Annotated in this window: 46 protein-coding genes (1 of these 46 running past the window's edge); 16 read left to right on the forward strand and 30 right to left on the reverse strand. The window is 63.0% G+C overall.

Annotation, left to right across the window (positions count from 1 at the left end):
- The 6 genes from VGD10_RS03715 to VGD10_RS03740 form a co-directional block, all read right to left on the reverse strand.
- Window positions 1–936: AMP-binding protein (locus VGD10_RS03715; protein WP_331039451.1), on the reverse strand; the 936-nt coding region annotated here is incomplete at its 3' end.
- Window positions 933–1,325, reverse strand: coding sequence for a RidA family protein (locus VGD10_RS03720; protein ID WP_331039452.1), 393 nt, complete (start codon window positions 1,323–1,325; stop codon window positions 933–935). The genes VGD10_RS03715 and VGD10_RS03720, both read right to left, overlap by 4 nt.
- Window positions 1,322–2,488 carry an acyl-CoA dehydrogenase family protein gene (locus VGD10_RS03725; RefSeq protein WP_331039453.1) on the reverse strand — a complete coding sequence of 389 codons (1,167 nt, stop codon included), beginning with the start codon at window positions 2,486–2,488 and terminating at the stop codon, window positions 1,322–1,324. The genes VGD10_RS03720 and VGD10_RS03725 overlap by 4 nt, the downstream gene beginning before the upstream one ends.
- The gene (locus VGD10_RS03730; protein WP_331039454.1) at window positions 2,488–3,297 is read right to left on the reverse strand and encodes an enoyl-CoA hydratase family protein; all 810 of its coding nucleotides are present in this window, start codon (window positions 3,295–3,297) and stop codon (window positions 2,488–2,490) included. The genes VGD10_RS03725 and VGD10_RS03730 overlap by 1 nt, the downstream gene beginning before the upstream one ends.
- Entirely contained in the window at window positions 3,294–4,055 is a 762-nt protein-coding gene (locus tag VGD10_RS03735; RefSeq protein WP_331039455.1) for an SDR family oxidoreductase, read from the reverse strand. The genes VGD10_RS03730 and VGD10_RS03735 overlap by 4 nt, the downstream gene beginning before the upstream one ends.
- Window positions 4,052–6,343, reverse strand: a complete 2,292-nt coding sequence (locus VGD10_RS03740; RefSeq protein ID WP_331039456.1) for a bifunctional salicylyl-CoA 5-hydroxylase/oxidoreductase — start codon at window positions 6,341–6,343, stop codon at window positions 4,052–4,054. Before VGD10_RS03740 ends, VGD10_RS03735 begins: the two co-directional genes overlap by 4 nt.
- A gap of 117 nt (window positions 6,344–6,460) precedes the next feature.
- On the opposite strand from VGD10_RS03740, the gene VGD10_RS03745 reads away from it, so the two are divergent.
- Window positions 6,461–7,045, forward strand: a complete 585-nt coding sequence (locus VGD10_RS03745) for a urate hydroxylase PuuD (protein WP_331039457.1) — start codon at window positions 6,461–6,463, stop codon at window positions 7,043–7,045.
- Between the two features lie 59 nt (window positions 7,046–7,104).
- On the opposite strand, the gene VGD10_RS03750 is transcribed toward VGD10_RS03745, so the two are convergent.
- From VGD10_RS03750 to VGD10_RS03770, 5 genes are all read right to left on the reverse strand, one after another.
- Window positions 7,105–8,562 (reverse strand): sensor histidine kinase, encoded by a 1,458-nt coding sequence (locus tag VGD10_RS03750; RefSeq protein ID WP_331039458.1) that lies wholly within the window; start codon window positions 8,560–8,562, stop codon window positions 7,105–7,107.
- Between the two features lie 89 nt (window positions 8,563–8,651).
- Entirely contained in the window at window positions 8,652–10,229 is a 1,578-nt protein-coding gene (locus tag VGD10_RS03755; RefSeq protein WP_331039459.1) for a putative bifunctional diguanylate cyclase/phosphodiesterase, read from the reverse strand.
- Between the two features lie 20 nt (window positions 10,230–10,249).
- Window positions 10,250–10,894, reverse strand: coding sequence for a response regulator (locus tag VGD10_RS03760; RefSeq protein WP_331039460.1), 645 nt, complete (start codon window positions 10,892–10,894; stop codon window positions 10,250–10,252).
- Window positions 10,891–12,753, reverse strand: a complete 1,863-nt coding sequence (locus VGD10_RS03765; RefSeq protein WP_331039461.1) for a hybrid sensor histidine kinase/response regulator — start codon at window positions 12,751–12,753, stop codon at window positions 10,891–10,893. The genes VGD10_RS03760 and VGD10_RS03765 overlap by 4 nt, the downstream gene beginning before the upstream one ends.
- 32 nt (window positions 12,754–12,785) lie before the next feature.
- Window positions 12,786–14,192 (reverse strand): sensor histidine kinase, encoded by a 1,407-nt coding sequence (locus VGD10_RS03770; protein ID WP_331039462.1) that lies wholly within the window; start codon window positions 14,190–14,192, stop codon window positions 12,786–12,788.
- A 165-nt stretch (window positions 14,193–14,357) separates the two neighbouring features.
- On the opposite strand from VGD10_RS03770, the gene VGD10_RS03775 reads away from it, so the two are divergent.
- The 5 genes from VGD10_RS03775 to VGD10_RS03795 all read left to right on the forward strand — a co-directional run bounded on the left by VGD10_RS03775 (window position 14,358) and on the right by VGD10_RS03795 (window position 19,124).
- A complete protein-coding gene (locus tag VGD10_RS03775) occupies window positions 14,358–15,785 on the forward strand; it encodes a HAMP domain-containing sensor histidine kinase (protein WP_331039463.1) in 1,428 nt (475 codons plus the stop codon).
- 12 nt (window positions 15,786–15,797) lie between these two features.
- On the forward strand, window positions 15,798–16,184 hold the full coding sequence (locus VGD10_RS03780) for a response regulator (protein WP_331039464.1): 387 nt from the start codon (window positions 15,798–15,800) through the stop codon (window positions 16,182–16,184).
- Between the two features lie 69 nt (window positions 16,185–16,253).
- Complete coding sequence (locus VGD10_RS03785; RefSeq protein WP_331039465.1) at window positions 16,254–17,690, forward strand: aminotransferase class I/II-fold pyridoxal phosphate-dependent enzyme; 1,437 nt, start codon at window positions 16,254–16,256, stop codon at window positions 17,688–17,690.
- Window positions 17,691–17,780: 90 nt separating this feature from the next.
- Window positions 17,781–18,431: an OmpW/AlkL family protein gene (locus VGD10_RS03790; RefSeq protein WP_331039466.1), complete on the forward strand. Its 651-nt coding sequence runs from the start codon at window positions 17,781–17,783 to the stop codon at window positions 18,429–18,431.
- A gap of 39 nt (window positions 18,432–18,470) precedes the next feature.
- Complete coding sequence (locus tag VGD10_RS03795; protein WP_331039467.1) at window positions 18,471–19,124, forward strand: OmpW/AlkL family protein; 654 nt, start codon at window positions 18,471–18,473, stop codon at window positions 19,122–19,124.
- A 208-nt stretch (window positions 19,125–19,332) separates the two neighbouring features.
- Here the strand turns inward: VGD10_RS03795 and VGD10_RS03800 are convergent, their stop codons facing one another.
- The 7 genes from VGD10_RS03800 to VGD10_RS03830 form a co-directional block, all read right to left on the reverse strand.
- Complete coding sequence (locus VGD10_RS03800; protein ID WP_331039468.1) at window positions 19,333–19,515, reverse strand: hypothetical protein; 183 nt, start codon at window positions 19,513–19,515, stop codon at window positions 19,333–19,335.
- Between the two features lie 7 nt (window positions 19,516–19,522).
- Window positions 19,523–21,250 (reverse strand): hypothetical protein, encoded by a 1,728-nt coding sequence (locus VGD10_RS03805; RefSeq protein WP_331039469.1) that lies wholly within the window; start codon window positions 21,248–21,250, stop codon window positions 19,523–19,525.
- On the reverse strand, window positions 21,247–26,379 hold the full coding sequence (locus VGD10_RS03810) for a hypothetical protein (RefSeq protein ID WP_331039470.1): 5,133 nt from the start codon (window positions 26,377–26,379) through the stop codon (window positions 21,247–21,249). The genes VGD10_RS03805 and VGD10_RS03810 overlap by 4 nt, the downstream gene beginning before the upstream one ends.
- Window positions 26,380–26,404: 25 nt before the next feature.
- On the reverse strand, window positions 26,405–27,469 hold the full coding sequence (locus VGD10_RS03815; protein WP_331039471.1) for a hypothetical protein: 1,065 nt from the start codon (window positions 27,467–27,469) through the stop codon (window positions 26,405–26,407).
- 74 nt (window positions 27,470–27,543) lie between these two features.
- The gene (locus tag VGD10_RS03820; protein WP_331039472.1) at window positions 27,544–27,999 is read right to left on the reverse strand and encodes a hypothetical protein; all 456 of its coding nucleotides are present in this window, start codon (window positions 27,997–27,999) and stop codon (window positions 27,544–27,546) included.
- 14 nt (window positions 28,000–28,013) lie between these two features.
- Window positions 28,014–29,033: a hypothetical protein gene (locus VGD10_RS03825; protein WP_331039473.1), complete on the reverse strand. Its 1,020-nt coding sequence runs from the start codon at window positions 29,031–29,033 to the stop codon at window positions 28,014–28,016.
- Window positions 29,034–29,178: 145 nt separating this feature from the next.
- Complete coding sequence (locus VGD10_RS03830) at window positions 29,179–29,811, reverse strand: response regulator transcription factor (protein WP_331039474.1); 633 nt, start codon at window positions 29,809–29,811, stop codon at window positions 29,179–29,181.
- A 205-nt stretch (window positions 29,812–30,016) separates the two neighbouring features.
- Between VGD10_RS03830 and VGD10_RS03835 the strand changes: the two genes are divergently transcribed.
- Window positions 30,017–31,150, forward strand: a complete 1,134-nt coding sequence (locus VGD10_RS03835; protein ID WP_331039475.1) for a serine hydrolase — start codon at window positions 30,017–30,019, stop codon at window positions 31,148–31,150.
- Between the two features lie 54 nt (window positions 31,151–31,204).
- Here the strand turns inward: VGD10_RS03835 and VGD10_RS03840 are convergent, their stop codons facing one another.
- Entirely contained in the window at window positions 31,205–34,153 is a 2,949-nt protein-coding gene (locus tag VGD10_RS03840; protein WP_331039476.1) for a TonB-dependent receptor domain-containing protein, read from the reverse strand.
- Between the two features lie 321 nt (window positions 34,154–34,474).
- On the opposite strand from VGD10_RS03840, the gene VGD10_RS03845 reads away from it, so the two are divergent.
- A complete protein-coding gene (locus VGD10_RS03845; protein ID WP_331039477.1) occupies window positions 34,475–35,968 on the forward strand; it encodes an MFS transporter in 1,494 nt (497 codons plus the stop codon).
- Window positions 35,968–36,978 carry a serine hydrolase gene (locus tag VGD10_RS03850; RefSeq protein WP_331039478.1) on the forward strand — a complete coding sequence of 337 codons (1,011 nt, stop codon included), beginning with the start codon at window positions 35,968–35,970 and terminating at the stop codon, window positions 36,976–36,978. The genes VGD10_RS03845 and VGD10_RS03850 overlap by 1 nt, the downstream gene beginning before the upstream one ends.
- On the opposite strand, the gene dacB is transcribed toward VGD10_RS03850, so the two are convergent.
- A complete protein-coding gene (gene dacB, locus VGD10_RS03855) occupies window positions 36,959–38,425 on the reverse strand; it encodes a D-alanyl-D-alanine carboxypeptidase/D-alanyl-D-alanine endopeptidase (protein WP_331039479.1) in 1,467 nt (488 codons plus the stop codon). The genes VGD10_RS03850 and dacB overlap by 20 nt on opposite strands.
- Window positions 38,426–38,672: 247 nt before the next feature.
- On the opposite strand from dacB, the gene VGD10_RS03860 reads away from it, so the two are divergent.
- Window positions 38,673–40,601: a S9 family peptidase gene (locus VGD10_RS03860; RefSeq protein WP_331039480.1), complete on the forward strand. Its 1,929-nt coding sequence runs from the start codon at window positions 38,673–38,675 to the stop codon at window positions 40,599–40,601.
- Window positions 40,602–40,604: 3 nt separating this feature from the next.
- Here VGD10_RS03860 and VGD10_RS03865 read toward each other — a convergent pair whose 3' ends face one another.
- The 9 genes from VGD10_RS03865 to VGD10_RS03905 all read right to left on the reverse strand — a co-directional run bounded on the left by VGD10_RS03865 (window position 40,605) and on the right by VGD10_RS03905 (window position 53,032).
- Window positions 40,605–42,149, reverse strand: a complete 1,545-nt coding sequence (locus VGD10_RS03865; protein WP_331039481.1) for an N-acyl-D-amino-acid deacylase family protein — start codon at window positions 42,147–42,149, stop codon at window positions 40,605–40,607.
- Window positions 42,149–43,135, reverse strand: coding sequence for an N-acetyl-D-Glu racemase DgcA (gene dgcA, locus VGD10_RS03870; protein ID WP_331039482.1), 987 nt, complete (start codon window positions 43,133–43,135; stop codon window positions 42,149–42,151). Before dgcA ends, VGD10_RS03865 begins: the two co-directional genes overlap by 1 nt.
- Complete coding sequence (gene dgcN, locus VGD10_RS03875) at window positions 43,093–44,127, reverse strand: N-acetyltransferase DgcN (RefSeq protein WP_331039483.1); 1,035 nt, start codon at window positions 44,125–44,127, stop codon at window positions 43,093–43,095. The genes dgcA and dgcN overlap by 43 nt, the downstream gene beginning before the upstream one ends.
- 69 nt (window positions 44,128–44,196) lie before the next feature.
- Window positions 44,197–45,081: a LysR family transcriptional regulator gene (locus tag VGD10_RS03880; RefSeq protein WP_331039484.1), complete on the reverse strand. Its 885-nt coding sequence runs from the start codon at window positions 45,079–45,081 to the stop codon at window positions 44,197–44,199.
- A gap of 7 nt (window positions 45,082–45,088) precedes the next feature.
- Complete coding sequence (locus VGD10_RS03885) at window positions 45,089–46,441, reverse strand: M20/M25/M40 family metallo-hydrolase (protein WP_331039485.1); 1,353 nt, start codon at window positions 46,439–46,441, stop codon at window positions 45,089–45,091.
- 223 nt (window positions 46,442–46,664) lie between these two features.
- Entirely contained in the window at window positions 46,665–49,130 is a 2,466-nt protein-coding gene (locus VGD10_RS03890) for a P-loop NTPase fold protein (protein ID WP_331039486.1), read from the reverse strand.
- A gap of 12 nt (window positions 49,131–49,142) precedes the next feature.
- A complete protein-coding gene (locus VGD10_RS03895) occupies window positions 49,143–49,817 on the reverse strand; it encodes a peptidoglycan recognition protein family protein (RefSeq protein WP_331039487.1) in 675 nt (224 codons plus the stop codon).
- Between the two features lies 1 nt (window position 49,818).
- Window positions 49,819–51,057 carry a cytochrome P450 gene (locus VGD10_RS03900; protein WP_331039488.1) on the reverse strand — a complete coding sequence of 413 codons (1,239 nt, stop codon included), beginning with the start codon at window positions 51,055–51,057 and terminating at the stop codon, window positions 49,819–49,821.
- A gap of 4 nt (window positions 51,058–51,061) precedes the next feature.
- The gene (locus tag VGD10_RS03905) at window positions 51,062–53,032 is read right to left on the reverse strand and encodes a di-heme-cytochrome C peroxidase (protein ID WP_331039489.1); all 1,971 of its coding nucleotides are present in this window, start codon (window positions 53,030–53,032) and stop codon (window positions 51,062–51,064) included.
- 163 nt (window positions 53,033–53,195) lie between these two features.
- On the opposite strand from VGD10_RS03905, the gene VGD10_RS03910 reads away from it, so the two are divergent.
- From VGD10_RS03910 to VGD10_RS03935, 6 genes are read left to right on the forward strand one after another with little or no spacing between them, the layout of a single operon-like run.
- Window positions 53,196–53,345, forward strand: coding sequence for a hypothetical protein (locus VGD10_RS03910; RefSeq protein ID WP_331039490.1), 150 nt, complete (start codon window positions 53,196–53,198; stop codon window positions 53,343–53,345).
- Complete coding sequence (locus VGD10_RS03915) at window positions 53,342–53,722, forward strand: hypothetical protein (RefSeq protein WP_331039491.1); 381 nt, start codon at window positions 53,342–53,344, stop codon at window positions 53,720–53,722. Before VGD10_RS03910 ends, VGD10_RS03915 begins: the two co-directional genes overlap by 4 nt.
- Window positions 53,722–54,060 carry a hypothetical protein gene (locus tag VGD10_RS03920; protein WP_331039492.1) on the forward strand — a complete coding sequence of 113 codons (339 nt, stop codon included), beginning with the start codon at window positions 53,722–53,724 and terminating at the stop codon, window positions 54,058–54,060. Before VGD10_RS03915 ends, VGD10_RS03920 begins: the two co-directional genes overlap by 1 nt.
- Window positions 54,061–54,120: 60 nt before the next feature.
- Entirely contained in the window at window positions 54,121–54,897 is a 777-nt protein-coding gene (locus tag VGD10_RS03925) for a M12 family metallopeptidase (protein ID WP_331039493.1), read from the forward strand.
- Window positions 54,869–56,092 (forward strand): caspase family protein, encoded by a 1,224-nt coding sequence (locus tag VGD10_RS03930; protein WP_331039494.1) that lies wholly within the window; start codon window positions 54,869–54,871, stop codon window positions 56,090–56,092. The genes VGD10_RS03925 and VGD10_RS03930 overlap by 29 nt, the downstream gene beginning before the upstream one ends.
- A 1-nt stretch (window position 56,093) precedes the next feature.
- Window positions 56,094–57,197 (forward strand): hypothetical protein, encoded by a 1,104-nt coding sequence (locus tag VGD10_RS03935; protein WP_331039495.1) that lies wholly within the window; start codon window positions 56,094–56,096, stop codon window positions 57,195–57,197.
- 201 nt (window positions 57,198–57,398) lie between these two features.
- Here the strand turns inward: VGD10_RS03935 and VGD10_RS03940 are convergent, their stop codons facing one another.
- Window positions 57,399–57,671, reverse strand: the end of a protein-coding gene (locus tag VGD10_RS03940) for a YDG domain-containing protein (RefSeq protein WP_331039496.1). The gene runs 7,353 nt beyond the window's last position; the window shows 273 of its 7,626 coding nt (coding positions 7,354–7,626); its start codon lies beyond the right edge, outside the window; its stop codon occupies window positions 57,399–57,401.

Here is a 57,671-nt window from a genome sequence, read left to right on the forward strand (position 1 = left end):
ATGCTCGCCGGCGGAGACGCAGGTGTGCAGCGTCGAGATGTCGTAGTCAGCCATCATGCCGAGCATCGCCTTGTAGGCGGTCGGCGCCGTGGCAAGCGTGGTGACGTCGTGGCGCTGGACGGCGTCGAGCAGCGGCTTGGGGCCCGGAGTCTCGATCGTCACCGCGGCGCCGCCGAAGCGCCAGGGGAAGGTCAGCAGCATGCCGAGGCCGAAGGTGAAGGCGATCGGCGCCGAGCAGGCCCAGCGGCTCCCCGCCTCAGGCTTCAGCACATGGCGGGCGAAGCTGTCGGCGCTCGCGAGAATGTCGCGGTGATAATGGACGCAGCCTTTGGGCTTGCCGGTGGTGCCGGAGGTGAAGGCGATGAGCGCGACATCGTCGCGGTGCGTGGCGACAGGCGTGAAGCCGGGCGCGATACCTTTGAGCCGCGTCTCCAGCTCGCCCTTGCCGAAATCGCCGTCGTAGCGGAGCAGCGACCGCACCGTTCCGGCCTGCTCCGCGCCTTGTCGGTAGTCGCCGATGAAGCGGCTGTCGACGATGGCGTGGCTCACCTGCGCCCGCTCTAGGATGGTCGCGATCTCCCCCGGGCGCAGGATCGGCATGGTGGCGACGACGACGCCGCCCGCTTTCAGCACGCCCAGCCAACAGGCGAACAGCATCGCATTGTTCGGCCCGCGGAGCAGCACGCGGTTGCCGGGCACCAGCCCCTCCTCCTCGACCAGCAGGCGGGCGATGCGGTCGGAGAGATCCCGCATCTCGCCATAGGTCCAGCGGCCATTGTCGTTGACGATGGCCAGCGCATCCGGATCGCCTTTCTCGACCAGCTCGACGGCGGCGTTCAGCTGCTCCGGATATTGAAGCTCCGGCAGGTCGAACAGGAATTCGGGCTGCGCCTCCGGCGGGGGCAATCTGTCGCGCACGAAGCTGTCGTAGGTCATTCCGGCACCACGGCTGTCGTCTCGATTTCAATAAGCGCGCTCGGCTCCACCAGCGCGGAGACTTCCACCACCGCCATTGCGGGGAAATGCCTGCCGATGATCTCGCGATAGACCGCACCGATCTCGCCGATCCGGCTGACATATTCGTCTCGGCGGGTCACATACCAGGTCATGCGGACGATATGCTCGGGTCCGGCGCCGTCCTCGGCAAGGATGGCCAGCGTGTTGCGCAACACCTGCGCCAGCTGGCCCGGCAGGTCCTCGGAGACGAACTGCTCGCGCTCGTCCCAGCCTACCACGCCGGCGGTAAATATCATGCGTCCGCGCGCCGAGATGCCGTTGGAATAACCTCTCGGCCGCGGCCAGCCAGGCGGGAGCAGCGCCTTCATGCCGAATAGCTCGCGAGATGATGGCGCGCGATAATCACCTTCTGCACCTCCGAGGCCCCCTCGTAGATGCGGAGCGCGCGGATTTCGCGGTAGAGGCTTTCGACCGGAACCCCGCGCGTAACGCCGAGCCCGCCGAACATCTGCACCGCCTTGTCGATCACGCTCTGCGCGCTGTCGGTGGCGTGGAGCTTGGCGAGCGCCGCCTCGCGGCTATTGCGCTGCCCCTTCACGTCGCGCAGCCACGCCGCGCGATAGATGAGGAGCGCTGAGGTTTCGGCGTCCAGCACCATCTCAGCGAGCTTCGACTGCGTGATCGGATTGTCGGCGAGCATGCCGTTCCCAAGCTTCCGTGTCAGCGCCCGCTTCGTCGCCTCGTCCAGCGCGCGCTTGGCGAAGCCGAGGGCGGCGGCGCCGACCGTCGTGCGGAAAACGTCGAGCGTGGCCATCGCCTGGGCGAAACCGCTGCCCTGTTCGCCTAGCAAAGCGGATGCAGGAAGCTGCATGTTCGAGAAGCGCAAGGTGGCGAGTGGGTGCGGCGCGAGGACATCTATGCGTTCGCTATCGTCCAGCCCCTCCGTCTCGCGATCCAGGATGAAGGCAGAGATGCCCTTCGACCCCGGCGCCTCACCGGTGCGGGCGAACAGGATGTAATAATCGGCGATGCCGCCGTTCGAGATATAGGTCTTGGCACCATTGACGGTGTAGCCGTCCGCACTCTCGTCTGCCGTGGTTTCGAGGGAGGCTACGTCCGATCCGGAACCCGGTTCGGTCAGTGCGAAGGCGGCGATTTTCTCGCCGCGCGCGACGGCGGGCAAATATCCATGCTTCTGCTCTTCGGAGCCGAACAAGGTGATGGTGCCGGAGCCGAGTCCCTGCATAGCGAAGGCGAAATCGGCGAGGCCGCTATGCCGCGCCAGCGTTTCGCGGATCAGCGCCAGCGACCGGACATCGAGCCTTTCGTGGACGCCGCCATAGGCTTCCGGAACGCAGTAGCGAAGCCAGCCGCCCTCCCCTAGCTTCCGCACCAGCGTGCGGCATTCCGCATCGACGTCCTCGCCGTGACTCTCAGGCAACTCCGACCCGCACCATTCCTCAAGCGCTTCAACGAGCCTCCGATGGCTGTCGCCGAAGAAGGGCCAGTCGAGGAAGGAGCGATCCGCCATTAGTCGCCTTTGAACTCCGGCGCCCGCTTCGCAGCGAAGGCTTCGAAGGCGCGGCGGAAGTCGTTCGTCGCCATGCAGATCGCCTGCGCCTGCGCTTCCATTTCGATGGCGGTTTCGAGGCTCACCGCCCATTCGTTGTTGAGCTGCGTCTTTGTGATTCCGTGTGCAAACGTGGGGCCGCCTGCAAGGCTGCGCGCCAGTGCCGCCGCCTCCTCCTCCAGCCGGTCCTGCGGCACCAGGCGATTGTAAAAGCCCCAGCGCTCGCCCTCCTCGGCCGTCATCACGCGGCCGGTGAAGAGCAGCTCCGACGCCCGCCCCTGTCCGATGATGCGCGGCAGGATCGCGCAGGCGCCCATGTCGCATCCAGCAAGGCCGACACGGGTGAAGAGGAAGGCAGTTTTCGTCTCCGGCGTCGCAATCCGCATATCGGACGCCATCGCCACAATCGCTCCCGCGCCGACGCAGACGCCGTCCAAGGCTGCGACGATCGGCTGCGGACAGCCGCGCATCGCCTTGACGAGATCCCCCGTCATCCGGGTAAACTTGAGCAGGCCCGGCATGTCCATTTGGGTGAGCGGCCCGATAATCTCATGCACATCCCCGCCTGAGCTGAAATTACCGCCCGCGCCGGCGACCACCACCGCCTTCACCTCCGGCACGTAGACGAGCTGCCGGAACGTATCGCGAAGCTCGGCATAGCTTTCAAAGGTGAGCGGGTTCTTCCGCTCCGGCCGGTTGAGCGTGACGGTAGCGACGCCGTCCGCGAAGCTCCATTTGAAATGCTGCGGCTGAAAGCGTTCCGGATTCACATCGTCTCTCCACCCGCCACCGCGATCGCCTGACCCGTCATCGAACCATTTTCGGGCAGACAAAGCCAGAGCACCGCGCTCGCCACCTCTTCCGGCTGGATGAGGCGGCCCTGCGGATTGAAAGCGCTGAGTTCCGTGCGCGCCTCCTCCTCCGTGCGGTTCGTCTTCGCACGGATGGTGGCGATTGCGTCCCTCACCATCTCGGTTTCCGTGAAGCCGGGGCAGACCGCGTTCACCGTCAGGTTCTTCTTCGCGTACTCGACCGCAAGGGCGCGGGTTAGGCCGATGGCGCCATGCTTCGCCGCGACATAAGGCGCAGTGTAAGCATAGCCCTTGAGGCCGGCGACCGACGCCACATTGACGATGCGGCCATGCTCCGCCGCGAGAAGGTCGGGCAGCGCCGCCTGTGAGCAATGCAGCAACGCGTCGAGATTGACGGCCAGCGTGCTCCGCCAATTCTCTTCCGTCACCTTGCCGAACGGCGCGCTTTCCGCCGCACCGGCATTGTTTACGAGGATCGTGATCGGCCCCTGCGCCTCCCGCGCAAGCGCGAAGGCTGCGTCCACCTGCGTCCGGACGGTCACATCCGCGGGAGCAACGAGCGCGTCGAAATTGCCGGATGCCACCTCTTCCAGCTTCTCGCGCCGCCGCCCGATCAGGGTGAGCTTCGCCCCCTCCGCAGCAAGAGCACGCGCGACAGCGGCGCCGATGCCGGTGCCACCCCCGGTCACCACCGCATGCGCACCGGCGAGCTTCATGCCTTGAGCTCCGCTTCCCGCGCGAGGTTGCGGGCGAGCTGGGTCATGCCGCCGAGGTAAGGCGGCGGCACCGCGATGCCGCGATAATCCTGTGCGGCGGCGGCGCGGAGCGTCCACATCGGATCGACGAGGTGCGGCCGCGCCAGCGCCACGAGATCGGCGCGGCCGGCGGCCAGGATCGAGTTCACATGATCGGTCTCGTAGATGTTGCCGACTGCCATGGTGGAAACGCGCGCCTCGTTCCTTATCTGGTCGGCAAACGGCGTCTGGAACATGCGTCCATAGACGGGCTTGCAGTCGGCCCAGGTCTGGCCCGCCGACACGTCGATCAGATCCGCGCCTGCTTCCGTGAAGGCTTCTGCGATCTTCACCGCCTCGTCCGGCGTGACGCCCATCTCGCCCATCCAGTCGTTGGCAGAGATGCGCACCGACATCGGCTTTTCGGCTGGCCAGGCGGCGCGCATGGCGGCGAAGACTTCGAGTGGATAGCGGAGGCGGTTTTCGAGGCTGCCGCCATATTCGTCGGTGCGCCTGTTCTGCAACGGCGTGATGAAGCCCGATAGAAGATAGCCGTGGGCGCAGTGAAGCTCGACCATGTCGAAGCCAGCCTCGACCGCCATGAGTGTCGCGGCGACGAACTGATCCCGCACCTCGTCCATATCTTCCCGCGTCATCGGCCGCGGCTTCTGGTTTTCAGCGGACCAAGGCACGTCGGATGCGGCAATCAGCGGCCAATTGCCGCTGTCGAGCGGCACGTCGTAGCCTTCCCAGCCGACGCGCGTTGAACCCTTCGCGCCTGAATGGCCGAGCTGCAGGCATATTTTCGCCTTGCTGTTGGCGTGGACGAAATCGACGATCCGCTTCCATGCCTCAACATGTTCGGGCGCGTACATGCCGGTACAGCCGGGTGTGATCCGCGCGGTGGGCGAGACGCAGGTCATCTCCGTAAAGACGAGACCGGCTCCGCCGTGCGCGCGAGTGCCGTAATGGACGAGATGGAAGTCGTTTGGCGTTCCGTCCTGCGCGGAATACATCGCCATGGGCGAAACGACTACGCGGTTCGCAAGCTTCATGTCGCGTAAGGCGTAAGGCGCGAACATGGGCGGCGCAGGGTCGTTCACCGGCACGCCCAGCGCCTTGGACTGGAACCAGCGCTCGACGCTTTCCAGCCAAGGCTTGTCGCGAAGGCGGAGATTCTCGTGGCTGACGCGCTGCGACCGCGTGAGCAGGGAATAAGTGAACTGGATCGGCTCGAAATGGAGATAGCGGTCCAAAGTCTCGAACCATTCGGTGGAGTTACGGGCGCTGTTCTGGAGCTTCAGCACCTCGACGTTCCGCTCCTCCTGATACTCGATCAGCGCAGCTTCCCGGGAGAGGCCGGGCCGGTTCAGCACCTCGGCCAGCTTGATCGCATCCTCGAGCGCCAGCTTGGTCCCGGACCCGATCGAGAAGTGGGCGGTGTGCGCAGAATCGCCGAGCAGGATGAGGTTCTCATGGCTCCAGCCGTTGCAGATGATGCGGCGGAAGTTGAGCCACGCCTCCGGTCCCCTGAGATGCGCCGCATTAGACATGAGGCCGTTGCCGTCCAGATATTTTGCGAAGATCTTCTCGCAGAGCGCGATTGCCTCCGCCTGGTCCATCCGGTCGAGACCGAGCCGCGCCCATGTGTGGGGCGCCATCTCGACGATGAAGGTCGAAAGACCGTCATCGAACCGATAGGCATGCGCCCACACCCAACCCGCCTCCGTCTCTTCGAACGCGAAGGTGAAGGCGTCGAACACCTTGTTCGTGCCGAACCAGAAGAATTTGTTCTTCCGCACCTGAATGTCGACGCCGAAATGCTCCTCATACCGGGTGCGGATGCGGCTGTTGGCGCCGTCCGCCGCAATGACGAGGTCGTAACCGGACCAGTCGGAAAGATCGGCGCTTGCCTCATGCTCGAAGTGAAGCCTTACCCCAAGCTCCCGCGCCCGCTCCTGCAGGATGTTGAGGAGGCGCTTCCGCCCGATGCCGATGAATCCGTGCCCGGTGGAGCGGATGCACTCGCCATGGATGTGGACGTCAATATCGTCCCAATGCGCGAACTCGTCCCGAATGACCGCGCCCGACACCGGATCGTTCGCCATCAGGTTTTCGACTGTCTGGTCGGAGAAAACGACGCCCCAGCCGAACGTGTCGTCCGGCCGGTTCCGCTCATAGAGGTCGATGTCGTGCGAGGGGTCCCGCAGCTTCATCGAAATTGCGAAATAGAGCCCGGCCGGTCCCCCGCCGAGGCACGCGATCCGCATCCGCCTCTCCTCTCCCCCTCGGCCTAAATCGCCAGAGGGAGTGAGGCAAGCGATGCTTGTTGCAGGTGCTCGCGGCGGCGACTAGGTTTGGCCCGCATCAAACATTAGGGGGTTTCGATGGCGAAGATACTCGGCAATTTCCATCTGGCACTGGTGATCGGCGTCGTGCTGCTCCTCGTCGCCATGTTCGGCCTGCATGGCGACGCCATGGACGGCGCTTACTGGACGCAGTGGCTGCGCTTCCTTCACACCTTTGCAGGCGTCCTGTGGATCGGCCTCCTTTATTACTTCAATTTCGTCCAGATCCCGACCATGCCGAAGGTGCCGGCGGAGCTTAAGCCGGGCGTTTCCAAATATATCGCGCCTGCCGCGCTCTTCTGGTTCCGATGGGCGGCGCTCGCGACGGTGATCCTCGGTCTCCTCGTCGCGGAAACGTCGCAGGGCGGCTATGTGGCCCGCGCACTGTCGCTGACCGAAGGCTATCGCACGATCGGTATCGGCATGTGGCTCGGCCTCATCATGGCGGCGAACGTCTGGTTCATCATCTGGCCGAACCAGAAGCGGGCGCTCGGCATCGTTCCCGCGGATGACGACCGGAAGGCGCGGTCCGCCACCACAGCGATGATAGCGTCGCGGACGAACCTCATCCTGTCAATCCCGATGCTCTACGCGATGATCACCCAGTCGCACGTCGGCGGCTGAACCCGCTCAATCACGGGCATTTGAAAGCCGCTCCGGGTCCTCTTGGAGCGGCTTTTCTTTCAGGCTCTCGAGGCGGCGGCTGGCACCATCTTCCAGCGCGGCAGGGTCATCCGGAAAACGGCGCCCCCGGTGGGGGCGTTCTCCGCCCAGAGCTGGCCCCCATGGGCTTCCACGATCGTCCGGCTGATCGACAGGCCCATGCCCATGCCTTCGGGCTTATTCGTCTGGAAGGAGGAGAAGAGCTTCGCCTTCATGTCCTCCGAAATCCCGGGGCCGGTATCGGCGACGCTGATCTCCACCAGCGCCGACGAGGTGGCGATCGCCTTGATGCTGACGTCACGCGTGTCACTGCCCTTCATCGCTTCGACGGCATTCCGCACGAGGTTGATCAGCACCTGCTGGATCTGAACGCCATCGACATTCACCCATTCCGCGCGGCGTTCGACATCGACATGGCATTGAACGCCCGGGGTATCGGTGCCGGATAAAGTATGCTCGCATGCCCCCTTGATAAGGGTGCGCAGCTCCTGTGGCTTCGTTTCCACTTCGCCGCGGAAGACGAGCGATCGAATTCGCCGCACGATCTCGGCGGTGCGCTCCGCGGTCTCTTCGGCCGACAGCAGGGCATCGCGCGCGGCGGCGATATTTTTCTCGCCGCCCTTGTCGATCAAACGGCGGCTGCCGTGTACATAGTTGGAAAGAGCAGCAAGCGGCTGGTTGATCTCGTGCGCCAGCGTCGATGCCATAGTGCCCATTGCATTGATGCGGGAGACGTGGATGAGGTCCGCCTGCACGCGCTGCAGCGCCTTCTCCACCTCCCGCTGCTGGTCCTCGCGCTGCCGGAACTCCCGGTTACGCTGATTGAGCGCTTTGGCGAGCAGCTCCTTCTCCTGCGCGACCTTTAGCTGCGCCTCGGCATTGCCGAACAGATGGAGTGCAATGTCGATGAACACCTTGGTGGCCAGCAGCGCGACAACGGCGAGACCCCAATAATAAGGTTCGCCCGTGAGGAGCAGCGCCACCGCTACCGGAATGAGGATGGCAACGATTTTGCCGGCCGTGATGTGGGGGCGGTAATGGTGGCGGATATTGGTGGAAGTCGCTCCGAGAACGAGGAGCAGCATCATCATATGCGCCATCACGTCACCAGTGATGAGGAGTCCACGCGCCGCCATCAAACCGATGCCGAGGCTGATCAGGAGGCTGTGCACTTCGAACTCATGCTCAACCACCCGCACTTCGGGAGCGGGTCGCTCCTGCAGGCGCATCTCGGCGTACCGGCGGGAGCGGGGTACAAGCAGGAGAATACCGAGCGCGGTGAGGCCGGTGAGGATGGCGAGAGGCAGATCCCATGCCCGCATCGCCCCTAAGCCGCCGAGCAGGCCGACCAGCAAAGCTTCGCCATATTTGATCGAGCCCGACGCTCGGAAGAGCTGCCCGACCAAGGCCGTGTAAACGACCGGCGACATCGTCCGCCAGCTGCCCGGCTTCAGCGGTTCAGGAAAGCGGCGGATCAAGGCGGAGCGTCCTCGTGAACGATATCCCGGTAGCCCTCAGCGGGGCCCGGTTGCAGTCCTCATTAGAGCTTTAGACGCCGATCGTGAAGTTAGGGTTTATGGTTTTGAACCAGCTGCGCCAGCATTTCTCCGCCGACGGGGGCGCTGATTGCGGTCTGGATGTCGATTGATCCACAAGCCTGGATCGCGGCAAGGTCGCCCGGAAGACCAAGATAGAAGCCCTGCAGATAATCGCAGCCGAGAAGCTGAAGCACGCTCGTTTGCCAGGCATTTTCGATACCTTCCGCAACCACTTCCATGTGGAGGCTGTGGCCGAGGTCGATAATCGCCCGCATCAGCTGCGTTGACTGCGAACGGGCGCCGAGATGCCGAAGGAACGATCGGTCGATCTTCATCCCGTCGAAGGCGAAATTCTGAAGATAGCTGAGGCTTGAAAATCCGGTCCCGAAATCGTCGAGGATAACCTGGACGCCCATCTCCCGAAGCTGCCGAAGCGTGGCGCGCGCGGCTTCGGTATGCTTGATCAGCACGCCTTCCGTGATTTCGATCTTCAAAAGGTCCGGCGAAACTCCCGCCGACAGGAGGCTGTCGGCGACAAGGTGGGCGAAGCCCCGACTACGAAACTGCACCGGTGAAATGTTGACGGCGATAGGAATGCTGGCGAGTTCGCGTGCCGCTTCCAGCGCACCGCGTAGCGCAAAGGCGCTGATCTCGACGATCTGTCCCGCTTCCTCGGCGACCGGAATGAACTGGGACGGCGGTACGTCGCCGCGTTCCGGATGCGCCCAGCGAAGCAGCGCTTCGGCGCTTGCGATGCGACCGCTCCGGGCATCGAAGATCGGCTGAAGAACCACACGCAACTCATTCTGCTCGAGCGCTCGTTCAAGGTCGCTCCGGAGCGCGCGCTTCAGTCTTCCGGCTTCGTCCATGAACGGCTCGAAGCAGCGATAGCATAGACGGGATTCGCCCTTTGCCCGATAGAGGGCGACATCTGCGCGCCTGAGCAATTCCTCGGAACTAAACTCGCCTGCTTCGCCGATCGCGATGCCGACGCTGACGCCGATGAAGATCACATCGTCCTTGGCGGTAAGCGGTCGCCGGACAGCCTCAATCATCCGCTCCGCAACCTGCTCGGCGCGAGATTTGACGTCGTCGTCCTGCAGTATGAGCGCGAACTCGTCGCCGCCTATGCGTGCGAGCAGATCATCCTTCCGGAGCACCTCCTTGAAGCGGGTGGAAACCTCTTCGAGCAGTTCGTCACCGGCGCTGTGGCCGAGGCTGTCATTCACTTCCTTGAAATGATCGAGATCGGCGTAAAGCACCGCAATCTCTTTACCGCTGCCCCTATCGGCTCCGCTCAGAGCTTCATTCAGAAAGGCATGGAAGGCCGCGCGGTTCGGAAGACCCGTCAGTGGATCCTGGAGTGCGGCCGATGAGGAAAAGAGCTCACGCCGCCGCGACTCTCTGAGGAGCACCCGCGCTCGAATCTGGATGAGGATACAGGCTGCGACCACCGCGGCGAGACCCGCAGCGCCCAAAGTCGTCCGAGCCCATTCCGACAGATGCAGAAGCCAGGCGGCCAGGAGAACGGCGCCGGCGAATCCGAGCAAGCCGGCAAGCGCGGGCGTGATGAGCCGAACATCGCTCGTTCCTTCCAGTCTCTTCAAAGCGCCCCCCACGAGCAGTCTTAAAGCGTCGCCAGCTTGCGCGCGGCCGCGACGATGGAGTCGAGGCAGACCTCGCGAAGGCGGGCGTCGGTCTGCGCCTCGTCCGTTTTCAGCCAGGCCGTCCAGCGGAGAATGTCCGAAAGGGCCGCCGAACAATCTTGCCGAACATTATCGTCCTGCTCGGACTGGCGCGCCATCAGCGCCCGGGTGCGGTGGGCAAGCTCGTCTTCAAGGTCCCGGTTGATCTCGGCAAGCGCAGTAAGCGCATTCTTACGCTCGAGCTGTGCTGTCACCCGCGCTGTGACGATCGAGAAGTTTAGTGGCTTCTGGATATAGTCATTGGCACCGGCATTGAGCGCCGTCACGATTGACGATCCCTCGTCCCGCGCCGTGCACATGATGATCGGCAGCTGGTTCGCGTCATAATGTTCGCGGATCGCTGTGAGAACGTCGATGCCCGACAGGCCCGGCATCATCCAGTCGAGCAGGATAAGGTCTGGCGGATCCGTCGACACGCGGGAGATCGCCTGGACGCCGTCCTCCACGCACTCCGTTTCAAACCCGGCACGGGCCAGATTGCGGGAGAGGATAACCCGGTTGTCCTCGACATCGTCGACGACAAGTACTCGGCCAGGAACGCCCCGGTTGATCGCGGAATGGATCATGATGCCATCCTGATCATAAGCTCCTGCAGTAGCTCGCGCGGCGAGGAGACACCTTTCGAGTGCACCGTGCATCCCGCAGCGAGCAGCCGCTCATGCTCGTCAATTGAGAAGGAGCGGGCGGAGAAGACTACCACCGGCACCTTGCTGAGACTTGGATCGGCCGCAAGTTCGGAGAGCATCTCGAACCCATTCATGCGGGGCATCGCGAGGTCGAGCACGATAACGGCGGGCATGCGTTCCCGCGCCATTTGGAGACCCTGCTCGCCGTCGAAGGCTCGGCGCACATCAAGCCCTATACCTCGCGCGGTCCGCTCGACAATGTCGCCTGCATCTTCATCGTCGTCGACGACCAAGACTTCGCCGTCGACGGAGGCGTGGAGCACCTCCAGCGCCTTGGTAAGCTCCTCCTGACTAGTCGGCTTCGTTAGATATTCGCTCGCCCCGGCGACGATGCCGCGCCGCCGATCATCGTCGACGGTAACGACGATGACAGGAATGCCGCAAAGCCCCTCGTCCTTCTTCAACCGGTCGAGCACGGTCCAGCCAGAGCTACGCGGCATATGGATGTCGAGGATAATGAGGTCCGGCTTGATCTTTCGCGCCGCATCGAAGCCTGGGTCGCCGTCCGCCGCGGCAACGACGCCATAGTCCATGCGCTCAAGCCAACGGCTGAAGAGATCGACCGCAGAGGGATCGTCGTCGATGATGAGCGCGACTTTCTTTCCCGCCTGAATACTGTCCGGAAAACCAAGCTCCAGCGGCGGCGCAAGCGGAAATTCCTCGCCGGCTGCCTCGCGTGGAAGGATCAGGCGGAATATCGATCCCGCGCCTGGTTCGCTGGTAACGCTGATGTCGCCGCCCATCAGACGTGCGAGCGAGCGGGTTATGGCAAGGCCGAGGCCGGTTCCGCCATAACGCCGTGTCGTCGAGGCGTCCCCTTGAACGAAAGTGTTGAAGAGGCGCGCCTGCTGCGCGTCGCTCATGCCGATTCCCGTGTCGCACACCTCGAAAACGATGGCCTCGGCGCCCGCGAGGCTGCCGCTTCGGACGCGTAGCGTGACTTCGCCATGCTCAGTGAATTTAAGTGCATTGCTCAGAAGGTTGAGCAAGCATTGGCGCGTGCGCGTCACATCGCCGGACATCATACGCGGCGCGTCCTCCAGCCGCACGTTCAGCGAAACGTTCGGCGATGGCGAAGGACCGAGCGTGCTCAAGGTCTCTTCAATGAACGGACGAATGTCGATCAGCGACGTTTCAAGTTCTATCCGTCCAGCTTCGATCTTCGAAAGGTCGAGGATTTCGTTGATCAGGCTGAGAAGATGGCGCGCGGCCCGGAGAATGCGCGAAAGGTCCTCAACCTCCGTAGCCCGCCCTTCAGCGCTTGCATCGTCTAAAAGCAGGGTCGCGTAGCCAATGACGGCGTTAAGCGGCGTGCGTAACTCGTGGCTCATATTGGCGATGAACTGCGACTTCGCCTGGCTTGCAGCCTCGGCCTGATCGCGGGCGTCTGCAAGCTGCTCCATCAGATCGACCTGATCTGCATGGCGGCCCTGAAGATGTTCCAGCAAGCTGTTGACTGCCGCGACCACATGGTCCGTCTGCGGCCGGCCGGTCGATTGTACGCGGAGGTCGAAGCGGTTCGTCTGCCGAACATGGTCAATGAGGTTCACGAGCTGATCCACCCCCGCACCGGGCCGCTTCTGCCCGAGCAGGAGCGAAGCCGCGGCCGCGGCCGCTGCAAAGAGGCCTGACACCAGGGCGCCTGCAAGTAGCGAGACGGGCGCAAACAGGTAGAAGGCACCGAACGACACGGTAAAGGCGAGCGCCGCTGAAAGCGGACGCAACGCCCCAGCGTTCATGCTAAAGCGGCTTTCTTCGGCTTTGGACACCATCAGGCTGCCAGCGCTCCGCGCATGGTCGGATGATCATGCGGAATGAACGGAATCGTACGCGGCACCCGGATTGTGAAGGTGGAGCCGCGACCAAGCTGGCTTCGGACGCTGACCGTCCCGCCCATTAGCTCGCAGAAGCGGCGAGTCAGAACCAAGCCGAGGCCGGTGCCGCCGAAATTCTTCGCCGTCGCGTTGCTGCCCTGACTGAAGTCTTGGAACAGGAGCGGGAGATCCGCCGGAGCGATACCTACACCAGTGTCGCTGAGGACGAAGTCGAGCATCTCCGAATCCGGCTCCGGCTTCACGGTCAGGGTGACGGTGCCGTTCCGGGTGAACTTGGCTGCATTGCTCAGAAGGTTGAGAAGCGCCTGGCGGAGCTTCAGCGGGTCGTTGATCATGACGCCCAGATTGTCCTCTCGATTGAGAATGAGGCGGTTGCCCTGGGACTCAACGAGCGGCTGCGACGTCGCCACCACATCCTCAAGAAGGTCGTCGATATCGATCGCCTCCACACGGAGATCGATGAGATTGGCCTCGATCCTCGAAAGGTCGAGAACGTCGGTTACAAGCGAAAGAAGGTGGCGGCCGGCGCCGTTGATGCGCTTCAGGTCCGCAAGCTTCTGCGCGGACGACTTGCTCGTCTGCGCGTCCTCAAGAAGCAGCTCGCTATAACCGATCACGGCGTTGAGCGGCGTGCGGAGCTCATGGCTCATCTTGGCAAGGAAGATGGATTTGGCGCGGTTCGCCTTTTCGGCGAGCATCATCGCTTCGCGCAGCTTCTCCGTGGTCTGCCGGTGAAGCTCAGCTTCCTTCTCGATATCCTCGCGGTCGGCGACGACATCGGCATAATAGATCGCCATCCACGACATGTAGACGGTCGCGCTGAAGACGGAGATGAGGTTCATCTCGGAAAGCTGATCGATCGGAACGCGCGTCAGGAAGCGGCCGTACCAGAGATAGGCGCCCAGGAAGCAAAGGCACTGAGCAAGCAAGCTACCGAGCAGCAGCCGGTAATTGCCCGCCAGATAGAAGAAGCCGAGCAGCAAGGCGATAAGGAGCCAAGGTACGAACGGCGAGCTCATCCCGCCGTAGAAGAACGAACCGTAGAGCGTGACGAAGGTCAGCATCTGGACGGAAGTATAAGCCGAAAGCTGGAGGTTTCCGGATAAGCGCAGGAGCAAGGGCAGCAGCCAGAAAGCGCAGATCGTCGCCTCGACAACCCAGAAGGTAACGCCAGGTTCGGGGTCGGCCATGTAGAGGAAAACGCCGATCGACTGGGCCATGAGCGGGCCTGCGAGATGCAGGAAGACGAAGCTCCTGATCAGCTTCACTTCGGACATGGGGCGCGCCTCAACCGGTACGAACCAGTCGAGCATCTTCGTTAGCGCTGTCTGTTCTTGCTTCATCAGGCTTGCCCCTCCCGCCCAATAAGCAGCAACTTGTTAAGAATTCGTTTGCCGGAAAACTCTTCTGCTCTCGGGCACTAACGAAATTTTAAGGATGAGACGGTTAAATGAGAGCCTCGTATTAGTACGGCACGGCGGACGTTGTGCCTTGGGGGGTAAGGCTCGTTGTCCAACATACTGCAGACGTTCATGCAGCGGCTGGACCGATTCATTGATTGGTTCATCCCGCCGGAAATGCATGCGGATCGGGAGCTTACGCAGCGCGCCCGCATGTTCCTGCTGAGCCACGTCTGCGGCCCGTTTCTCGGTAACACTATCCCGCTTTATCTGCTGATCGCCGGCTTTCCGCGCGACTACCGACTCGGAATATTCACGGCCTCGGTTACCGCCTTCTGGATCGCGCCGTTCGTCCTTCGCCGCTTTGGCCATTACCGGACCATCGCCTTCGTGTCGGTCCAGAACCTGATCTTCGTGATCCTCTGGGCAGCTTATTCCTACGGGGGCGTCAATTCGCCCTTCCTGCCGTGGCTGCTGACGGTGCCGCTGCTGGCCTTCTTCTACATGTCCTGGTCAGGCCTGCTGCGCGTGCTCCTCTTGGGGCTGGTTGCGCTTAATCTCGTTGGCTTCTACATCCTCCATTATATCGACCATCCGTTTCCGCCGGTGGAGATGGAGAGCCTGCAGACCATCGGCCTCATCTCGACGCTCGCCTGCGGCGCCTACATTGCGATGATGGCGCTCTATTATGCCAAGATTCTCGCGTCACAAGCACAGCTCGAACGCGAGGTGCGCGAGCATATGGAAACCGCGGCGGCTCTCCAGCAGACCGCCGAAGAGGCAGAGCGCGCCGGCGCGGCGAAGTCTGACTTCGTCGCCAAGATGAGCCATGAGCTTCGGACCCCGCTCAACGCAGTGATCGGCTACAGCCAAATGCTGCTCGAGGAAGCCCGCGAAGAAGGCGACGATCATTCGTTACGCGATCTGGAAAAGATCCAGAATGCGGGCAAGCAACTCCTCAGCCTCGTCAACGATGTGCTCGACTTTTCGAAAACGGACGCGGGGAAGATGGAGGTCTATCCGGAGGTCGTCGATCTCGGCGCCTGTCTTGCGGAGGCGGTTGAAGCCCATCGCGCGAGTATCGAGGCAAGCGGCAACCGGATCGAACTCAAGCTGCCGAAGCAAGTGGGAACGATGGTGACTGACTGGCGGCTGACGTCACGCGTCGTTGGGCATCTGCTCGAAAATGCCGCCAAGTTTACGCATAACGGACATATCAAGGTGTCGGCGCAGCGATCCGGCGTAGGGCCGAAGGAGCGGATCGCGATCGAGGTCGCGGACAATGGGCGCGGCATCGCTCCCGCCAAGCTCTCCTCGCTCTTCGACGTGTTCGAAGCATCCGAGGATGCAAGTTCCAGCAAATATGGAGGAACGGGCCTCGGCCTTCCGCTCTGCCACAAATTGTGCACGCTTCTCGGCGGCGAACTGCAAGTCAGCAGCGCGGTCGGCGTCGGAAGCCGGTTCACGATCATTCTTCCAAATATGCCGGAGGGCGCGGCGGCGGACCGCGACGTTCCGGAAACCATTGCCGCCTAGGGTGGAGCTACGATGACGAAGATACTCCTCGTTGAAGACAACGAGATGAACCTCGACATGCTCACCCGGCGCCTGCAACGGCACGGCTATGAAGTGATTTCGGCCAAGGATGGCCCGTGCGGCGTCGCCATGGCGCTGCTAGAGCGGCCCGACCTCATCCTTATGGACGTTGCGCTCGGCGACATGGACGGTTGGGAAGCGACCGACCTTATAAAGGCGAATCCGCTCACGTCATCGATCCCCGTCATTGCTCTTACCGCACACGCGCTCGAGAGCGACCGGCGGAAGAGCATCGAGGCGGGCTGCTCCGACTTCGACACCAAACCGGTCGACCTCCCAAGGCTCCTCTCCAAGATCGAGGCCTGCCTCGGGCGAAGGCCCCCGCAGTCCGACACGTGATTTCAACGCAGCAAGCGCGCCAGAGGCAGCGCAATCAGGTGCAACAGTTAACTCAAGGCCAGTGAACCGATGACCAAGTTTGCTTCTTCCAGCCGCGCAGCCGCACTGACCGGCAGCATGCGCGATTTCCGGAACCCGCCGGGCGCGAACCTGCTGGAGCGCGTCGAGGCGTTCCACGACTGGCAGAAGGCGAGGCGCGAGAACGGCCTGTGGCCACTCGGACGTTCGACGGAAGCCGGCCCGAAGCGTCTCGCTGTCGCGCGCAACGATGATGGCTATCGGATGGAAGGGGTGAACTTCGCCTCACAGGATTATCTCAGCCTTGCTTCGCATCCCGCCGTTTCTGCGGCGGCGGTTCAAACCGTCGAAGAATATGGGGTTCACAGTGCCGGCTCGCCTGCACTCGTAGGCAACACCACCCTGTCTCTCCAACTGGAGCGGGTGATCGCCGAATTCCTGAAGACGGAATATGTGACGCTTTTCCCGACCGGCTGGGCCGCCGGCTTCGGGGTTATCAAGGGTCTGGTTCGGCAGAACGACCATATCGTTATGGACGCTTTGTCCCACGCATGCCTTCAGGAGGGCGCTCAGGCGGCCACCAAGAATATCAGCTTGTTCCGCCACAACAGCATTGAGGATGCGCGAAAGAAGCTGGCGGCGGCGCGTGAAAAGGCGCCCGACGCCGGCATCCTGGTCGTCACGGAAAGCCTCTTTTCGATGGATTCCGACACGCCCGACATCGCCGCGCTGCAGGCGCTTGCGCACGAATTCGGCGCGACCTTAATGGTCGATGTCGCCCATGATCTCGGCTGCCTCGGCGAAGACGGCACCGGTCATATCGGCATGCAGAATATGCTTGGCAAAGTCGATGTGGTGATGGGGAGTTTCTCTAAGACCTTCGGATCGAATGGTGGCTTCGTCGCGTCGAACAGCCGCGGCGTGAAGGAATATCTCCGTTACTACGCCTCGCCCTGCACCTTTTCGAACGCGCTGTCGCCGATCCAGGCGGCAGTGGTGCTGGAGGCCTTCAAGATCATCTCTTCAGAGGAAGGCTTTGGCCTTCGCAAGGAGCTGATGACGAATGTGCGCCTGCTCCGCCAGCTGCTCGTCGAGAGCGGCTTCGAGGTTTATGGCGATCCGTCGGCGATCGTATCGGTCAAGGTGGGATCGGAAGCGCTTGCGCGGCTTGTCAGCCGCCGGCTTCCGGACCTCGGCCTCATCGCCAACCTTGTCGAATTTCCGGCCGTCGCCAAGGGCCAGGCGCGCTTCCGCATGCAGGTCATGGCCAAGCACACGCAGCACCATATCGTTGATGCTGTGTGGCGGCTCGGCATCGCCTATCGAGAAGCTTTGAAAGAATATGAAGCAGTATTGGCGGGGAAAGAACTTCCTGCGTATACCTACGCGATAAGGACTGAAAAGCCGTCGGCCGAGGTTCTTAATATTGCGGGGAAAACAATCGCAGACTTGACGCCGGGTGCCATGGGTTTGGCGAAATCCGCCTAACCTGTTGTTATTGGTCGTTTCGGAGTGCTTACGAATTATTAGTGCGGCAGTGGTAAGCGCAACGGTAACTAAGTGATGATTGGAAGTATGATGTTTCGTCCTTTGATCCTGGCAGCTACTCTTGGCTCGGTGCTTTCGGCTACAGCCGCGCATGCCCAGACGGACGCGGCCGACACCGGCTATGTCCATGTGGGCCTTGCGCGCGTGGATCAGAAGGACGAAGCGACGCTCTATGCCGGCGGAAACCCAGTGCCTAATGCGGGCTATGAAACCCAAAAGAAGGTGACTGCCGCGATTGAAGCCGGCTTCTTCGTTTATGAAGGCGCGGCGATCGCTGTTGGCGCGGTGCTTCCGGCCGAAACGCCGAACATCGCTTCGGGCTCGCTCGATGGCCTTGGCAATCTCGGGGACGAAAAGCCTGGCTTCCTCACCGCCACCGCACAATACCATTTCAACAGGAACGGCACCGTCTCGCCTTATGTGGGCGCAGGCATTTCCTATCTTTACTTCGCGGACCTCGATGACGGCGTTGTCACCGATCTCGACATCGACAATAGCTGGGGCACTGCGCTTCAGGCAGGCGCCGACATTCGCGTGTCCGGCCGCTGGTCGCTTTTCGTAGACGCGAAGAAGCTTTTCATCGACACGAACGCCAGCGGATTTTTGGGCGGGGCGCCCATTACTGCCGACGCGGAGGTCGATCCGTGGATCCTGTCTGCGGGTGTTGGTTTTCGCTTTTAAGCGAATAGGCGGAGCCGAGCGGTTCCGCGGGGGGAATTTATGAGGACCGGTGCACTTTCGAATACGGCCATCGCGGCTGCGGCCCTGATCGGCCTGGCCTCGCCAGCCGTCGCCCAGGATGGCAGCGACTGGTTCGTCCACATCGGACCGGCGCAGCTGACGCTTGCCGACGGCGCCGACGTGCGTGCCGGCGGCGCGCCGCTGGCTGGAGCTGGTATCGACACGGATCCCCAATATACGGGTGTGGTCGAAATCGGCCGCTTCGTCGCTCCGAATGTCGCCGTTGCGCTGACGCTCGGCGGGCCGCCGCTCGCCAAGATCGACGGCACCGGCACGCTTGAGGGTCTCGGTCGCCTCGGAAACGTTCGCTATGGGCCGGGCGCGCTTACAGTCCAGTTCCATCCTATGCGGAGCGGACGCGTGCAGCCTTATGTCGGCGCGGGCGTCACCTACATGCACATCTTCAGCACGAAGGACGCGGCCCTGTCCGACATCGAGGTGAACGACGATATCGGCCCGCTGATTCAGGGCGGCGTCCAATATTTCTTCAGCGAGAAGACCGGAATCTTCGTCGATGTGAAGAAGGGCTGGCTCCGCACGGAGGCCACCGCCTCGCTCGGCACGGTGCCGATCGACGCCGACCTGAAGCTCGACCCTCTGGTCGTGAATGCGGGCCTCGCCTTCCGCTTCTAAATCCTACCAGATTGCTGTTTTCGCTGCGGCACGCCTAACGGTCGTCGCGGTGGTGGTCTCCGCCTATGCCGCCGCGCCGGCCGCCGAGATGATAGAGGCCGACTGCCAGAGCCAGGGCCATCACAGCGGCCACGATAAGGAATGCCGTCCCCATTCCTCGGTTTTTAACTTGCTATACTTTCCGGTTTCCTAACGAACTGCTTGAAAATCAGCAATTTGGTAGCGTAACCGCCGCTGCCCAGCCTTTCGTTCCGTTGAGTTCGGCATGCGCCGCAGCGGCTTCATATTCCCCGGCCAGCATGCGCAGGTCGGCCCGCATTGCAGGATCGGCTTCGCCGCAGGCGAGCTCCCGGAAATGATTGGCCTTCAGGCGTAATTCGTCAGCGCTCATCTTCGTCTCACTTGATCACGTAGCTCAGCACCAGGCTGAAGCTCGAGTTAGGATTCATGGCTCCCTGGGGTCGGATCCGGATGTGGGTTACGCTTGCATCGCAGCCGGTGCTGTCGGGCTGCGGAACATAGGTCCAGGTAACGCCGCCATCGTTCGAGAAGTCGACATAGTCGGCCTGGCTGGCGAGGCTCGTATAGCTGTAGCTGAGGCCGGAGGATGGCGAACCGTTTTGAAAAATGACGGGGCCGCTGCCTGAGGTGAGGTCGGCCACGCGAAGCTTCAGCTGCGCAGGGGTTGCGTCCACCACCATCACTGAATTGCTTGTGACCGTATAGAGATACGGGTTCGCGACCTGGATCGTGTAAGTCATCCGCGCGCCCGGGATCGCCTTAGGGTTCACCGCGCCGTTCATTGGATCGCTGGTCGTCTGGCTCGATTTCAGCACCGTCAGAGGCGGAGGATCGGTAACGGTGAAGGTGTGCTGGCCTGTCGGCGTGGTCGCGCCGCCGAACCTGCCGGTGGCGCTGTTCACATAGGTGCCGACCGCCTGCGACATACGAGCGCGGTAGACGAGCTTCACCGATCCGCCGGCGGGGATGAGATAGGAGGAGTCTTGGATCCCGCTGAAGGTCAGCGTGCCGGTGGCTCCCGCCGCCGGGACCGCGCTCGAATTGGCGGCCGTGACGTCGCTTCCAGCTTCTATTCCGACGAAGCTCGCCCCGGCCGGCAGTGCGTCGACAAACGAGGTGATGCGGCTCGCATAGACGGAAGGATTGCTGACTGTGACGGTATAGACGACTTCCGACTGGAACCCGGCATAAGCGGTCGTCTTGTCGGCCGTCTTGGTGATGGTGAAGGGATTCGTGGCCCCCGGAAAAGTAATCGTGAAGGTGCTCGCGCCGGTATCGTAATTGCCGGTATATTTGAGCTGCGTGCCGGATGTGCCCATCGCGTACGGGCGGACCTGCGTCGACGCGCCTTCGCAGGCATATTCGAACGAATAGCGGACGGTGACGGTGTGACCGTTGCCGGTCTGTTTCGCCGTCTGAAGGAAGTGCAGCTTGTGCGCCGTGTTCACCGGAATGCCCGGAATTGTGGAGGCTGTGATGAGCGTGCTCGCGAGGCGGAAACAGCCGGCGTTGAAGGTGTTGAGACCGGACGGCTGAAGGTAAAATTCGTCGCCGACGTCGCTGCCGCCGAACGCATATTGGACATCCACGGAGATGATCTGACCGACGACGGCGCCAGGGCCGATCGTCGCGGTGTTGAGGAAGCCGGTGGCGTTGGCGCTCAACGTGCTGGTGCCGGTGATGGTAAGGTTGGTGTTCACCGTCCCTTGGCTTGAGGTGACGGTGATAACCGGGTTCGCTGCCGCATTGGTGCAGCCGTAGCCGATGAACCAATAGGCGCCGGTGCTTCCGCCCGGGGCGATCGTACCAAGATTCAAGGTTCCCGCCTGCCCGCCGGCAAGCGAGAAATTCGTGCCCAGGCCGGATATGTTCGCCTGGACGTTAGTCGCAGCGGTCGCGCCATTGTTGGTGATGCGGCCGCCCAGATACATCGCGCGCGGGCCTTTTGGCGTCGCACATGCATTGCTGTCATAGACCATCGACTGGGTCTTGGTGCTGTCGTTGCCCGTGCGCAGCGAGAAGACGAGCTGCGCCTGCGCGGTCTGTGCCGACAGAACGGCGAAGGTCGCTGCCAGAGCGTAAAGGAAATAGCGGAGCGCGATCATCGGCCGAGCCCCAGGCCCTTGAGGCTGTTCTGGTCGAACTTGAGGCGCATCGTCACATAGGGGCCGCTGCGGGTGTAGCGGGCGTCCTCGAAGTCGCGGTCGTGAAAGCCGACGACGTTCCAGCCAACCGACATCCAGCCGTTCTTGAAGGGCGAGAGGCCGATGCTGGGGCCGCCCGAATAAGCGAAGCTGTCGCCGCCGGTGCCCTGGCGCACGGCGAAGGCACCGCCGATGTCGACCTTGTCGCTGATGTCGAAGCGCGCGTCGACGCCGACGATGTTGCTCCAGCCCTTGATGTCGTCTTCCCCGAACTTGTCGGCGACGTAGCGCGAGCCCCAGAAAAGCGAGAGCTCGGCCCGGTCGTAACCGCCGCTGGTCGGCGACCAGTTTGCGGACAGGCTATTCACGATCCGGCGCGAACGGGCATTGCCGTTGACGGTGAGCGGAATGCCGATCGGGCCCGGCTGGCCGGCCACCGCACCGCTCACGCTGTCGTCGCGAAGCTCGAGCTTGTCGATGAAGGAGAAGCGGCTGGTCGAAGGGCGATGCGCCCAGCTCAGTTGCAAATTCTTGGTGCTGGTCTCGACGCCCGTTTCGGACTTCGCGACGAACCAGTTGAAGGCACCGCCGAGCGCGCTACCTTCGCCGATCTGGCGAAGCGCGGCGGCGGCGAAGCCGTAGCGGTTGTCAAAATCGCCGGCGCGATATTCGGCACGGCCGGTGATGCTCCAAAGGTCGGCGCGATAGGTGGCGCCCGCCGTCACGGCGATGAAGTCTTCGGTCAGGATGTTGCCGTTGCCGATGAAGCCGCCGCTCGCAACCGGGTGGAGCGGGTTCAGAACGTCGGCCGGATCGATGCCGCCAAGCGTCTGGTTGGAATCGAGCGAGAAGTCGACCGACCAATGCTCGTCCAGAACCAGCGACTGCGACAGGCCGAAAGCCGCAAAGCTCCGCGGGCCGGACTCAGCGATGTTCTGCATGTTCGCCGTCGCTGCGATCCGGGCGCCCGCCCAGGGCTTCAACTCGAAACCGACGCGTGCGGTGCGGGCGTCGATCTTCTCGCCATCGGCGATTTCATAGGCGCCGATCAGCTGCACGTCCTGATTGACGGCATAGCGGGCGCTGAAGCGATGCTGGGCCGGGAAGTCGATGCTGTCATCCTTGCCGCCGATCGGCATTTCGGTCTGCGCGTCGAGTTCCAGCCGGTTGCCGAAGAAGCGCTTGGTGGCGCCGAGCTGGAGCAGGGTCGACTTGGCGGTACGGCCATCGGCGAGGCGATCGTCAGCAATGGTGATGCCGGCGCGGCCCGCAATGTCCGGCGTCCGGTATTCGGCAAGGAGGCGGCCCGCGGTGCGGCGGGCGTCGCTCGCCAGATAATCTTCATGCCAGGCGCTGCCGGTGAGGGAGAGCTGGTCGGTGATGCGGGCGCGGCCGTCGATGCCGAACTTGCGCGTGCCCTGTTCCGACGCGTTCACCTGGCCGACGCCGAAGCCGCCTTCCTGCTCGCGGGCATAGGCAATCACGTCATATTTGGAACCGTGATGCTCGGCCTCCACGAGCCATGCGGTTGCGGTGCCTTCGGCAACGGCGGCCGCGCCGGACTTCGCCTTGGTGTCGCTGACGGCAACCTCGGCACGGATTTCGGTCGATTCCGACGGGCGGTAGCGAACGTCCGCGCCGCCGAGGGTGGTGGAGCGGCGGTTGTCAGCATCGTGGATCGCCGTCGCCGACACCTGGAGCTTCTGATCGGCCGAGCGCCAGCTGACCCGGCCGCCGGCATTGATCTCGCGCTCGGCAACGCCGTCCACTTCGTAATCGGCGACGATGAACTGCGGATCGAGTGAGGGCGAGCGGCTGAGGATCGGCTCGCGGAAGCGCAGCGTGCCGGCCAGATAATCGATGGCGTAATCGATGTGACGGGTGAGGAGACGGCTCTCGACGATGCGGTCCGAGCGGAGCCGATCACGGATTTCGATCGTCACCCGCTCGCTGTTCGGCAGGATATCGCGCGCGCGGAGCGCATAGGGGCCGGAAAGGCCGTTGCCCTGAATTTCATCGCGGCGGTGGCGGGTCGGCGTGTCGGCGGCGAAGGCGGTCGCGGACAGGCGCTCTGAGCGATATTCGGCCTTCACGCCGTTAAAGGACCGGACGTAGCGCGCAAGCTCCGGCTCGTCGATGCCGGTGTCATAGTCGCCGAACAAGGCATAGAATTGCGGTCGCTCGAGGCGGAGGTAGAGACGGCGGATCGAGGCGGCGTCGTAGCGGCGCTCCGAACGGTCGGCATAAATGGTGTAATAAGCCTGCGGGTCGATCACGCCGGCAAACTGCGTCTCGTCTTCCTTCTTGTCGCTGTCGTAGGCGAGCGTCATCAGCCATTTGCCGCTGATCCGGCCCTTGGCGTAAAGCGCGAGGCGGCCGTCGACGAGCGTCTCGTCCTTGGCGTCCGCCAGATCGTCCATATGGCCCTCAAGCTTGTTGTAGCCGACGGTGCCGGCGGCGAGGCCGACGATCGTCCAGGGCCGGTCGCCAGGATCGAGCCAGGCTTCGACGCGCTGCTCGCGCCTTGCTTCGCCGTCGCGGAAATTGAAGCGGAGGCTGACAGTGCCGGACGCGGTGGTCGGCTCGAGCTCGATATAGGCGATGCCGTCCTCGCCCTCGACGCGCCAGACGGGGCGGGCGCGCTCGAGGCCGGCGAGTTGACGGGCCTGCTGAGCGTCCGCTTCGACCGCGGGATAATAAGGCGCCGGCACCTCGAAATCGCCAACGAGCCCGTGATGGACCGGGCGGCCGTCGCGGTCGGTCATGCGGAGCGCGATCACGGGGCGGGTGATGCCGTCCGCAACCAGCTTCGACTTTTCGCGGACGAGCTCAGCCCGCATCGGGCTTGCAGCGAAATGGACATTGCGGGTCAGGGTCTCGGCGACGCTGCCGTCGGCATTCCGCACTTCGGCGACGAACTTCGTGTCGCGCTCGGTGAGCGGAAGGCCGCGCCAGAGGCTGGCAGCGACCTTGCCGTCTGCGCTCTTGCGGGTTCCGTCGAACGCGACGCCGTCCACCGGCCTGCCACCCATCGTGAGGCGGACGTTCTGGCCCGGCAGGTGCTTGATCGCGACGCGGACCACCGGCGCGCGCGGATTGTGATCGGTCTCGGGGAACAGCCATTCGATGCCGGGCTGCTGTCCCGCCAGCCAGTCGCGCTCCGCGCCCGCCGCGGCAGCGTCGCTCTGTGCCTTCGGACGCGCATCCTGGCCCACAGCGCGCGCAGCGCGGGCGGCATCCGGAACGGCATGGAAGTCGACGCGCTTCAAAGCGCCGCCACGGCCTTCGACGAAGCGGGAGAAGGCGCTGCCGCCGGACCGGCTGTTATCGGCGCAGTCGACGGCGCGGAGGGTGCCGGGAAGCGTATTTTCGTCCATCTGGACGACGCGAAGGCCGGGCTTCACGCCTTCGAAATGATAGCGGCCGTCAACGTCCGTCACCGCATAGCTGCCGTCTTCCAGCATGACGCGCACGCCGGGTACGCCACGAAGGCTGGCCGGATCGGCGGAGCAGGCGCCGGCGACGACGCGGCCGATAATGGTGAGGCGATCGGCAATGGCGTCGCGGCGGATCTTCACGGCCGCTTCGGCAACGTTGCTGCGATTGCCGTTCGCGTCGCTGAGCTGCGCCCGGTTGAGCGCGTCGCCGGTCCGGGCATCGGAGCGGACCTCAAGGACATAGGTGAGCGACGAGGCGGCGCCGGCGGCGAGGGTTGGAAGCTGGACGACGAGCGTGCGGCCGTCGGGCGAAGCGGATGCGGCAAGTTCTGCGCCGTTCAGGCGGACGGTGTCGGGACGTAGCCGCATGCCCTCCGGAATGAAGTCGGTGAGGGTGAGCGTGCCCGACGCACGGTCGTCCGGGTTCGAGACGGTGATCCGGTACTGCACCATATCGCCCGGCTCGGCGATCGACTGCGAAGCCGCCTTGGCGAGCAGCAGCGAGCCGGCCGGGCGATCGAGCGGGATATCGACCCGCACCGGCGCCGGGCTGTCGAGCACGATGACGCCGCCATAGGAACCGTCGACGATGGTGAAGGCGAGACCGTCGGGGCGGCGAAGGGGAGCGAGCGCGGCCGGTGAAAGGGCTGAAGGCGCCACATAGGGCGCAGGAGGCTGTACGACGAGGCGGTAGCGGCCCGGCCGCATCAGCGGGAATCGATAGTCGCCCGGCGGAAAGTCGTATCGGTTGCCGCCGCTGTCGATCACGGTCTGGCCGGTGACGAGGGTCGAGGGGTAGCGGGACACACCATCGTCGCCGAACACTTCAGCCTGCTGGCCGGTATTCGCGTCGACGACCGAGATCGTCACGCCCGGGATCGGCGCTCCGGTCGCGCTGTCGAAGGCAATGCCGAACGGATCCACCAGGACGTTGATGTCGGAATAGCCGAATGGATCGTCCTGGTTCGGATTGAACGTGTCGAAGACGAGCTTTTCGCCCGGGCGAACCGAAAGGCGGCAATCGCTCGGCACGGCCGGCGCCGCGATTGTGACGATGCCGCCCACGAACTTACCTGTGTTCGGCCCGGTTTCGACGAGCGTGATCCGCTCACGGTCGCCGTCGGTTGTGGCGAGGTCGATAGTGAGCTTGTCAATCACCGCCGGATCCACGTTAGCGGATGCGCGGACCACCTCCACGATGAGCGGCTCGCCGGCGCGGATCTCGTCGGTGGGCTTCACATGATTGCTTTGCGGTGTGGCGGATCCCTCGCCGGCAGCTTTGGCGGTGATCCCGCCGCCGAAGTTGCTTGGATCGAAAGGCTGCTCGCCCCCGGAAGAAGTGCAGCTGGCGCCGTCAAAGTGAAGGGGCGGGCTCCCCACCTCGTGCGTCAGGCGATAGACGGTGAGTTCCGTCCTCGTGTCCGCAACGGTGACATCGACGCGGTTGGAATTCACCCGCCCGGTCAAGGCGCCGGTGCCCCATTCGACAGTCGCAACGTTGGTGATCGTGCGGATGACGCGCTGCTGCGCCTTCGAGGGAACAGCGAAGGCGAGCAGGCACAGGAGCAGCGTTAAGAGGGCGCGAGAAATCGGCCCCGGAAAACCGTGGCTTCGAGAGGTCTTGATGTTGAGGAGGGCCGGCATGTGGAACATGCCCAGAGACCCCTCCCCGATAACTTTACTGTACCGTCACGCGGAACTTGACCGTTCGGGTCGTTCCGGCAGCGATATCCGACAGCGGCGCCGTGACGACACCCGCAGCATGGCTTCCGCCGGCCGCGCCGTCTTCATTGCAAGTGGAGCCGGTCTTGGTGCCGTTCACCTTGATGCCGTAGCTGCCGAGATAGACGGTCTCGGATGGCAGCGTATCGGAAATGGTGATGTTGGTTGCCGTCGCACCGCCCGACGCGTTGGTCACGGCGACGCAATATTCGACCACTGCGCCCGGGATCATCTTCGGGTTGGTGGTGCCGTTGAACGGATCGCTGATGACGAGGCTCGTTTTCTCGGCCGTAAGCGCGGCCGCGAGCACCGTATAATCGTCCTCACCGAAGGTCTCGCCGTTGCGGCTCACGTTGCCGCCGACTGGCGTGGTGTCGTCTGCGAAGACGGTGTCCACGCCCGCCGTATTGGCGCCGGTCGTCTGGGTGATTGCCGCGCCCTGGCTTCCCGCCGCCGTCGCTTCATGCGCGGTGGCTGTGAGGCGAACGCCGGCTACCGATCCCGTGGCAAGGCTCAGCGGGATGTTGCCGACGACAATGATCTGGACCGTCGTGTCCGCCGCGACCTGATCGAGATAGCTCACCTCGACGTCGGTGCCGGAATCGAACTGTCCGTTGCTGTTGACGTCGCGATAGACTTTGACGTCGGTCGCGTTGAAGCTGTCAGTCCCGCCGTGCGCCGCAGTGCCGCCAGAAAGCTGAGTGGCCGCAAGCACGAGATCGAGCGGAGCGTTCGAGCTGTTGGTGACCGCAAAGGTGGTCACTGCGCTCTGCTGGCCCGGCGTCACTTGGGTCGTCGTCGTGCCGACCTCGGCAACCGTCAGGTTGACCTTGCGGTCGACCGTGAAGCTGTCGCTCGCTGTCGCGGCGGTCTGGTCGATATTGTTGACCTTGAAGGCAACGGTCACATTGTTGGTGATCGTGCTGCCGGCTTGCGTCCCGGCGGCAAAAGCCGGGGAAGCGCCAGCCGCCGCAAGGGCGATGACGCTGGCCGCGGCCATCATCTTGATGTTCTGTGTCACGATACTGTTCCCCACTTAGAATTTGTGGCGGCGCTTTTTCCCCACACCGGCAGCGCCGCAGGCCGGAGGAGGCGTTATTTTACGACGCCTCTAAAACTCAGTTTGCCGCTTTCACCCGCAGCTATCGCCCTGGCGAACTTCCAGCGGACGTGCGTGACGTCCGAGGTGCCGGCAGCACGTTCGGTGCCGTCAGCCTGCTTCACCTTGAGCGCTGCGAGCTGGCCCCAATTCTTACCGCCGTCGACCGACACAAGCGCATCGCCTTCGACGCTTTCGTAAGCCACCGCGTCCGGAATCGGATTGGTGACTTCGAAATCCGCCGCAGGAGCAGCGCCATTATTCTTGTAGCTCAGCACGAAGACGAGCTTATCGCCCGGAACCACCACCTTCGGCGCCTCGAGCTTCGTGTCGCGCTTGCCGTCCTTTTCGACGATCTTTTCGACATAGACTTCGCTGGCGAGCGACACCGTGTTCGCGGCGAAAGCCTGCGAAGGAATGAGCGCGCTCAGGAAAAGAAGGAGGTACTTCATCGGTGGGGCTCCGCTTAATTGGCGATGGTGACCTGGAAGGTGACGGTGCGGGTCGTGCCCGCCGCGACGGTGCCCAGCCCGACATTGATGCCGGTGCCGGTGTAGCGGCCCGCATCGGCGTCCGACGCGTCCGTAAGCGCAGCGCCGTCCAGCTTGATCGATCCCACCTTGTAGGTGGTGCCGGTCGGGATCGGGTCGGTGATGCGCAGGTTCGTCATGCTGCCCGTGCCGGACACTGTGGCGGCGAGCGTGTAGGTGATGGTGCTGCCCGGAACCTGCGTCGTGCCGCCGAACGGGTCGGCGACCGTGGCGCTCTTCACGAGAGCGACCGCAGTGCTGGACACAACATAATAGCCGTCATCCTCGGCATCGCCGCCGGTCGCACCTATGACAGCCGCGCCGCCGCCTTGGCCCGCACCCGCGATGGAGGTGCCGGCCGTGCCGGAGCCGGTGTTGGAAACCGCGACGAGATCGATGCGGCCGCGGTCGTTGTCCGCTGCGCCCCCGGGAATGGTGGAAAGAACGAAAACGGTGGTCGACGCGTCGGGGGCCAGCACCGGGTCGTTGCTGCCGGCGACATAGGCGGTGTCGACGCCGGCATCATAGGCGCCGTTGCCGTTGGTATCGAGGACGATCGAGGTGACCGTCGGGTCGAAATCGTCACCGCCGCCGTTCGAGCGGGTGGAAAGGGTGAAGGCTTCGTTGCCGTTACCCGCATTGGTGACGGTGAAAGTGAGGACGCGGGCCGTCGCGCTCGGGCTCGCCGGAACGTCCCCGGGATCGGCCCAGGCGACGCTGACGTCCAGCAGTTCGTCCACGGTCATGTTGACCGTGTTCGAATTGATGGTCGCTTCGCCGCCGCCGCCCGGAAGGTCGTAGGTTGCAGTCGCCGTGTTGCTGATGGTGGTCCCGGCCTGCGTGCCAGCCGCATGAGCAGGGGCGGCAGCGAAAGAGCCGATCGCAGTCCCTGCCAGTAAAAGCCGCACATATGGCGACTTGGCCGCGCGATGCACGGCTTCGCTTACACCGGTCATGAAATTCCCCACTTAAATTCCCACCTGCGGGTTTTACGGTACCCGCGGTTAAAAATCTATTACTGGGGAGGAATGAAGGAGCAACTGAACGGCAGGCGAAAAGTCGCTATATCCGAAGGTATAGAGCAGGATCGTAAAGGAAGCGTTACGCACCGGTCTCATTGGCTTTGGACGCGAGGATGACCAGTTCCGTGCGGCTGCCGACACCCAGCTTCTCGTAAATGTTGTGAAGGTGAACCTTGACCGTTCCTTCAGTGACGTTCAGCTCCGAAGCGATGTCCCGGTTGCGGAGACCTTGGAGCAGCAGGCCGACTACGGCGCGTTCGCGGGTACTGAGTCCTTGGAGCGGATCCGCCGCACCGCCCGAGAGGCTGAGATCCATCATCTTCTGCAGGATTTCGTGGTCGATCCAGCGCTTTCCCTGACACACCGCGTCCAGGCAGGTGAGAAGAACGCTCGGCGCCCTCGCCTTGATAACGAGGCCATCAAGGCCCGCCTGCATCGCGTCAAACGCAACGCCGTCCGCAATCCTGCCGGTAAGAAGCACGACCGGCCGCCGATCGCCGCGCCCCCTCAACGTCCGCAGCACGTCGATCCCGCTTCTTTTCGGCATGTCGACGTCCAGAATGAGGAGGTCCGGTCGCGCCTTCGGCAATTCCTCCAGAACTGCGGCGCCGTCTCCCACGGAGGCGACGATCTCGTAATTGCTGTTGGAAAGAAGCGCCTCAATACCGCTCAGCGTGAGCGGATCGTCCTCCGCGACAAGAACCCTGGTCAACCGCGCTTCCTTGCTGCTGTCCCGGCGCTTCTATCGACTTTATAAAGCCGCTTCCACTTTGAAATCTGGGCGAAGATGGTGAACCAAGGCTACAAAGCGGGAAGGCGGATGATAAGCTGCGACCGGAACCGGGGGAGAGGTAATGCGCAGATACCTGTTGCTGGCGACTGCGGGATTGACCGCATGCATGCCCATGGAGCGCTCCGTGGCGCCCGCGCCTCCGCCTGAGGTAAGCTACGCATGGGTCACGTTCGACGGGCAGGGCATTCGTGGAAGCGGCGCAGACGGAGCCGCCGATCGAGCAGCCGGCCGCCGGGTGACGATCGATGATCCCGTGCGCATCGCGTCCGTTTCGAAACTCGTCGTGGCACTCGGAGTGATGCGGCTGGCCGAGCAGGGACGGCTCGACCTCGACGAAGACGTCTCCGTCAAGCTCGGTTGGCGTCTCCGCAATCCTGCTTTTCCGGATCGACGAATTACGCTGCGGCTGCTCTTGTCCCATCGCTCCAGCATCCGCGACCAGGGCGACAATTACGTCATTCCGCTCGGTCAAACGGTCGAGGCGATGCTGGTGGATCCCGCATCGTTCGACGGGGAGCACGCGCCCGGCACCTTCTTCCGCTACTCGAATCTCAATTTTCCGGTGATCGCATCAGTGATGGAGCGGGCGAGCGGTGAACGATTCGATCGGCTGATCGATCGGCTGGTGCTGGATCCGCTCGGGCTCGACGCCTGCTTTAATTGGTCAACCTGCAGCGACGCGGCGCTGGCAAGGGCGGTGGTGCTTTACGAAGAAGACGGCTCTGCCCTGAGAGATGACCTCAAGGGTAAGCGCCCGGAATGCTTAGTCCTTCCGGCGGCGGACGGCAGCTGTGACCTGAACAGCTATGTCCTTGGTACGAACGGCGCCCTGTTCTCTCCGCAGGGTGGGCTTCGGATTTCGGCGCGAGATCTCGCCACTGTCGGGCAACTTCTGCTCAACAAGGGCCGGCATCGCGGCCAGCTGTTCCTCAGCCCTGCCAGCATCGAGACTATGACCCTACCGGCCTGGCGATACGACGGCACGAACGGCGCCACCGATGAGGGCTTCTACTGCGCCTATGGTCTGGGCGTGCAGCTTCTGCCGGTCGCAGGGAACGGTTGCCGCGACGATCTCTTCAATGGCAGGAGCATGGTCGGCCATGCCGGGGACGCCTATAGAGTTCGTTCGGGACTTTGGGTGGATCAGAGGCGCGGCGTCGGGATCGCCTTCCTCTCCGCCAACAACGGCAAGGATCCGCCCCGAGGCCGAACCGCCTACCGAGCGGTGGAGGAATGGCTGGCTGCTAAGCTCGACTAACAGAAAAAGGGGGGGCGCCAGGCGCCCCCCCTTTCAAGTTGGTGTCCAAGCCTTCTAGAACTTGAACTCGGCAGCGAATGTGAACGACCGTCCGCGTGGATCGGCGACCCGCGGCTCCCACGAGCTGCCGCCGCCGGTAAAGCTGTCATAGCTGATCGCGAACGGCGGATCGGTGTCGAACAGGTTCTTGACGCCGGCCGTGAAGCGCATCCCTTCGATGCCGGTAAATGCAACCGCAAGATTGTAGATAATGTAATCGTCCACGCGCTCGACAAGGTTCGGCCGAGTGACGCTGCCGTTGGCGACGCCGGGCAGTTCCTGGTTTTCATAGCCATTGCGGAAGAGCTGCGTCAGCGTGACGTTCCAGTCGCCGGTATCGTAACCGATGAAGGCATTATGCTTCCACTTAAGGCCCAGATCGCCGCTGAAGGTGAAGACCCCAAGCCGATCTTCGACCGGGCCGTTTTCGATCAGCTGCTCCGTCTTCTTGGTGAGGTAGGTGCCGTCCAGACCCGCCGTGAACCGGCCGCCGAGCCCGTCCAGTCCGCCGCGAAGGACGATCTCGAAACCTTCCGTGGTCGAACCGCCGACGTTGATCCACCTTTGGTCGATGTCCAGCAGCGTGCCGCCAGCATCGCGAATGAATCGGTCTTTGAAGAGCGCGTAATTGTCGACCAGCTGGCGAAGCGTCAGGATCTGGATGGTATTGTCGCGCTTGATGCTGAAGAAATCGACCGACGCGCTGAAGTTGCGCGACGGCTCGAATACCACGCCAAGGCTGTACATCTCCGCCGTTTCCGGCTCCAGATCCAGATTGCCGCCGTTCAGGATGTCGATCGTACGGACCAGGTTTTCGCAACCCGGGGTCGTGCTCGGCCGGCCAGTGGGACAGGTCTCCGGATCGGCAAGGTCGCTGCCCGTGTAGAGCGATTCCGTGATGCCGTTGAATAGCTGATTGAACGCCGGAACCCTGAAGGCGGTATTGTAGTTGCCGCGGAACATCAGCGGCTCCCATGGGCGGAACTTGAAGTTTACCATCGGATTGGTGGTCGTGCCGAAGTCGCCGTAGTCGTCGATGCGACCGGCGACCGTCACCTCAAGACTGTCGAGGATCGGGATCAGCACTTCTGCGTAAGCGGCTTTGATCTCGCGCGAAGCACCTTCAAGCGCGTTCGCATCGTCGAACGGCGCGCCGATGATTGTCGGCCGATTGAGCACCTCTCGCTCGTCGCCGTTAAAGCGATACTTCTCCTTGCGGTAATCGAGGCCGAATGCGGCCCTCACCGACCGGCCGGCGAGGTCGAACAGTGGACCGGACACCGAGGCGTCGGCCTGCACAACCGAATATTTGCCGCCGTAAAGGACCACGCCCGCCGCAGAAGCGGACTGGATTGCAGCCAGTCCTGCAGCTGATTGAGTCTCCCCTGGCAGCAGGAAGGGGTTCACCAGTCCGCTGTTCAAAGCTCCGATCAGGCCGCGAAGGTTGGTGGTGCCGGGCACGATCGGAACGTTGGGATCGGGCAAGCCGGCTTCGTTAACCGCCGTAGTCGGATCGTCCGCCAGCGTACCGCGGTAATAATAGCCGGTTCCCAGAGTCGATTTAGACTCGCTCTCGGCATACGAGATTCCGGTCCGATAGTCCCACCGTGCAAACAGCGGACCGTCGACACCGAGCGTATAACGAGCGGTCTGCGTGTCGGTTATGATCTCTCGCCGTCCACATTCGATACAGCGCCAGCGATAGGCGAAGCCGTCCCGCGGCCTAGACGCAAGGGCGGGAAATGCCGCGATGAGCCGGCTGTAGACGAGTTCATAACCGGGCGCACCGACGGGATGCTCATAACGCTGGGTAGTGGTGTTCGGCGTGATCTGGATGTGAGAAAAGCGTTTCGCAGCCGTAGCATCAGAGCCCGTTGCCTCAAGGCTGATCTCATGCTCTCCCAGCCGCGCGACGCCGCGGCCAAGCCAGGTAAGCGTTTCGACCGGCTGCTGAAGAACGGCGGCGCGGCCCGTGTCCCATGCACAGGCGAGGGCGGCATTGGGGGTGGCCCAAAGTTCGTTGTCGTAAGGCCCCTGGTCAGCCACCGCGCCGCACCCTTCGGCGCCCGGCAGATCAAGCACGTTGATGCCGCCGCCGGCGCGCGTGGTCGTTCCCGGTATCAGCGGTGTCGACGCCGCATCTGGAAAGAAGGTGCCCGCTAGCGGGAAGATCGTTCCGAACGGCGTGCCGCGGGTGTCGGGCGAAACGCCGCGGTCCGGCTGGAAGGTATTCACAAAGCTCCGCTGGTCGCCGCGAAGCTCGGGAATGTCCGAGTAGCTGACGGCGCCCATGATGTTAAAGCCCTGCTCGTCAAGGTCGCCATAGCCGGCGATAGCGGAGGTCCGAAAGATCGTGTGATCGCCCTCCTCGGCCGCGTCGACGAACCCTTGGACGCCGAAGCCTTCATAATCCTTGCGAAGGATGAAGTTGATAACGCCGCCGATCGCGTCTGTCCCGTAAATGGCAGAGGCGCCTTCCTTCAGCACTTCCACACGCTCGATGGCAGCGAAGGGGATTTGGTTGACGTCGACGGCCGATCCCTGAAGGCCGTGTGCCGCGACGCGGCGGCTGTTCAGGAGGATGAGCGTGGCGCCCGATCCCTGGCCACGAAGATTGGCGAAAGATGCGCCGTTATTGCCGCGCTGTTGACCGGAGACAACGTCCGCGTTGCTGGCGAGATTGTCGGCGCCGGTGCCGTTGGTGGTGAGGAAGGCGACAAGCTGCTCCGGGCTGCTCAGGCCGTTTCGTTCGATTTCCTGCGTCGTGATGATCTGCAGGGGAAGCGGGCTGTCGTTCGGGTCGCGTCGGATACGCGATCCGGTGACGAGAATCTCCGTACCCTCGTCACGGTTAGACGTAACGTCGGCGCCTTCGTTGGGCGTTTCGGCGCCCGTCGGCGTGTTTGCCGGCTGGGTAGTGGTGTCCGCATCCGGCGTGCTCTGCGCCCACGCGGCACTCGGCAAGGCGCATGCCATGGCAGCAAGCGCAGTCCCCGAAACCAGGACAGTTTTGAACGTGCTGGAAGCAAGCATCTTCATCCCCCTAAGATTTCCGCGTTTCCCGCGCGGTTACGCTCTGCATTAAGAAAGAAAAGTGTCACAGAGCGCCATAGTTTTCGTTGCGCCACCCATAACTTGTCCGCATCGGCGGCAGATCGGCGGGTAGAAAATGTTGTTTGGCCGCAACAGCGACGATTGACGTGCTTGGGAAGAGACGCGAACCTTGGTGATCGACCGGGGGGCTGGACGTGATCGCGCTGCTTCATTTCATTGACGAGCGTCGACTTGGCTGACTTAGCGTTGAGCGCTCCTGTCGCCGCGCGGTCTCAATGGGGACGGCTCGCGCTTTACGGCCTGCTCGGTTTCTCCGCCGGCCTCCCATTTTACATGTTCTCGACGGTGCTTGCCTTGCGGCTCACCGAGCACGGCGTCGGGCTGGTGGTGATCGGCTTCTTCGCCTGGATCACATTGCTGCCGACTTTCAAATTTCTGTGGGCGCCGGTGCTCGACCGGTACGACGTCCCGGGCTTCGGCCGCTTCTGGGGCAAGAGGCGCGGCTGGATCATGCTAGCGCAGCTCGGCATCTTCACTTCGATGGCGGCGATGGCCTTCACCGGCCCAGACCTCCCGCTCACCGCGCTCTTCGCGGTTCTGCTCGCCTTCTGGACAACCACGGTGGAAGTCGCGGCGGACGCCTGGCGCATCGAGCTCGCGCCGACGCAGGATGAGCAGGGCCCGATCGTCGCTGCTAATATCTGGGGATATCGGAGCGCCATGGTGGCCGCGGGCAGCGGGGCCCTGATCGTCGCCGACGATGCAGGCTGGACCGCGGCCTATCTTGCAATAGCGGCGGCGGCCTTTCTTCCCTTCCCAATCCTCGCGGCGATGCGGCCGCATTCCCACTCAATCCAGGGGCGGTCGCAGGCACTTATCCAAGGCCTGGTCGCTAGCGCAGTCATCCTGCTTCTGGTTGCGGCTGCCACCGCAGCTGTCGGCGGGGTTGTGCTGGGAGCCGCCGCGCAAGCTGGCATCGGCCCGCAGAGCAACGTCACGCCGGTCGTACTTGGGATCTGCCTGCTCCCCTTCGTCGCCATGGCTCTGGCGTTACCGAAAATCCGCCGTGCGCCCGCCGATGCCCCGCTCCGCCGTTCGGCCGCGCTGGGGCCTTATGTCGATATCTTCTGGCGCTACGGCTACGCGGCTTTGCTCATCATGGCGTTCGTCTCGCTCTACCGCATGGGCGACGTCCTCGCGCTCACTCTATCCAAGCCGCTGGTGAAGTCGGTCGGCTATTCGCTAACGGAAATCGGCATTGCCGACGGCGCGGTAGCGCTGACCTCGAGCATGGTGGGTGTAGCGCTCGGCGGCTGGCTGGTGACGCGCTGGCGGCAGGGCTGGACTCTCGCGCTCGGCGCAGTGCTTGCCGCGCTCGGCAATTGGGCGTTCGTCTGGCTCGCGCATGAGGAGCCGGCGCGGTGGGTGCTCTACCTCGCGACCGGCGCGGACCAGTTCGGCAATGGCTTCGCTGGCACCGTGTTCGTCGTCTACCTTTCGATGCTCGTGAACCCGCGCTTCCCCGGCGCCCAATATGCGCTTCTTTCGAGCTTCGCCTTCCTGTTGCCGCGCCTCCTCGCCGGCGCTTCCGGCTCGATGGAGCAGGCGATCGGCTATGACGGCTTCTTCCTCCTGTCCGGTGCGCTCAGCATTGCGGCACTCCTGTTCCTACCGATGATTGGCAGGGTGAAGCCGCGCCCAGCCGAGGACGAAGCGAAAGCCTGATGGAAAGCGTCATCGACCGCGCCTTCGCGCCGGCTGCAGCGGCGGTGGAGGACGGACGTATTCCCGGCGCAACCCTCGGCATCGTCGATGCCCGCGGCAGCCGCGCGATCCGCGTCGCCGGCCATGCCGCACTGGTACCAGAGCCGGAAGTGCTCACCGAAGCGCACTGGTTCGACCTCGCCTCGGTATCGAAGGTGATCGCCACCACCACCATGATCCTCCGTCTCGCCGAAGAAGGCCGGCTGGATCTGGACGGGCCGCTCACGGACGCCATTCCCGACCTCCGCCAGTACGACATCGACAATGCGCCGGAGCGGCGGCTGACCTTTCGCGATTGCCTCGCCCACCGCACCTTCCTTCCGGCGGTGGAGCCAATCTACACCTACGGCGACGATCCGGCCCGGCTCCGCGCCTTTGTTCTGCAGCGCGAATGGAGCCAAGGTGCGCCCGTCTACTCCGACATCAACTTCATCCTGCTCGGCATCGCCATAGAGCGGATCACCGGCGCGGCGCTTTCCGATTGGCCATTCGGACCCGGCCTCAGCTTCGGTCCGCCGCCCGGTCCGGCAGTCGCGACGGAAGCCTGCACCTGGCGCGGCCGCGTCATGAAGGGCGAGGTCCACGACGAAAACTGCTTCGCTTTGGGGGGAGTAGCAGGCCATGCGGGCTTGTTCGGCACCGTCGACGGCGTGCTCACCTTCGCGCAGGGATTGCTCGACGGCAGCAGCGCATCGCCCTCAATGCTCAGCGCGATCCGAACCGCGGTTCACGAACATCGCACCTGCGGCTGGGAGCGGCGCTTCGACGGCTGGCACGGCGGTCACGCTTGTTCGCCCGAGACGATCGGCCATACCGGCTTTACCGGCACCGGCCTTTGGATCGACTTCGACCGCGGCCTCGCCTGGACCTTGCTCACCAACCGCATTCATCCGGCCCGGCACCGGGACAGCGGCATCTTCGATCTGCGTCCCGCCACCGGCGACGAGGTGATCAATTCTCTGCAGCGATAAGCGCGAGCGCTTCATCCATGAACTTGGTGGCGGGAACGTCCTCAGGCACGTCATTGGCATAAGCCGAGAAGATGAGGGTCTGCCCGCTCGCCGCGGTCAGATAGCCGGACAGCGCATTGGTTGCGTTGAGCGTCCCGGTCTTGGCGAACACTTTCCCCTCGAGCGGAGTGCCGGTGAACCGCTTTGAAAGCGTGCCGTCGACGCCGCCGACTGGAAGCGACGCGCGATAGGCCGCGCCCCAGGGCTGCGCCGCGACCCAGCGCAGGAACGTCACCATACCGCGCGGCGCCACGCGGTTGTACGTAGACATGCCCGACCCGTCAGAGAAGTCGTAGGCCGCCCGCGGCACCCCCGCGCCCTCCAGCATCGTCCGGACCGCCTTGACGCCGTCAGCGATCGATCCCGTACCGTCCCTCAGGCCAACCCGCCGCAGCAGCAGCTCGGAATGCACATTCTGACTGGCCTTGTTGATGACGGCGATATCTTCTGCCAGCGGCGGCGGCACGAGCCGGGCAAGCGGCGCCTCTCTCGGTGCCCTTGCCGGCGGAGCACTGCCCCTTTTGGCAGGGTCGTCCGCGGCGCTGAGCCGGCGGTGTCGCGCGTCCACCTCGCCCGTCACACGAACCCCGCGCGCTTCCAGCAGATCCTTCATCCGCCACGCTGCATAATGGGCAGGATCGTCGATGCCGAGCCGCAGCAGCTCAGGCTCCGCGCCTACCGCGATCGTGCCGGTCAGGCGAATGCTGCGGCTTCCGGGCAGCCGGTCGAACTCCAGCTTCGTGTCGCCCGCCGCCGTTGTCATCGCGCGGTTGTCGATCTCGAAATAGGGAAAGCCCTCCAGCCGCGGCGGCTGGCCGGGCGCGGTCGGAAAGACACGTAGCGCCAGCTCATTATTGTCGATGGTCAGCGCTGAGATGCCGGTGCCGGACCGGGTGTGGATGTTGTTCCAGCTCATCCCCGGGCTCCAGCGTTCGTCGGGGAATAGGCTGTCGTCGCCGACCACATTGCGGACCCGCCGCACTTTCCCCGCCACCGCATCGGCAAGCGCGGCAAGGCAGTTGACGGCGCAATCGGCGGCGCTGGAAAGACGCGCATCGCCATTGCCCTCAAGAACGACATCCGGAACCGCGCCTGTCGCGCCGTCCAGCCGCACCGCAGCGCCGCCGGACGCGTCGGGCTCCTGAACATCGGGAAAGGTGGCGAAGGCCACGGCCGTCGTGAACATCTTGGTGTTCGATGCCGGAATGAAGCGGTTGTCGGGCGCAATCGCCACGATCTCTCTTCCATCTTCGGTCGTCACGACCAATCCGAAGCGGGTGCCCGGCCCCGCCTCGCTCAGCTTCGCCTCCACCCGCTGCTGAAGCGCTGCATCGCGCGCTTCGGCCGGAGCGGCGGACAACGACAGGGCGACCAATGCGAAATGGAAAGCGTAGGTGCGTCTCTTCATGCCGCGGAGGTTACCGCAGTCGCCGCTTAGGGCAATCCCCGTGACATCATTCAGACCATTGATCCCACCATAACCGCCGCGCATGGTTCGCTTGTCGGCGTGGGCATATCGCCTTCAGGAGAATGGAATGATGTGGCGAGCGGGTCTTCGGCTTTTTCTGTGCGCAATCGGGTTGGCAGTCGCCGGGCCTACCGTTTCCGCGCAGCAAGGCGGCCGCGATCCGCTGGCGGAGGCCTTAGCGCTTCCGGTGGCAAGCGGCCTTGTCGGTGCGCGCAATGCGCAGCGTTTCGCCTGGGTGGAAAACAGGGCCGGCGTCCGCAACATCTGGGTAGCGGAGCCCGGCCGTGCCGCCCGGCGCATCACCCAGTTCACGGCTGACGACGGCGTCCCGGTCGCCGACCTTGCGCTCAGCGCCGATGGGCGGCGCATCGCCTTTGTCCGCGGCGGCGATCCTGAATTCGCGGACGAAGACCTCCCCAATGCCGCGTCCGCTCCCGAAGCGCCGCGGCAGCAGCTTTTCGTCGCGAATGTCGACGGCGGCCCTGCGACGGCGATCGGCGACGGCCACTCCCCCGTCTTCTCGCCGGCCGGCGACCGCCTCGCCTTTACGCGGCAGGGGGAGATCTGGCTCGCCGAAGGGACTGCTCAGCCGCGCCGCGTCGCGCGCGTCAACGGCGAAGTGAACCGACTGCAATGGTCGCCGGACGGCAGGCGGCTGCTGTTCGTCGACTATCGCGACAATCACAGCTTCGTCGGCCTCTTGGATCTTGCCGAAGGACGGCTTTCCTATCTCGACCCCGGCCTCGGCTATTCCGCCGAACCCATTTTCTCTCCCGACGGTCGGCAGGTGGCGTTCGTTCGCTATTTCGATCCTCCGGCAGGGGCCGCCGAACGGAGCGGCCCCTATTGGTCCATCCATGTCGCCGATGCGGCGACCGGGGCCGCCCGCCGCCTCTGGTCCGCGCCTGCAGGCTTGGGCGCACGCTACATGGGCACGCGCAGCCGCAACCTCTTTTGGAGCGCCGCGGGCGAGATCGTCTTCCCGTGGGAGCGGAGCGGCTGGCTCCATCCTTACGCCATCGACGCCTTGAGGGGCGGTACGCCGCGCGAGCTCACCCCCGGCGCTTTCGAGGTCGAAACCTATCTGCTGACGCCGGACGGGCGCTCACTCGTCTATGCGGCCAATGCCGACGACCTCAACCGGCGGCACATCTGGCGCCGGCCGCTGAACGGCGGCGTGCCGGAAAGACTAACCAGCGGCGACGGCATCGCCTCCTATCCGACTTTCGCGGGCGAAACCCTGGCGATGATCGCGACCGACGTGACGCATCCGGCCTATCCGGCGCTGGTAGGCCGCATGGCCTCGCCGCTCGGCAACGTAGCGACAGCGTCGGGTTTCACGGCGCCGGAGGCGGTCCGTTTCCGCGCAGAGGACGGCATCGAGGTGCACGGCCAGCTATTCCGCGGTCGCGGAGCCGGAAAACGCCCCGGCATCGTCTATGTCCATGGCGGGCCCCGCCGCCAGATGCTGCTCGGCTTCCACCCCTCCAGCTATTATTCGAACGCCTACATCATGAACCAGCATTTGGCCGCGCAGGGCTATAATGTGCTGGCGGTCAACTATCGCAGCGGCACCGGCTACGGGCAGGCGTTCCGCGATGCGAAGGGCATCGCGCGCGAAGGGGCTTCGGAATATCGCGACATCCTCGCTGCCGGCCGGTGGCTCGCTGCGCGTGCCGACGGAGACCCAAGCCGGATCGGCATCTGGGGCGGAAGCTGGGGCGGTTATCTGGGGGCTCTCGCTCTCGCCCGCGACAGCGACCTCTTCAAAGTCGGCGTCGACTTTCACGGCGTCCACACCCTGCTTCGCCCGGTGCCGGACACCCTGTCGCCGGACGCGCAGCTCGCCGCCCGTCAATTGCAGTGGCAGTCCTCGCCCATGGCGTCCATCGACCGCTGGCGCTCGCCGGTTCTGCTGATCCACGGTGACGACGACCGCAACGTACCTTACTCGCAGTCCGTGCTCCTGGCCCGCGAGCTCGCGGCGCGCGGCATTCGCTTCGAAGAGCTGGTGTTCCCGAACGAGCGGCACGGTTTCCTGCGTCACGCCCACTGGCTGCAGAGCCTCAGGGCGACGGAGCGGTTCCTGAATGCCGAGCTTAAGCCCCAGCGCTAGGCTTCAGGGACAGCTTCCGGCGGGCGGCGTTCGTTTCAACGCGCGTCCCGCGGCTTGGCCGGTCAGCTTTCCGCCATCCACGGCGAGCCTGCCGTTGACGATGACGGTGCGAACGCCTTCGGCAAGAAGCGTCGGCTGGTCGTAGGTGGACCGCGCGGCGTAACGCTGCGGATCGAAGATGACTATGTCGGCAAACGCACCGGCCTCGATCTTTCCGCGCCCGGTCAGTCCGAATGTCGCTGCGGTGAGCGCGGAGCTCCGCTCGATGAATTCCCGCAGCGACAGCACCCGCTCCTGCCGCACATATTTGTCGTACTTCCGCGCGAAGCTTCCATATACGCGCGGATGCCCGCTCGAGGCGTCGGAGCTCGTCATCACCCAAGGGCGGCGCATGAAGGCTTTGATGTCCGCCTCGCTCTGGTTGAACGAAGCCGTCGCCGGATCCTTGACACGGATGACCCTGATGGCTGCCGCTACCGGATCGGCTCCGCCCGCCACTGCCGCGAGCGTCCGCCCCGTATGATCGCCCTCGGTAATCAGCAGCGCCGCCGCACCACCTCTGCGTCGTAGATTCTCCGCCATCGCGGCCTTGATCCGGGCGAGCGCCCCAGGATCGTCGAGGCGCTTCAGCATCGCCGCGCGTCCGCCATCCTGCGCCCAGCCCGGCACCAGAGCCGAGACCAAAGTCGTACCCGAAGCCGACCAGGGATATTGGTCGGCAGTGACCCGCTGGCCCTGACGCTGTGCAGCCTCAATCTTGGCGATAATCTGCGGCGCCTGCCCCTGAACGTCGACGCCCAGTGCCTTGATGTGCGAGATGTTGACCGGGATCTGTGCCGCGCGCCCGATCGCAAGCGCCTCGTCGATCGCTGCGGAAAGGCCGATCGAGTAGCTGGATTCATCGCGAATATGACTGTCGTAAAACCCACCGCGCAGCCCTGCCTCCCGCGCCAGCGCCGCGACCTCGTCGGTTTTCGCGAAGCTCTGCGGCGCGTAGAATAATCCGGTCGAGAAGCCGAGCGCGCCTTCGCACATGGCCTTCGCGACCAGAGCCTTCATCCGCCCGAGCTCGCTTGAAGTGGGCGCCCGATCAGCGGCGCCGATCACCTGCGTCCGGATCGCACCGAAACCTGCAAAGGCCGCATAGTTGATCCCCACCGACTTGGCTCCGCCGAGCACCTTTCCCACGTCAGGATCACCATAGCCGTCATTACCGATGAAAGCGGTTGTCACCCCTTGCATCAGGAAGGCCGGGATCAGCCGCTTGCCGCTCTCGCTTGAAGCCAGATCCGGACCGATATGCGCATGCGGATCGATAAAGCCCGGCGCTACCACCATGCGAGTGGCGTCAATGATGCGCTTGGCTTGAACGGCAGCGGCTGGCTCCACCCTGAAGACGCGGTCATCCTTGATGGCGACATCGCCGATGAAAGCATCGGCAGCACCGGTGTAGATGGTACCGCCACGGATCAGCAGGTCCACCGGCTCCGGAGCGGGTGCGGCACCCAGCAGGGTCGCGGCGCCGACACCTGCCAGGATTGCTCGCATCACGTCCCCCAGAAACCTAGATCGGGCGGGATCAGAACCCCGCCATCGTCGCGCACGCCGCCGGGCAGATCCTCCAGAAGCCAGATCGGCCCGTCAAGATCGACGAAGTCCGACATGCGCGCCACATGAAGCGCAGGCGCAATCGAGAGCGATGAGGAAACCATGCAGCCAGTCATCAGCCCGAGGCCCCGCTCCCGCGCCGCCTGCGCCAGCTCAAGCCCAGCCGTCAGTCCGCCGGACTTGTCGAGCTTCACGTTCACCACCTGATAGCGCCGCGCGACCACATCCAGGTCCTCGGCCGTATGCACCGATTCATCCGCGCAAATCGGCACCGCCGGTTTAAAGTTTTCCAGCCATTCGTCGGCACCGACCGGAACCGGCTGTTCGAGCAGAGCGACCCCCGCTTCGACTAACGCGTCCTGCATTCCTTCCACCAGAGCCTGATCCCAGCTTTCATTGGGATCCACAATCAGCCGCGCCTCCGGAGCCGCCGCGCGAACCGACCGAATTTGCGTAGCGGGATCGTTGGCATCCACCTTGATCTTCAACAGCGGGGCCTTGCGCACCTCAGCCGCCGCCTCCGCCATGCGTTCTGGCGCATCGATGACGATGGTCAGCGCACTCGCCATCTTGCGCGGCGCCGGAGCGCCGATCAGATCGGCCACGTTCCGTCCAACCTTGCGCGCCTCCAGATCCCACAATGCGCAATCGATCGCATTCCGCGCAGCGCCGGCCGGCATCAGCGACATCAAAGCCGAGCGATCCGCACCCGCCTCGATCGCCGGGCGCACCTCCTCAATCGCGTTGAGCGCGCTCTCCACGCTCTCGCCATATCGGGGGTAGGGCACGCCTTCCCCTCTGCCGAAGACGCCATCTTCAGCGATCTCGACGGCGATCACATCCGCGGCCGTCTTGACGCCGCGGGAGATTCTGAATGGCTTCGCTAGCGGGAAGCGGCTGTGCTGGGCTGTGAGGGTGCAAGGCATAAAAGATTATCGATCAGCGCATCGACGCCGAAGGCCATCGGGTCGGTACAGGGAATGCCCAGCAGATCCTCGGTTCGCCCGCAGAGCCGCCGCGCCTCCGCCGCCTCCATCCCGGAGGTGTTCAGACAAACGCCCACCGCCCTCACGTCAGGGCTGGTCAGGCTGGCAACGCGCAGGTTCTCACTTAAGCACTCACTAAGGCCCGGCAGCGACCGCCCCGGAATGCCGCGCATATGTGTGCGGTTGGGATCGTGACAGAGAACAATTGCTTCCGGCTGCGCGCCGTGGAGCAGGCCCGTCGATACTCCAGCAAATGAGGGATGGAATAGCGAACCCTGGCCCTCGATCAGGTCCCAGCCATCATCATGCCGCTCCGGTGCGAGCTGCTCGATGGCTCCCGAAATGAAGTCGGCCACCACCGCATCCACCGCCACGCCCTCGCCTGCGATCAGAATGCCGGTCTGACCCGTCGCGCGGAAATCGGCGGCAACGCCTCGCTCCTGAAGCGCTCGCGCAAGCGCGATCGTCGCGTACATCTTGCCCACCGAACAGTCGGTCCCGACCGTCAGGAGCCGGTTGCCTGCCCGCCTATAGCCGTTGCCGACGCGGAGGTTCGCCGGCGGATCGCGTACGTCGAAAAGCTGCAGCCCTCGCTCCTCCGCCGAGGCCACGAGCCGCGGCTGATCGCGTAGCCGCTGGTGCAGGCCAGCGGCGACATTGAGGCCGGCGTCGAGCGCGGCCACCGCGTCTTCGATCAGCCGTTGTTCCATCGTGCCGCCGGAATTGGCAATGCCGAGCACCAGCGTCCGCGCGCCCGCCGCGACGCCTTCCTGAAGGCTCAGACGCGGAAGCTTAAGGGTGAGGGGGCAGTCGTCATGGCGGAACTCGCCGACGCAATCCTCCGGCCGAAAGGTTGCAAGCCCGCGCGACGTCTTAATGCCGACAAAGTCCGAACTGCTTCCGAGGTATAGGAGGTAAGGGGCAGGGATCATTGGCCGGGACCCTATCGGCAGTGCCGTGAGGCCGCCCATAAAGAGTGCGACCTTTGGCATAAACCATCGTTATGGCGCGCCGATTACCCGTCCCAGCGTCTTCAGGAACTCGGTCGCAAGCGCCGTAGGCGGGCGGTTTAGCAGGAACATGGCATGCACGTCGAACGTAAGCCGCGGCTTCAGCGGCCGGAATGCCAGCCCCGGCACAAGCGATGCGTGGGCGGTAAAACTGTCCACGACGGTTATGCCTACTCCTTGCCGAACCAGTGCGGAGGCGATGTAGAAGGTGCGCGCTGAGACCACCTCATCCAGCTCTAGATCGAGCCGCTGCAGTTCCTGCGTGAATAATTGACCGATGGGCCCGCTTGCGGCGAGACTAATGAAGCGCTGGCCCTGAAGCTGCTCCAGCTCAAGCTCCGGCGGCGCGCCGGGGATGTCCTCCTCGCGATAGAGCACGACGAGCTCGCCGTGCCCAAGAAGGCGGCTGCCGATCGGCGCGGCCGGAGGCACTTCATAGGCAATGGCGAGATCCGTCTCCCGCTCATAAAGCTTTCGCACGAGATCGTCGTGATGAACGGTCTGAAGATCGAACTTCACATTGTCATGGTTGCGCCTGAAACGCGCTACGGCCGTGGGAATGGTGTGCAGCGCGAGCGATGGCAGCGCCGAAACCCGCAACATGCCCGCGACGCCGCGCTTCAGGTTTCGCCCCGCCTGACGAAGGGCGTAGACGCGCTCCTGAATCTCGCTGACGTCGGCGAAGAGCACATGCGCGTCCTCGGTCGGCACGAGCCGCCCGTTCGCCCGCTGGAACAGCTGGAATCCAAGCAAAGACTCCGCATGGCGAAGTGTCTTCGACACCGACGGCTGCGACACGTTCAGCGCGCGCGCGGCCGCGCTCACGGAGCCGTTCACATAGACGGCATGGAATATTTCGATGTGACGAAGATTCATCGCCCGCTCACGAGGCCAGAAGCCTCATCAGCCGCGGCCAATAATCAAGAGACTCGAAGAAGCTTTCCACCCGCACGCGCTCGTTAAGCCCATGCGCGAACGTGTCTTCGCCCGCTCGCGAAAACTCGGAGCCGACGCCGTAGGTCGGAATCCCGGCGCCCCTGAAATGTTTCCCATCAGTGGCGCCCGGCGTCATGTAAGGAACCACCGGTATTCCTGGGTGCCGGTCCTCGACAGCCTTCGCAATCGCCGCGAACAATTCCTTGTTTTCAGGAGAAGGCGAGCTCGCAAACGGATCACCTGTCACCTTCCACTCGGCCTTCGGATCGCCGCCAATCTCGGCGAGCTTCTGCCTTACCTCTTCGATCGCCACACCCGGAAATATTCGGCAATTGATGTTCGCCGTGGCGCTCTGCGGCAGCGCGTTGTCGGCATGGCCACCGGTCAGCAGCGTCGGCACGCATGTGGTGCGAAGGGAGAGCGCAAGCCGCGGCTCCGCGGCGAGAAGCGCCTGCGCCTGCTGATCCTCAGAATTTCGCGCCAGCGCCTCCAAGGCACTCTCAAGGTTCGGATTGGCACCCGGCTGACGCGCCGCGTCGCGCACGATCGATCGGGTAAGATCGTTCACTACCACCGGAAAGCGATAGCCGCGTACGTTCCGCAGCACGTCGGCGAGCTCGTAAATTGCATGGTCCGTACGCGGGCGTGCGCTGTGTCCGCCGGGGTTGCGGACAGTCACTTCGATGTTGGCGAAGGTCTTCTCCGCGACCTGCACCGCAAAAGCCAACGCCTTACCCGAGGCATCTGCCCGGCCGCCCCCGGAATCGGAGTTTAATGCGAACGCCGGCTTCCGCGCCGCCAGCTTCGCTACCATGGCCTTTGTAGTGGCCATATCGGTCTCTTCATCTCCGCTGAAGGCGATGATTAGATCGCGATTGGGTTTGAACCCCTCCCGCTTCAGCTGGATGAAAGCGGCGGCAAGCTGCGCAATCCCGAATTTATTGTCGTTGGTGCCGCGCCCAAAGAAATGGCCGTTCTCCTCGATGAACTTGAACGGATCCCGCTCCCAATCCTCCCTCTTCGCTTCGACCACATCCATATGGCCGAGGAACAGGATCGGCGCCTTCGCGCCCGTCCCGCGATAAGTGACGATCAATCCCGCCGTCTCTCCCACCGGCAAAATTTCGATATCGCGAGCGGCGAGCCCGGCCTTCCGGAACTTGCCGGCAAGGTATTTCGCCATCTTCGGCACCTGCCCACGCCCCTTCACCGTAGGGATCTCGACAATTGACCGATAAATCTCCAGCGCCTCCCGCCCCTCAGGCGAGTTCCGATCCGAGGCGAGCGCTGGGTCAGCCACTAAGAATAAGGTCGCGAGCCCAAACAACGAAATCTTCATACACTTCCTTGACGTCAAAGCTGCTTGTCTGATCGTCTAGCAGAGCCAGCTATCGGCGGTCGAGGATGCTTGTTCCAAAGCTCAGCGTCATCACGAAGAGGGCCCGCCTCAGCTGGGTAAGAGTGGCTGAGAGGATAGTCGCCACAAGTTCTGATTTACCGCGAATTGTTATGCTTGGCCCGATTTATGCGAGCCAATCTTTGAGGGCTGCGCAGTCCAGTCCTGCGCTGCCCTCCGCGGGCGCTATGATCGACAGCAGGTCGCGATCTCGGCCTAGATCCGCCACGTGCGGTGGGAAAAGGCGGTTCTCGCCTGCCCCTGCCGGTTGTTGATGGACTTGCTGGAAAGGTTCGATCAGTTCCGGATTGGTTGCCAGCAGGTCGGCCAAGACAGGCCAGCGGAGTTCGATCATGGCCCACCTTGCGAGCAAATCGAGGTCGGCGCTGCGTCCTTCGAGAAAAGCGCTGGCCTGCGCCAGAGCGACAGCGTTCACCAGCCGCTTCATCGCCCTCGGGTTGGGCTCCAGCAGGCCCGCGAGCTTTTGTAATTTATGTTCCGTCGCAAGCGTCGCCGCCGCGCTGGTGATTTGCAGTGCGGCCTGTTCGCGGATCGCCTGCTGGACCACAGGGCTTTCATTCGCGTGCTTGTCGACTACGCGCTGCAGGTCTTCCTGGCTCGTCAGCCCCTCAACTTCACGGGCCGCCTTAGCCCGCGCCTCCTCCACCGCTCGGGCATCGGGCTGGCTTCCGTCAGCGGGGCTCAGCAATTGTCTCCAATATCGCGCCTGAATTGCAGACGACAGACGGGGGATCCCCACCGATATTTGGAACATCTTGTCGAGGAAGAGATAGCCGAGAGGCCGCCCGGCTTCCCCTATCGTACCCGCAAAATCGCTATACTTCTTCTCGATGCTCGAGCAGATCCACTTGCGGTCAGCCGCCACGAGGTAGGTGATCGGCGCCGATCGCTGCAACGTCTGGATGCCCTCGAGCAGTTCGACGACATAGTCGCTGTCGCAGCGATCCAGGTCATCGATGAACACAATCACCGGTCGACCGATCGCGCTCACCAGATCATTCAGAAGCTTAATCACCGGCCCGAAGGGATCGTCCCGAATATCGAGATAGGTCTGTGCCGCCTTGCTGGAGCCGAACAAAAGGAACCGCGCATATCCGTAAACGCCTGCAGCGGCGGTGATCGCAGCGGCGATGCTCGGTAGAACCTTGTCGCCCCCGCCCATACGCGTGATCGCGAATGCCGCCCCGCCGAGGACCAGCGCGACCAGCAGGATCGGTAGCCAGTCCGCACGGAGGCGCCATTGCCACCAGACGCTGCGCAAACGGAGGTTCGACTTAACTTGAGGGTCCTTCAGTGCCGCGGAATAGACGCTGCGGATCAGCGACCACCAAGGTGGTCGCAGCCGCTGATGCTTCCACGCATTGAAGTCGACCACGAGCCAAGGAGAGCCGAGTTCACCCGATTTGAGCTCTTGCTCGACGAAGTTGAGCACTGAGGACTTTCCGGAGCCCCATGGGCCGTGGAGATGCACCATGAACGCGGGACTATCCTCGGCAGCCGGGACGTGCGCCTCGACGATACGAGTGGCAAGTATTCTCGCGAACCAGTGACGCCCAAGCGCGTCGACCTTGGCCGGATTGTCGCGTTGGGTATTGAGCCGCTCGGACGTTGCCGCCGGAAGCTCAACGCCTGACTGCGAGGGAGCCTTGCCGAGGCAAATGACTGGATCGAAGACGAAGTTGACGAGTTCCAAATCGAAGTCGCGAGCCCAGCGTTCGGATTGGCCGATTGCAGTGTGAAGCGAGCTTGCGGTAACTGGCCACTGAGCCCTCTCACTTGCCATTTTCCGCGATGCCGATACTCCGTTATCCAAGCCCCACGAGAGCGCCTCTCCAAGTGAGGTTAGTTCGGACGCGGTATCCGGCATCGCCATCCTTGTAGAACGGGAGGCGATGAATACAGGTGCCCGAGTAGGTCCGGTGCCGGGAGGGCGAGGCAGGACCAGAGGCGTCTCGGCCTGGCCGGCTAATTCGTGGAAGGGGCGGATTGGGCTATCGGAGGAATCGAGAAAATAAATTTGCGTCAGGCTTTTCTCCGACCGCGTGAAAGGCATGCTCTCTTGAATGTCAGAACATCGAAATGTCTTCGAAAGCAGATCGCTGTCTGGCTGCATGAAATCGCTTGGCAAGAGGACACAATCGTCACGCGATAGCCGCGCCAAATGCCCGCTAAAGAAGAACCAAGTTTGGTTGTCTTCCGCTTGCGAAACGTCGTCCTGCCATGCGCGAAGGGCGGTGCCGATCGCCTCATGCTGCGAGTCGCCTGGCAGGCTCCCCAGGCCCGGCTCCGCTTTCAGTTCAGCAGCAGATGGCGAAACGAGCAGTCGGACGGTCTTAAGGGGGACGATCAGTCGACCCCGCTCGTTCAGTTCTATAAGCTTTCGCATTATCCGAGAGGCAGTCACGGCCGAACGGCGGAGCTTCCTCAGGCTCTGCCCTCCCTCGGTCGGTAGGGCATCTATATCCGGCAGATATTTGTAGTCGCTTATACCGATGAGGAGGGCGTGGACACCCGCTGCGGCGCCGAGCTCCGCCCGACGGTCGATGACGAGCGACGGGTCGTGAAAAGCCATCGTTCGTAAAGCCTAGAAAGGCGGAAATTCTTGTGCGACTGCCTCGGCGACAAGTTCGTGATCGTGATCGTCTTCCTGGAGCGCATCCTCGTCGAAATCAGCCGGCGGAGTAGTCTCGATCGCCTGCCGTTCATCCGCTTCCAGCAGCAAATCGCCTTGGAGGGGCTGGAGCGAATCAAGGATCGCCTGAACCCTGTCGACGAACGCCTCCCACTGCGGCAGCAGCAGCACAGGGCAAGCCTTGCCGGTCCAGCTTTTGTGGGTCCTGATCGCCGCGGTCGAGAGCTTCAGGTCGTGCAGCAGAGCCGCGACCAGACGGGCCGCGCGGTCATTCGCGGCTGCCTGATCAATCTCCCTGTGCATACATACTTCGATGCCTACGCTGACGCCGTTTGCGGCACCGGCATGAATCGCCCGTTCATTAATCGGGAGATGCTTGCACACACAAAGGTCGTCGACAGTGTAATGCCACGACACATAATTTTTCTTCCCGCTCGGAAGCGTGTAGTAGCCGGTGTTGCGCACAAAGCGCGAGTGCGCCCGTGCGTCGGCCCGTGATCCGGTGTTCGACGTATTGTGGACCGTTATATAGCGCGGAGCGATTGGCGATCCTGGCCGGTTGGGCCGACCGGCAGCGATCATTTCCTCGATAAGGTTGAGCGAACGGCCAAGCTCCTGCCGGTTCATATCAGTCCCTCCATGCCAATCGGTAATGCTCCGGTACCCCGCCTTCAAAAATGGGCGCGCTTTCAGGGTGGAAATCCGTTCTGCACAGGCACTGACGGACGATCTCGGGCACCATCGCCGCAGCGACGGCGCGGCCGAGACATTCGTGAATGCCATAGCCGAAGGTGAAGGTGTCGCCCGGCGATCGTACCGGATTGAACCGTTCAGCATCCGGGAAGGCTGCTTCGTCGAACATCGCGCTGTGCGTGACTGCGAGCACCGTGGTCCCCGGCTCAACCTCCGTCGCGAACGGAGTGCCGGAGGCGAGCAGCGTTGAACGGTGGCATGTCCGGAAGAAGTAGGGGAAGGCCGGATTGAAACGAAGCGCCTCGAAAACATAGCCATCAAACTTCGTCGGATCGTCCTCCCGCGCAGCGGCTCGGGCGCGATCAAGCACGGCGGGGTGCCTGAACAGTTCGGCAATCGCATTATTGACGGTATGAGATGTGGTCTCGACGGCACCTATCAGTAGCCCGCCGACGTTGAAAAGCACCTTCTTCAGGGGGAAGTTGAGGGCGCCGGTGAACGACAGCCGGATCAATCGTGAGACTGGATCGTCCTTTCGTGCGCCGAGCTTCGCCTGGACGGCCCGCTTGGCAACGAGCCGGCCGACATAGAATGCGAGGTGGATGTTGGCGCGCTTCCGTTCGGCGACGATATGATCGGGATCGGGGACGTCGATGTCGAACGGCTGATTGTGGAACGCGTCCTGTTGGTTCCAGTAGGACCAGGCGAGCAGCTTGTTGGGATCGCTGCCGTCGAAGCCGAAGAAGCGTTGCACCAGGGCGATGGGCACGGCCCGGGTTAGCTGCTTGGGCGCATCGATTGAGCAGCCTGCCGCGTCGAGAATGTCATTCGTTGTCTTGCCCACGAAGGCGCGCATTGCCGGCACCTGCTCGAAATCGAGGATCGATTTCATGATCGACTTGTCGCGCCAGTGGTCGGCAGTGTCGTCCTGCGCCATGAAATAGTCGCCCTGTTTGGGACGATACAGGTCGACGCCGAAGTCCTTGTGGCGGTGCAGGATCGCCGCGCAGTCATGATAGCGGGTCGCTAGCGTGACGTCAGGAAGCACGAGCACCGGGCGCTCCGCCCGAAGCTCGGCGAAGAACGGCAGTGGTTCGCCTAGAAGCCATCCCCGCACCATCGCCCAGCGGCGGTCCGGCGCCACGGTGTCGAGTTGATCCAGATAGCGACCCATCGGATCAGAGCATCTTCATATATTCGACGAGCGCCCACCGCTGAGCAGGCGTCAAATTCGACACACCATAATCGTGCCCCGCATTCGAATTGCCGCGGATGCGCGTGTCGAAGGTGAAGCTGTTGCCGGGTGCGTCGCCCCACACGTAGCCGACATGTCGCGGATCGTACTCACGAGTGCCAACCTTGAAGGTTGTCGGACGCGCACTCGGCGGAAGAAGCAGATGGTAGAGCGTGGGCACGGAGCCATTGTGAAGATATGGTGCCGTTGCCCAGATGCCGTCGAGCGGCCGCGACTTGTACGCGAGCAGCGGGCTCTCGTCCGAAAGGCAGGTGTTCAGCCGTGCGGCGACGCGTTCGTCAGGCGTAGGCGTGTCATCAACTACCACGCGCGGCGGGCGTTCGATACCAAGGAAGGTGTTGGCCGCTTCGCGGACGATCTGCCCCTTCTTGGCGACAAGAGTCCCTTTCACCATAGTAGCGAGCAAGGTTGCGATCGGCGCCGTCTCCTGAATGCGCTCCCCATTGATGTAACCTTGCGGAGTACCGGTGAGCCGGCCGCTACGCGTGCTGTAGGTATAGGCGTTGCACGCCATCCAAGGATCCGTCCTGTCGCGGGCGGAGGCGCGAAGCGGCACCATCCTTACCTGGTAAGGCTCCGTCCCCTCGAACATTTCGTGACAGCCCTGGCACCTTGCCTTGAACAATGCCTGTCCCTCGGAGCGCTGTTGCGCGCGCGCCGCGTCGTCAGCGGCTTCGCGAAACAATGCCGTCGGCCATTTAGGCGCGCGCAACCGGGTTAACAGCGTCTCCAAGCGGTTCAGATTGTCCGCCCAAATACTCGACTTGTAGCCTACCAGGCTGGGAGCCGGTCCAGCCGGCCGGATTACGACATCTCCGAAGACGCCGATGACCTCGCCTGTGTTGCGCCCCATGGCGCCGTAATCCAAATAGCGCCCGCCCCCCAGGTTCAGCCGCGAGTTCTGAGCGATGCCGTTCCACTGCAACTTGTCGTGGCGATAGATGTCCCAAAGGAATGGGTAGCTGACCGGCGCGTCGGCGGGGCTCGCGACAGGGTTCGCGTCGCCGGTGAACAGCGCCACCTTGTTGTAGATATGCCCGAAAGCATCGAGCCGGGCCGGGCCGTAACGCAGCGCCGTGTGATTCAATTTTTCGGTACGCTGCTGCCAAGTGATATGCTGGTCCAAGGCGGCGCGGAGCATCTGGCGATTGCCGGCGCTGTCGCGCCCGGTGAGCACCTTGGCGGCGAAGCGTTCCCATTTCTCGGGTTGATCTCGCGTGGCGACGAGCGCTGCGTCGACCGCCTCTATGAAACCCTGAAAATCGACCAGGCTGGGACCGCCGTCGATCCGCATTGGCTCGCCGCCATGTGTGATCTCGGCAGTATGGCAGGCGGAGCAGTTGAGTCCAATCCAGCGCTCGCGAGGACCTTGCCCAGCGAACCATCGCAATTTGCTGACGCTCAGTTCGCTGTCATCATTGTCGTCAATGGCAAAGCCGACCGGCAGGCGAGCACCGAACGAAGTGGTGCGCGGCAGGAAACGAAAACCAGCCATATGTGCATCCGATAGAAATGGCTCGGCACTGGCAGGCATTTCGAGAGCATTGATCCAAGCTAGCGGCATTAGCCGCGACCCTTGGGTGGCTTCATACCACCATTGTTGATCGCTCTCGGTCCACCCTTGCGGTCCCGGGGGCGCATCCGACGTGGTCATGCAAGACCCGGTGGCTGCTATCAGCATCAAACAGCCCGAAAGGGCTGTGAAGCGCACTAAATGGTTCGAAACCATCGCCTGCCTCCCCCTGTAATATGGAGATCGACTCTTGCGGCCATCCCAAGTCGATAGTGACATCTTTATAGAAGGCGCGCAATGGTGCCCGAAAATAGCATCTTGGTCTCCGTAGTTAGCTATGAATCGTGACTCTCCCTTGCGGAATAGTTGTTTCGGGAGCATCTTTCCCGTTCTGCGACTCGACTTTGCTTCCTGTAAGTTCGTCTTTGCTATCGACTTCGCTGGGAGAAGTTATGAGACCTTGTTTGTGACCGCGATAGGCGCTCTTTGTCTTGGGCTCGTGCTCGGTTGGGCCTCGGCTTTTGTTGCTTTAACGCCCGCCGGAATGGCATTCCGCGCGCTGGCGGGGGTGGCAACGGCTGCCGGTGCTGCCGGCATGGGAACGACGGCGGTCCTGATGGGCGTTCCAGGCGCCGTCATTGGAATGCTCGGGCACGAGGCGCTGGCGACATCAATCAGGAAGCGTGCGGCATGAACTGGCAGGAAACCGGCGCCCTCGCCTTCGGATTGGTCATCGGATGGTTCCTGTATCTCGTGAACCGCTATCGCCGCGGTGACGTTCAGCTCGGCGATATCACCACCGTTGTTGCAGCGATCGGCGGAGCAGCGGTGACGCGGCTGTTCAGCGAATCGGGGGCGCTGTTTGGCGCTTACGGCGTAGGTCTGGCCATTGGATTCTTCGGCTATTTCATCATTCTCGCCGTGATGGTTTCCGTGTCGCGCAACTTCGATGTGGATTTCTTTTTGGATGGCCGCCGTCGGAAGGTCGACGACACTTCGTTCATCCCGGGGGAGCAGCGGCAAGCCGGGTTGGCCATGGACGCAGATATGGGTGCACCCCCGAACCGTTAGTGACTCCAAAGGAGGTTAGAATAGAAGGGTTCGTCGCCATTGATCCGCCCGTCAGTCTCGACAGTGCCCATGTCGAGGTCCAGCTCCGCGCCAGCGGTATGGCGGATGCCGCTAGTGTGATCGTCGCGCGCGCAGTCGCCAGCTGTTCCGGGGAAGCGGTTAGCCGCATCGAATTCGCTCTCAATGCAATGGCCAAACCGGACGAGGAGTATACACTGGCCGCAGAGGTGCGCCGCGGTGCGGCGCTCGCGCCCGGCGACCTGCTCAGCGTCGCCAGCCACCCTTGGCGGCACACTGACGACAATCCCGTGATGATTGAGGTGAAGCCGATACGCTGAGGAGGAAGCGCCATGTGCGGTGAAGGACATCTTAGGAGCGACGATCGGCGCAAGGGGTATGTGAAGCCGATCGGCAGTCCCTGGAAGGAGGTCGAGTTCGCCAACGTGGACGGGCGAGCGATTTTCGAAGGATGCATCATCCTCGGGGAAACCTCCGAAGTCGAAGCCGCAGCCGAACTGGTAAAGTTCAAGGCGCAATCGGTTCCGCAGCTATTTTCAGATGCAAGTGCACGGACGCTCGGCGTGGCCATCAAGGGCCAGCAATATCGGTGGCCAAAGCGCACCATTCCGTACGAGATCGATCCCGCGATTCCCAATCAGCGGCGGATTACCGATGCCATCGCCCATTGGCACGCCAACACGAGTATTCGTTTCAAGCCACGTACGAGCGAGAGCGACTATGTCTACTTTCGGCGTGTTGCCTCCGGCTGTGCCTCGCATGTCGGACGGCAGGGCGGGCGGCAGGAACTGATCCTCGCCGACAGCTGCTCTCTTGGTAACGTCATCCATGAACTCGGACATGCTGCCGGTCTTTGGCACGAACAGAGTCGCGCCGACCGGGACAAGTTCGTCGAGATAGTGTTCAGCAACGTCGATCCGGGCTTTCGACATAATTTCGAGCAGCACATCCACGACGGCGTCGACGTGGAAGATTACGATTATGCTTCGATCATGCATTACCCCCCCACTGCGTTCAGCATCGACGGGCAGCCAACCATTCGCCCCAGAAGGCCGCTGCCCGATGGCGTAGTGATGGGCCAGCGGCTTAAGCTCAGCGCCGGCGACTGCGCGGCGATTGAAAGCATCTATGCCGGAGTTGCCGCAGCCGATGCTTGATCCTTCGCTGATCTACGACAAGCGCGCAGAGCTTAATGCTGCCGGAAAATGTGGCTTTCATGCGTTGCTTATCGGCGTAAGCGACTATGCTAATCTTTCTGAACCGAACGATTTGCCAGGCCCCGGCTTGCATGCGCTTCAAAAGCTTGATTTTCCAGCACGCAGCGCATTCCGTATCGCAACGAAACTTAAGCAGCTTGACGCGCAGCAGCGTCTATGGCGCCCGCTCAAGACGATCCGACTGCTGACTGCAGCGTCTCCTCTCGAACTGACTAACGATCCGGAGCTTGCCGCGGCCGGCGGCGCCCCGGCCAACTGGAAAGCCATTCACGATGCCCTCTACGCCTGGCGCGACGACGTAGCGAAGGGCGAGGACGAGCTTTCGCTATTTTATTTCTGCGGCCACGGAATTCGTCGCTCGCTTGAGGAATCCATTCTGCTTGCGAGTGACTTCCTGGAGAAGCCGGGCCCACAGCTGGCCAAGAGCTTTCGCTTGTCGAACGTGCGCAATGGAATGGCGCCGTCGGACGAATATCCGAACATTGGCCGCTATCAATTCTATTTCGTAGATGCTTGCCGTGACAAGCCCGATGGACTGGATCAGCTGGACGATACCCAGACGCCGAAGATCTTCGATGCGGCTCTCAATCATTTCGATAACCGAAAGGCGCCGACTTTCTTCGCAACGCCGCCGGGCGGATTGGCAGCCGGCAAGGCGGGGGAGGAAACTTATTTCATCAAGGCCCTCGAATGGGCGCTGGAAAACGCCTCGTTTAACCGCGAGAATGTTGACGGGAAGGATACGCCTATTTGGCCCACGACCGCCCAGTCGTTGAAGGCAGGGCTTGAGTTCGCCGACCCCAATCTCGCGGGCCGGGTAGAGCTGACCGGGCTCATCTCCGATCCGATCCTCTGTTTCCGCCTCGATCCACCCTCGCTCGAACTGAAGGTGAGCATTGCGCCGCCGGCGCTGCGGCCCTCAATCAAGCATGCGCGTCTGATCGAACTGGAGACGGGGGCGGAAACCGACCTTTCCGGATACGAGGTAGACGATCCATGCCGCGTCAGTGTCGTGGCCGGCTTCTACCGGATCGAGGTGGAGCCGGCAGACGGCGCCTTTCAGCCCGTCAAGACCAGTATTGTCCCTCTCAATATCCGCACGAAAATGCCATGGCCTTTACGGATCGGGGGCTGAGATGACTGAGCTAGGGTCCATCCGTTGCCTGCCCTTATCGGGCGCGACGCTTCCGGTGCGCATCAGGGACGCGTCGGGAACGGTCATCGTCGAAGGCATGTCCGGCCGGAACATCGATGTGCCGGCCGGCTCCTACTATATCGGAACATTGCTGCCGGACGGCGAAGAGCTACTTGCCTCGGAGCCGATTGAAGTTGTCGCCGGACAAGTCGCCGATGCCACACTCGGAGAGTTCGAAGAGTCGATGACGTCCTTGTCAGCGAGTGATGCCGCAATGGATACCCCCATGCCGGTCGTACGGCGTTGGCAGGGCGATTGGCTTTCAAAGTGGAGTGAACGGAAACCGCTCGAGGCTGATGACGAACAGGGATTTCTAAAAGAGGCGCAGACGCTTGATTGGGAACGATCGGTCATTATCGAGCGGGAGTTCGGAACAGATGATCTGCTTGTCATAGAGCATGAAGGACAGCGCAGTTTTCATATCTTGCCGCTTGATGAGTGCTTCGGCCGCGGCGATCTCTCGGGGACAAGACGCTCAATAAGCTTATGCCTCAAGCCTTCTAATAACGGAGTAAAGCTCAGTTTCAGCTCGGCGATCAGTCCCGCAACCAATACCTTTCTTGAGTTCGTCAACCAAGGTTTGCTGTCGGAATCCAGGGTAATTTCGACCGATTTGATGGTGCAGGAAGACTCGGGCCTTCGATCGCCGCAAAGTTCGCTGCTGCGCGCAGTGCTCGGCGCCTATGTGCTGTTACGGGCCAATCAACTGGAAGGTCTCGACCGGTGGATCCAGCAGCTTATCGAACTCGCGCCGGAAATGCCTGACGCCTATGCTTTGCAGGCTGAGGCGCTCGCCCGCTGCGGCGACCACGAAGGCGCCGTTGGCGCCCTTCGCCGCGGGCTCGAAAAACCATGCCCCTGGTTCCGGTCCGGCGTAAGCTACTCGCTTGAACGCTTAAGGCTGTATATTGACCTCCACGTGGAGCCCAAGGTCGGGTTTAATCTATCGGCAGAAGACATACGCAAGTTCAAAGCTCGCAAGGCGCAACTCGAGCGTGCGGCAAACCACCTTGACACAAACGCCTTGTTCGCCACCTTCAAATAACAAAGGAAGTCTGAAGCCTCTCACGACCAGACTGGCGCTGGAATGCTGCATGGCCGAGGAGATGGCCTGGACCCGGAGTCAGGCAGCACGTGGCGGATAGGGTTGGCTCTCCGCAAACAGGCTCTGAGCTATTGCTTCTGCAGCGTGACCGTAGTCACGCTGCTCTCGGCACCCTTCTCTGTGCCCCGTTGGTGGCTCAGCTTAACCACGTTCTCCCGGCAAGGGTACACCCACAGGCGCAGATTGGGGTTGAGGCTGATCGCCGCTCCGAGCGCAAGTTCCGCCTTCGTCGCTGCCAACGCAAGCGTTGGCATCTTCGATAACGAGCAGTGGCACCTCGCCTACCGTGTCCGTCAGTTGCGTTAGCCTTGCCAGGAAGTCCGTGATCTGCTCCCGCGGCGGATTTGGGCGCGGTGTGTCAGTCGGAGGCGCGGGTTGAATGACAAGCATATTGCCGACAAAGGTCAACTGATA

The sequence above is a fragment of the Allosphingosinicella sp. genome, assembly GCF_036402135.1.
GTDB lineage: Bacteria > Pseudomonadota > Alphaproteobacteria > Sphingomonadales > Sphingomonadaceae > Allosphingosinicella.

Coding starts and splice junctions, on each gene's coding strand:
- VGD10_RS03720 (WP_331039452.1), bottom strand. CDS start 1,325: ATGAAGGCGCTGCTCCCGCCTGGCTGGCCGCGGCCGAGAGGTTATTCC.
- VGD10_RS03725 (WP_331039453.1), bottom strand. CDS start 2,488: ATGGCGGATCGCTCCTTCCTCGACTGGCCCTTCTTCGGCGACAGCCAT.
- VGD10_RS03735 (WP_331039455.1), bottom strand. CDS start 4,055: ATGAAGCTCGCCGGTGCGCATGCGGTGGTGACCGGGGGTGGCACCGGC.
- VGD10_RS03740 (WP_331039456.1), bottom strand. CDS start 6,343: ATGCGGATCGCGTGCCTCGGCGGGGGACCGGCCGGGCTCTATTTCGCA.
- VGD10_RS03745 (WP_331039457.1), top strand. CDS start 6,461: ATGGCGAAGATACTCGGCAATTTCCATCTGGCACTGGTGATCGGCGTC.
- VGD10_RS03760 (WP_331039460.1), bottom strand. CDS start 10,894: ATGATCCATTCCGCGATCAACCGGGGCGTTCCTGGCCGAGTACTTGTC.
- VGD10_RS03765 (WP_331039461.1), bottom strand. CDS start 12,753: ATGAACGCTGGGGCGTTGCGTCCGCTTTCAGCGGCGCTCGCCTTTACC.
- VGD10_RS03770 (WP_331039462.1), bottom strand. CDS start 14,192: ATGAAGCAAGAACAGACAGCGCTAACGAAGATGCTCGACTGGTTCGTA.
- VGD10_RS03780 (WP_331039464.1), top strand. CDS start 15,798: ATGACGAAGATACTCCTCGTTGAAGACAACGAGATGAACCTCGACATG.
- VGD10_RS03785 (WP_331039465.1), top strand. CDS start 16,254: ATGACCAAGTTTGCTTCTTCCAGCCGCGCAGCCGCACTGACCGGCAGC.
- VGD10_RS03790 (WP_331039466.1), top strand. CDS start 17,781: ATGTTTCGTCCTTTGATCCTGGCAGCTACTCTTGGCTCGGTGCTTTCG.
- VGD10_RS03795 (WP_331039467.1), top strand. CDS start 18,471: ATGAGGACCGGTGCACTTTCGAATACGGCCATCGCGGCTGCGGCCCTG.
- VGD10_RS03800 (WP_331039468.1), bottom strand. CDS start 19,515: ATGAGCGCTGACGAATTACGCCTGAAGGCCAATCATTTCCGGGAGCTC.
- VGD10_RS03805 (WP_331039469.1), bottom strand. CDS start 21,250: ATGATCGCGCTCCGCTATTTCCTTTACGCTCTGGCAGCGACCTTCGCC.
- VGD10_RS03810 (WP_331039470.1), bottom strand. CDS start 26,379: ATGTTCCACATGCCGGCCCTCCTCAACATCAAGACCTCTCGAAGCCAC.
- VGD10_RS03820 (WP_331039472.1), bottom strand. CDS start 27,999: ATGAAGTACCTCCTTCTTTTCCTGAGCGCGCTCATTCCTTCGCAGGCT.
- VGD10_RS03825 (WP_331039473.1), bottom strand. CDS start 29,033: ATGACCGGTGTAAGCGAAGCCGTGCATCGCGCGGCCAAGTCGCCATAT.
- VGD10_RS03850 (WP_331039478.1), top strand. CDS start 35,968: ATGGAAAGCGTCATCGACCGCGCCTTCGCGCCGGCTGCAGCGGCGGTG.
- dacB (WP_331039479.1), bottom strand. CDS start 38,425: ATGAAGAGACGCACCTACGCTTTCCATTTCGCATTGGTCGCCCTGTCG.
- VGD10_RS03865 (WP_331039481.1), bottom strand. CDS start 42,149: ATGCGAGCAATCCTGGCAGGTGTCGGCGCCGCGACCCTGCTGGGTGCC.
- dgcA (WP_331039482.1), bottom strand. CDS start 43,135: ATGCCTTGCACCCTCACAGCCCAGCACAGCCGCTTCCCGCTAGCGAAG.
- dgcN (WP_331039483.1), bottom strand. CDS start 44,127: ATGATCCCTGCCCCTTACCTCCTATACCTCGGAAGCAGTTCGGACTTT.
- VGD10_RS03880 (WP_331039484.1), bottom strand. CDS start 45,081: ATGAATCTTCGTCACATCGAAATATTCCATGCCGTCTATGTGAACGGC.
- VGD10_RS03890 (WP_331039486.1), bottom strand. CDS start 49,130: ATGGCTTTTCACGACCCGTCGCTCGTCATCGACCGTCGGGCGGAGCTC.
- VGD10_RS03895 (WP_331039487.1), bottom strand. CDS start 49,817: ATGAACCGGCAGGAGCTTGGCCGTTCGCTCAACCTTATCGAGGAAATG.
- VGD10_RS03900 (WP_331039488.1), bottom strand. CDS start 51,057: ATGGGTCGCTATCTGGATCAACTCGACACCGTGGCGCCGGACCGCCGC.
- VGD10_RS03905 (WP_331039489.1), bottom strand. CDS start 53,032: ATGCTCCCGAAACAACTATTCCGCAAGGGAGAGTCACGATTCATAGCT.
- VGD10_RS03910 (WP_331039490.1), top strand. CDS start 53,196: ATGGCATTCCGCGCGCTGGCGGGGGTGGCAACGGCTGCCGGTGCTGCC.
- VGD10_RS03915 (WP_331039491.1), top strand. CDS start 53,342: ATGAACTGGCAGGAAACCGGCGCCCTCGCCTTCGGATTGGTCATCGGA.
- VGD10_RS03930 (WP_331039494.1), top strand. CDS start 54,869: ATGCCGGAGTTGCCGCAGCCGATGCTTGATCCTTCGCTGATCTACGAC.
- VGD10_RS03935 (WP_331039495.1), top strand. CDS start 56,094: ATGACTGAGCTAGGGTCCATCCGTTGCCTGCCCTTATCGGGCGCGACG.